Source organism: Lactobacillus kefiranofaciens (assembly GCF_900103655.1).
GTDB lineage: Bacteria > Bacillota > Bacilli > Lactobacillales > Lactobacillaceae > Lactobacillus > Lactobacillus kefiranofaciens.
The window spans coordinates 1-57,671 of the sequence record NZ_FMXC01000004.1 but is presented as its reverse complement, the minus strand read 5'-3'; the positions used below and the strand labels follow the sequence as shown (position 1 = coordinate 57,671).

The 57,671-nt window shown below is 37.9% G+C and carries 55 protein-coding genes and 1 pseudogene (1 of these 56 running past the window's edge); 45 read left to right on the top strand and 11 right to left on the bottom strand.

What is annotated here, in order from left to right; genetic code table 11:
• From map to BLP58_RS02995, 6 genes are all read left to right on the top strand, one after another.
• Positions 1 to 590 carry the 3' portion of a type I methionyl aminopeptidase gene (map, locus tag BLP58_RS03020; protein WP_013854505.1) on the top strand. It extends 238 nt beyond the left edge of the window, so 590 of the gene's 828 nt are visible here — the last part of the coding sequence; its start codon lies beyond the left edge, outside the window; its stop codon occupies positions 588 to 590.
• A gap of 8 nt (positions 591 to 598) precedes the next feature.
• Positions 599 to 1,516 carry a YihY/virulence factor BrkB family protein gene (locus BLP58_RS03015; protein ID WP_013854504.1) on the top strand — a complete coding sequence of 306 codons (918 nt, stop codon included), beginning with the start codon at positions 599 to 601 and terminating at the stop codon, positions 1,514 to 1,516.
• Between the two features lie 63 nt (positions 1,517 to 1,579).
• Complete coding sequence (gene galU, locus BLP58_RS03010) at positions 1,580 to 2,479, top strand: UTP--glucose-1-phosphate uridylyltransferase GalU (RefSeq protein WP_013854503.1); 900 nt, start codon at positions 1,580 to 1,582, stop codon at positions 2,477 to 2,479.
• Positions 2,480 to 2,590: 111 nt separating this feature from the next.
• Positions 2,591 to 3,754, top strand: coding sequence for a thiolase family protein (locus BLP58_RS03005; RefSeq protein ID WP_013854502.1), 1,164 nt, complete (start codon positions 2,591 to 2,593; stop codon positions 3,752 to 3,754).
• Positions 3,751 to 4,959, top strand: a complete 1,209-nt coding sequence (locus tag BLP58_RS03000) for a hydroxymethylglutaryl-CoA reductase, degradative (protein WP_013854501.1) — start codon at positions 3,751 to 3,753, stop codon at positions 4,957 to 4,959. The genes BLP58_RS03005 and BLP58_RS03000 overlap by 4 nt, the downstream gene beginning before the upstream one ends.
• Positions 4,959 to 6,125, top strand: coding sequence for a hydroxymethylglutaryl-CoA synthase (locus BLP58_RS02995; protein WP_013854500.1), 1,167 nt, complete (start codon positions 4,959 to 4,961; stop codon positions 6,123 to 6,125). Before BLP58_RS03000 ends, BLP58_RS02995 begins: the two co-directional genes overlap by 1 nt.
• Before the next feature lie 25 nt (positions 6,126 to 6,150).
• On the opposite strand, the gene BLP58_RS02990 is transcribed toward BLP58_RS02995, so the two are convergent.
• Complete coding sequence (locus tag BLP58_RS02990; RefSeq protein WP_025084093.1) at positions 6,151 to 6,435, bottom strand: hypothetical protein; 285 nt, start codon at positions 6,433 to 6,435, stop codon at positions 6,151 to 6,153.
• A 131-nt stretch (positions 6,436 to 6,566) separates the two neighbouring features.
• Here BLP58_RS02990 and BLP58_RS02985 point away from each other — a divergent pair, with 131 nt between their 5' ends.
• On the top strand, positions 6,567 to 7,409 hold the full coding sequence (locus BLP58_RS02985) for an alpha/beta hydrolase (RefSeq protein WP_013854498.1): 843 nt from the start codon (positions 6,567 to 6,569) through the stop codon (positions 7,407 to 7,409).
• Positions 7,410 to 7,862: 453 nt separating this feature from the next.
• On the opposite strand, the gene rlmD is transcribed toward BLP58_RS02985, so the two are convergent.
• Positions 7,863 to 9,245, bottom strand: coding sequence for a 23S rRNA (uracil(1939)-C(5))-methyltransferase RlmD (gene rlmD / locus BLP58_RS02980; protein WP_013854497.1), 1,383 nt, complete (start codon positions 9,243 to 9,245; stop codon positions 7,863 to 7,865).
• Positions 9,246 to 9,368: 123 nt separating this feature from the next.
• Between rlmD and recX the strand changes: the two genes are divergently transcribed.
• Both recX and BLP58_RS02970 read left to right on the top strand, forming a co-directional pair.
• On the top strand, positions 9,369 to 10,181 hold the full coding sequence (gene recX / locus BLP58_RS02975; protein ID WP_013854496.1) for a recombination regulator RecX: 813 nt from the start codon (positions 9,369 to 9,371) through the stop codon (positions 10,179 to 10,181).
• A gap of 14 nt (positions 10,182 to 10,195) precedes the next feature.
• Positions 10,196 to 10,672, top strand: a complete 477-nt coding sequence (locus BLP58_RS02970) for a hypothetical protein (RefSeq protein ID WP_013854495.1) — start codon at positions 10,196 to 10,198, stop codon at positions 10,670 to 10,672.
• 3 nt (positions 10,673 to 10,675) lie between these two features.
• Here BLP58_RS02970 and BLP58_RS02965 read toward each other — a convergent pair whose 3' ends face one another.
• Entirely contained in the window at positions 10,676 to 11,137 is a 462-nt protein-coding gene (locus BLP58_RS02965; protein WP_013854494.1) for a hypothetical protein, read from the bottom strand.
• Between the two features lie 105 nt (positions 11,138 to 11,242).
• Between BLP58_RS02965 and BLP58_RS02960 the strand changes: the two genes are divergently transcribed.
• Both BLP58_RS02960 and BLP58_RS02955 read left to right on the top strand, forming a co-directional pair.
• Positions 11,243 to 12,109, top strand: coding sequence for a hemolysin family protein (locus tag BLP58_RS02960; RefSeq protein WP_013854493.1), 867 nt, complete (start codon positions 11,243 to 11,245; stop codon positions 12,107 to 12,109).
• Complete coding sequence (locus BLP58_RS02955) at positions 12,109 to 13,680, top strand: peptide chain release factor 3 (RefSeq protein WP_025084094.1); 1,572 nt, start codon at positions 12,109 to 12,111, stop codon at positions 13,678 to 13,680. Before BLP58_RS02960 ends, BLP58_RS02955 begins: the two co-directional genes overlap by 1 nt.
• Positions 13,681 to 13,735: 55 nt before the next feature.
• On the opposite strand, the gene BLP58_RS02950 is transcribed toward BLP58_RS02955, so the two are convergent.
• Positions 13,736 to 14,017, bottom strand: a complete 282-nt coding sequence (locus BLP58_RS02950) for a DUF1827 family protein (RefSeq protein WP_013854491.1) — start codon at positions 14,015 to 14,017, stop codon at positions 13,736 to 13,738.
• 134 nt (positions 14,018 to 14,151) lie between these two features.
• Positions 14,152 to 16,335 carry an ATP-dependent Clp protease ATP-binding subunit gene (locus tag BLP58_RS02945; RefSeq protein WP_041817301.1) on the bottom strand — a complete coding sequence of 728 codons (2,184 nt, stop codon included), beginning with the start codon at positions 16,333 to 16,335 and terminating at the stop codon, positions 14,152 to 14,154.
• Between the two features lie 193 nt (positions 16,336 to 16,528).
• Between BLP58_RS02945 and ykzS the strand changes: the two genes are divergently transcribed.
• The 6 genes from ykzS (at position 16,529) to BLP58_RS02915 (ending at position 21,254) form a co-directional block, all read left to right on the top strand.
• Positions 16,529 to 16,711, top strand: a complete 183-nt coding sequence (ykzS, locus tag BLP58_RS02940) for a protein YkzS (RefSeq protein ID WP_013854489.1) — start codon at positions 16,529 to 16,531, stop codon at positions 16,709 to 16,711.
• Between the two features lie 112 nt (positions 16,712 to 16,823).
• Positions 16,824 to 17,090: a phosphocarrier protein HPr gene (locus BLP58_RS02935; RefSeq protein WP_003546482.1), complete on the top strand. Its 267-nt coding sequence runs from the start codon at positions 16,824 to 16,826 to the stop codon at positions 17,088 to 17,090.
• A complete protein-coding gene (gene ptsP, locus BLP58_RS02930; RefSeq protein ID WP_013854488.1) occupies positions 17,090 to 18,823 on the top strand; it encodes a phosphoenolpyruvate--protein phosphotransferase in 1,734 nt (577 codons plus the stop codon). The genes BLP58_RS02935 and ptsP overlap by 1 nt, the downstream gene beginning before the upstream one ends.
• Positions 18,824 to 19,041: 218 nt before the next feature.
• Positions 19,042 to 19,440: a transcriptional regulator SpxA gene (gene spxA / locus BLP58_RS02925; protein ID WP_013854487.1), complete on the top strand. Its 399-nt coding sequence runs from the start codon at positions 19,042 to 19,044 to the stop codon at positions 19,438 to 19,440.
• Positions 19,441 to 19,532: 92 nt separating this feature from the next.
• On the top strand, positions 19,533 to 20,288 hold the full coding sequence (locus BLP58_RS02920) for an adaptor protein MecA (protein ID WP_025084095.1): 756 nt from the start codon (positions 19,533 to 19,535) through the stop codon (positions 20,286 to 20,288).
• Positions 20,289 to 20,363: 75 nt separating this feature from the next.
• A complete protein-coding gene (locus tag BLP58_RS02915; protein ID WP_013854485.1) occupies positions 20,364 to 21,254 on the top strand; it encodes a competence protein CoiA family protein in 891 nt (296 codons plus the stop codon).
• Here the strand turns inward: BLP58_RS02915 and BLP58_RS02910 are convergent.
• Both BLP58_RS02910 and BLP58_RS02905 read right to left on the bottom strand, forming a co-directional pair.
• Positions 21,222 to 21,839, bottom strand: coding sequence for a DsbA family protein (locus BLP58_RS02910; RefSeq protein ID WP_013854484.1), 618 nt, complete (start codon positions 21,837 to 21,839; stop codon positions 21,222 to 21,224). The genes BLP58_RS02915 and BLP58_RS02910 overlap by 33 nt on opposite strands.
• Before the next feature lie 86 nt (positions 21,840 to 21,925).
• A complete protein-coding gene (locus BLP58_RS02905) occupies positions 21,926 to 22,534 on the bottom strand; it encodes a CYTH domain-containing protein (protein WP_013854483.1) in 609 nt (202 codons plus the stop codon).
• Positions 22,535 to 22,609: 75 nt separating this feature from the next.
• Here BLP58_RS02905 and yjbM point away from each other — a divergent pair, with 75 nt between their 5' ends.
• From yjbM to BLP58_RS02885, 4 genes and pseudogenes are all read left to right on the top strand, one after another.
• Entirely contained in the window at positions 22,610 to 23,245 is a 636-nt protein-coding gene (gene yjbM, locus BLP58_RS02900) for a GTP diphosphokinase (protein WP_013854482.1), read from the top strand.
• Positions 23,242 to 24,045, top strand: coding sequence for an NAD kinase (locus BLP58_RS02895; protein WP_013854481.1), 804 nt, complete (start codon positions 23,242 to 23,244; stop codon positions 24,043 to 24,045). Before yjbM ends, BLP58_RS02895 begins: the two co-directional genes overlap by 4 nt.
• A pseudogene (locus BLP58_RS02890) lies at positions 24,038 to 24,950 on the top strand (RluA family pseudouridine synthase). The gene BLP58_RS02895 and the pseudogene BLP58_RS02890 overlap by 8 nt, the downstream one beginning before the upstream one ends.
• A 116-nt stretch (positions 24,951 to 25,066) precedes the next feature.
• Positions 25,067 to 26,842 carry an oleate hydratase gene (locus tag BLP58_RS02885; RefSeq protein ID WP_013854480.1) on the top strand — a complete coding sequence of 592 codons (1,776 nt, stop codon included), beginning with the start codon at positions 25,067 to 25,069 and terminating at the stop codon, positions 26,840 to 26,842.
• Between the two features lie 37 nt (positions 26,843 to 26,879).
• Here the strand turns inward: BLP58_RS02885 and BLP58_RS02880 are convergent, their stop codons facing one another.
• The gene (locus BLP58_RS02880) at positions 26,880 to 27,572 is read right to left on the bottom strand and encodes a TVP38/TMEM64 family protein (protein ID WP_025084096.1); all 693 of its coding nucleotides are present in this window, start codon (positions 27,570 to 27,572) and stop codon (positions 26,880 to 26,882) included.
• A 108-nt stretch (positions 27,573 to 27,680) separates the two neighbouring features.
• The gene (locus BLP58_RS02875; protein WP_025084097.1) at positions 27,681 to 28,709 is read right to left on the bottom strand and encodes a lactonase family protein; all 1,029 of its coding nucleotides are present in this window, start codon (positions 28,707 to 28,709) and stop codon (positions 27,681 to 27,683) included.
• Between the two features lie 170 nt (positions 28,710 to 28,879).
• Here BLP58_RS02875 and BLP58_RS02870 point away from each other — a divergent pair, with 170 nt between their 5' ends.
• The 14 genes from BLP58_RS02870 to BLP58_RS02805 all read left to right on the top strand — a co-directional run bounded on the left by BLP58_RS02870 (position 28,880) and on the right by BLP58_RS02805 (position 46,025).
• On the top strand, positions 28,880 to 31,636 hold the full coding sequence (locus BLP58_RS02870; protein WP_025084098.1) for a cation-translocating P-type ATPase: 2,757 nt from the start codon (positions 28,880 to 28,882) through the stop codon (positions 31,634 to 31,636).
• Between the two features lie 71 nt (positions 31,637 to 31,707).
• Positions 31,708 to 32,088, top strand: coding sequence for a PTS glucitol/sorbitol transporter subunit IIA (locus BLP58_RS02865; protein ID WP_013854476.1), 381 nt, complete (start codon positions 31,708 to 31,710; stop codon positions 32,086 to 32,088).
• Positions 32,089 to 32,107: 19 nt separating this feature from the next.
• A complete protein-coding gene (locus BLP58_RS02860; RefSeq protein WP_013854475.1) occupies positions 32,108 to 33,310 on the top strand; it encodes an AI-2E family transporter in 1,203 nt (400 codons plus the stop codon).
• 51 nt (positions 33,311 to 33,361) lie between these two features.
• A complete protein-coding gene (locus BLP58_RS02855; protein ID WP_013854474.1) occupies positions 33,362 to 33,922 on the top strand; it encodes a tRNA (cytidine(34)-2'-O)-methyltransferase in 561 nt (186 codons plus the stop codon).
• On the top strand, positions 33,922 to 34,317 hold the full coding sequence (locus BLP58_RS02850) for a DUF1149 family protein (protein ID WP_013854473.1): 396 nt from the start codon (positions 33,922 to 33,924) through the stop codon (positions 34,315 to 34,317). Before BLP58_RS02855 ends, BLP58_RS02850 begins: the two co-directional genes overlap by 1 nt.
• A 13-nt stretch (positions 34,318 to 34,330) precedes the next feature.
• A complete protein-coding gene (locus BLP58_RS02845; protein WP_013854472.1) occupies positions 34,331 to 36,751 on the top strand; it encodes an FtsK/SpoIIIE family DNA translocase in 2,421 nt (806 codons plus the stop codon).
• Positions 36,738 to 37,952 (top strand): insulinase family protein, encoded by a 1,215-nt coding sequence (locus BLP58_RS02840; protein WP_013854471.1) that lies wholly within the window; start codon positions 36,738 to 36,740, stop codon positions 37,950 to 37,952. Before BLP58_RS02845 ends, BLP58_RS02840 begins: the two co-directional genes overlap by 14 nt.
• Entirely contained in the window at positions 37,949 to 39,199 is a 1,251-nt protein-coding gene (locus tag BLP58_RS02835; protein ID WP_013854470.1) for a M16 family metallopeptidase, read from the top strand. Before BLP58_RS02840 ends, BLP58_RS02835 begins: the two co-directional genes overlap by 4 nt.
• Before the next feature lie 5 nt (positions 39,200 to 39,204).
• Positions 39,205 to 39,933: an elongation factor P 5-aminopentanone reductase gene (ymfI, locus tag BLP58_RS02830; RefSeq protein ID WP_013854469.1), complete on the top strand. Its 729-nt coding sequence runs from the start codon at positions 39,205 to 39,207 to the stop codon at positions 39,931 to 39,933.
• A 67-nt stretch (positions 39,934 to 40,000) separates the two neighbouring features.
• Positions 40,001 to 41,128, top strand: a complete 1,128-nt coding sequence (locus tag BLP58_RS02825) for a helix-turn-helix domain-containing protein (RefSeq protein WP_013854468.1) — start codon at positions 40,001 to 40,003, stop codon at positions 41,126 to 41,128.
• Between the two features lie 22 nt (positions 41,129 to 41,150).
• On the top strand, positions 41,151 to 41,711 hold the full coding sequence (gene pgsA / locus BLP58_RS02820) for a CDP-diacylglycerol--glycerol-3-phosphate 3-phosphatidyltransferase (protein ID WP_013854467.1): 561 nt from the start codon (positions 41,151 to 41,153) through the stop codon (positions 41,709 to 41,711).
• A gap of 188 nt (positions 41,712 to 41,899) precedes the next feature.
• Positions 41,900 to 43,009, top strand: coding sequence for a recombinase RecA (gene recA / locus BLP58_RS02815; protein WP_013854466.1), 1,110 nt, complete (start codon positions 41,900 to 41,902; stop codon positions 43,007 to 43,009).
• Positions 43,010 to 43,127: 118 nt separating this feature from the next.
• Positions 43,128 to 44,762: a ribonuclease Y gene (gene rny, locus BLP58_RS02810; protein ID WP_013854465.1), complete on the top strand. Its 1,635-nt coding sequence runs from the start codon at positions 43,128 to 43,130 to the stop codon at positions 44,760 to 44,762.
• A gap of 102 nt (positions 44,763 to 44,864) precedes the next feature.
• Positions 44,865 to 46,025, top strand: a complete 1,161-nt coding sequence (locus BLP58_RS02805) for a glycosyltransferase family 4 protein (RefSeq protein ID WP_013854464.1) — start codon at positions 44,865 to 44,867, stop codon at positions 46,023 to 46,025.
• A 25-nt stretch (positions 46,026 to 46,050) separates the two neighbouring features.
• Here BLP58_RS02805 and BLP58_RS02800 read toward each other — a convergent pair whose 3' ends face one another.
• Complete coding sequence (locus tag BLP58_RS02800) at positions 46,051 to 46,713, bottom strand: YigZ family protein (RefSeq protein ID WP_013854463.1); 663 nt, start codon at positions 46,711 to 46,713, stop codon at positions 46,051 to 46,053.
• 215 nt (positions 46,714 to 46,928) lie between these two features.
• Between BLP58_RS02800 and BLP58_RS02795 the strand changes: the two genes are divergently transcribed.
• The 10 genes from BLP58_RS02795 to trxB all read left to right on the top strand — a co-directional run bounded on the left by BLP58_RS02795 (position 46,929) and on the right by trxB (position 57,235).
• Positions 46,929 to 48,044 (top strand): helicase-related protein, encoded by a 1,116-nt coding sequence (locus BLP58_RS02795; RefSeq protein ID WP_373852436.1) that lies wholly within the window; start codon positions 46,929 to 46,931, stop codon positions 48,042 to 48,044.
• Entirely contained in the window at positions 48,041 to 48,736 is a 696-nt protein-coding gene (locus tag BLP58_RS02790; RefSeq protein WP_025084100.1) for a ComF family protein, read from the top strand. The genes BLP58_RS02795 and BLP58_RS02790 overlap by 4 nt, the downstream gene beginning before the upstream one ends.
• An 81-nt stretch (positions 48,737 to 48,817) precedes the next feature.
• Positions 48,818 to 49,360 carry a ribosome hibernation-promoting factor, HPF/YfiA family gene (gene hpf / locus BLP58_RS02785; RefSeq protein WP_013854460.1) on the top strand — a complete coding sequence of 181 codons (543 nt, stop codon included), beginning with the start codon at positions 48,818 to 48,820 and terminating at the stop codon, positions 49,358 to 49,360.
• A gap of 139 nt (positions 49,361 to 49,499) precedes the next feature.
• Positions 49,500 to 51,899 (top strand): preprotein translocase subunit SecA, encoded by a 2,400-nt coding sequence (gene secA / locus BLP58_RS02780; protein WP_013854459.1) that lies wholly within the window; start codon positions 49,500 to 49,502, stop codon positions 51,897 to 51,899.
• Between the two features lie 55 nt (positions 51,900 to 51,954).
• Positions 51,955 to 53,071 (top strand): peptide chain release factor 2 gene (gene prfB, locus BLP58_RS02775; protein ID WP_143000307.1). Its coding sequence is split into 2 segments (ribosomal slippage): positions 51,955 to 52,026 and positions 52,028 to 53,071, totalling 1,116 coding nucleotides; the frame shifts between segments, so codons are not numbered across the junction.
• 8 nt (positions 53,072 to 53,079) lie between these two features.
• Positions 53,080 to 53,352, top strand: a complete 273-nt coding sequence (locus BLP58_RS02770; protein WP_013854457.1) for a hypothetical protein — start codon at positions 53,080 to 53,082, stop codon at positions 53,350 to 53,352.
• Positions 53,353 to 53,369: 17 nt separating this feature from the next.
• Positions 53,370 to 54,338 carry an HPr(Ser) kinase/phosphatase gene (hprK, locus tag BLP58_RS02765; protein ID WP_013854456.1) on the top strand — a complete coding sequence of 323 codons (969 nt, stop codon included), beginning with the start codon at positions 53,370 to 53,372 and terminating at the stop codon, positions 54,336 to 54,338.
• Positions 54,331 to 55,170: a prolipoprotein diacylglyceryl transferase gene (gene lgt / locus BLP58_RS02760; RefSeq protein WP_013854455.1), complete on the top strand. Its 840-nt coding sequence runs from the start codon at positions 54,331 to 54,333 to the stop codon at positions 55,168 to 55,170. The genes hprK and lgt overlap by 8 nt, the downstream gene beginning before the upstream one ends.
• A gap of 35 nt (positions 55,171 to 55,205) precedes the next feature.
• Positions 55,206 to 56,225: an NAD(P)H-dependent glycerol-3-phosphate dehydrogenase gene (locus tag BLP58_RS02755; RefSeq protein WP_013854454.1), complete on the top strand. Its 1,020-nt coding sequence runs from the start codon at positions 55,206 to 55,208 to the stop codon at positions 56,223 to 56,225.
• Between the two features lie 74 nt (positions 56,226 to 56,299).
• Entirely contained in the window at positions 56,300 to 57,235 is a 936-nt protein-coding gene (gene trxB, locus BLP58_RS02750; RefSeq protein ID WP_013854453.1) for a thioredoxin-disulfide reductase, read from the top strand.
• A gap of 128 nt (positions 57,236 to 57,363) precedes the next feature.
• On the opposite strand, the gene BLP58_RS02745 is transcribed toward trxB, so the two are convergent.
• Positions 57,364 to 57,671, bottom strand: a 308-nt coding sequence (locus BLP58_RS02745) for a transposase (RefSeq protein ID WP_143000306.1), incomplete at its 5' end; no start/stop codon positions are given.

Sequence of the window (57,671 nt, the reverse complement as noted above, 5' to 3'; positions counted from 1 at the left end):
CAAGAAAAGATCGTATCTTAAAGGAAGGCGACATTGTTAAGGTTGATGTTACCTGCAATTTAAATGGCTATGAATCCGACTCATGTACTACTTATCCAGTTGGCAAAATTTCAGATGCTGACAAAAAGTTAATCGAAGTCACCAAGAAGGCAATGTATCTTGGTATTGATCAAGCCGTTTTAGGCAACCGTATTGGTGACATTGGTGCTGCAATCCAACATTGGGTTGAAGACGAGAACCATTATGGCGATGTGCGTGAATTAATTGGTCACGGTATTCAACCTTCAATTCATGAAGACCCAGAAGTACCACATTGGGGTAAGGCTGGTCATGGTATCCGCTTACGTGAAGGCATGACCATTACTTGTGAACCAATGGTTGAAGCAGGTGGCGATTGGCATATTGATCAAAGAACTGTTGATGATCCTAACGATGATTGGGTTTACTATGCAACTCCAGATGGTTCAAATGCGGCCCAATTTGAACATACCTTTGCAATTACTAAGGGCGGTCCTAAGATTTTAACTTTGCAGCACCCTTACGATGGCCTAGAAAAGTACATCCCTCATTTTGATGAAATGGATGATTAGGTCCTTGAATGAAAAAGCAGAAGCTAGGTCATAAATTTAGTCAATTTATTTTAACTTTGCGCAGTACAATTTCGCAGGGTGAAATATCCAACGGCTCAATTGTAATTGCTTACTATATTTTATTCTCGATTTTTCCAATTATCATTATTATCGGAAATGTTTTACCTTTGTTTCGCATCGACACTTCGCCGATTGCGGAATACTTAAACCTAGTCTTTCCAGATAAGGTAGCTAGTTTTGTTCTGCCGATGATTAATTCGCTATTGAAAACGACCTCAACCGGATATATTTCCTTTGGTATTATCTTAGCGATTTGGTCATTTTCGAATTTAGTTAATGCAATTCGTTTAGGTGAGAATCGGCTCTATGGCGTGCATCAAGTGGAACTGAAATTGTCGATGCTTAATTTTATTTGGACAAGAGTGCTGACAGTGCTCTTTACCGCATTGATGATTATCTTTTTTACCGCTGTCAGCATTGTCCTAGTTTTTGGGCAACAATTATTAGAATTTCTTGGTCCTATTTTCCATTTGCCGTTAACGGAGATTAATAAGATTTTTAGTTATCGTTATCCGGTAGTTTTATTGGTAATAATCTTGGCAGTTGCCTATTTAAACTATGTTTTGCCAAATATCAAGCTCAAGAAGAGGGTCATCTGGCCTGGGGTCTTGGTTACGGTAGTAGGCTGGTTAGCTTTATCATTTTTATTTAGTTTTTATCTGCATAATTTTCCCATTAGCTGGGAGAATTACGGTATTGTGGGGACTTTTATCATTTTCATGTTATGGCTAAACTTATCAGCTTGGCTATTTTTACTCGGAGTTGGCGTTAACGCGGCAATTATTCACAATCGTGTGGGTGAGTTAGAATATTCAGCTGGTAGAATTGCAAGTTACATTCAGGATAAAAGACACCAGCGAAAGTAGTGAATTAAACTAAAATTTGCTATGATTATTTTATAAAGATTGAAAAAAAGAAAGTGTGCATATATGAAAGTAAGAAAAGCTGTTATTCCGGCAGCCGGATTAGGTACGCGTTTTTTACCTGCAACTAAGGCCTTACCTAAGGAAATGTTGCCAATCGTAGATAAGCCAACAATTCAATTCATCGTTGAAGAGGCTAAGAAGTCTGGGATTGAGGATATTTTAATCGTTATTGGTAAGAATAAGCGACCAATTGAGGATCACTTCGACTCTAATCCAGAACTTGAACAAGATTTGGCAGAAAAAGGTAAGGATGAGTTGCTTAAGTTAACGCAAGGGATTACCCATCTAGGCGTTAACTTGTATTACACCAGACAACCCCATCCAGCAGGCTTGGGGGATGCCATTTTCCGTGCTCGCAGCTTCGTTGGTGATGAACCATTCGTAGTTATGCTGGGTGATGACCTAATGGACGACAAGGTGCCATTAACTAAGCAATTAATTGACCGCTACAATAAGACCCATGCTTCTACTATTGCCGTAATGCAAGTGCCTCACGAAGAAGTCTCCAAGTATGGCATTATTGAGCCTGAAAATGCAATCATGCCTGGTTTAATCAATGTTAAGTCATTTGTAGAAAAGCCAGATGTAGATAAGGCACCAAGTGATTACGCGATTATTGGTAGATATTTATTAACACCAGAAATTTTTGACATTTTAGCAAATCAAAAGCCTGGACGTGGTGGCGAGATTCAATTGACTGATGCCATTGATACAATGAACAAGACCCAACGTGTCTTTGCTCATGTCTTTAAAGGTGAACGTCATGATGTCGGCAACAAGGAAGGCTACCTGGAAACTTCAATTGAATATGGCTTGAAGCACCCAGAGATCAAGGATCAACTGCGTGAATACATCAAGCATTTATCCAAGAAATTTGAAGCTGAAGATAAGAAAAAGAAGTAAAAAATTAATAAAGTTATCAAGGGACTACGCGTTTGTAGTCTTTTTATGTTTTCCTTAATATTTTTTTGGTATGATTTTAGTATTAAAAATTCATTGATGGAGAAGAAATAGATGAAAGATATTTATATTGTGGCAGCCAAGAGAACGCCATTTGGCAAATATCGTGGCTTTTTTAAGAATGTGACGGCAACAGACTTAGGAGTAATGGCGCTTAAAGGCACCTTAGCCGCAGGCAATATTGATCCGCAAGATGTAGAAGCATTATTTATGGGGAACGTGCTTAGTAGCGGTTTAGGCGAAAATGTTGCGCGGCAAGTAGCACTTTACTCAGGGATGAGGCAAGAATCCGCTGCAGTGACAATTAATGAAGTGTGTGGCTCTAGCATAAAGGCTGTTCGTTTAGCTCAAGGACAAATGGAGCTGGGCGACCTAGGCTTGGTAGCTGTTGGTGGCAGCGAAAGCATGACTCGGGCACCTTATTTAGTGAAAAAAGAGGATAAGGATCACCCAGACAAGCACTTAATTAGTTCAATAATCAATGATGGTTTAATGGATGCTTTTTCTAATGAGCATATGGGAATGACGGCTGAAAATGTAGCTGAGAGATACCATGTTTCTCGTCAGGAAATGGACAAATTCAGCTTGCGTTCACATCAAAAGGCAACTGCAGCTGTTAAATCGGGCTTTTTTAAAAATGAAATTTTGCCAATTGAACTTAATGGAAAAAAATTGGATCATGATGAGCTGATTCGCCCAGATACTACATTAGAAGCATTAGGTAAACTAAAGCCGGTGTTTAAGGAGAATGGCCTAGTGACTGCAGGTAATTCCTCGCCTCTAACGGATGGGGCTAGCATGTTAGTTCTAGCTACCAAGGAAAAAGTGACTGAATTAGGGTTAAAACCTATTGCCAAGTTAGGCAACTTTACTGAAGCTGGCTTTGATCCTGCATATATGGGTTATACGCCATATTTTGCCGTAAAAAAAATGCTGCAAAATACGGGTCGTTCGATTACCGATTATGATATTGTGGAATTAAATGAAGCCTTTGCCGCTCAAAGCGTAGCAGTAGCTCGTGATTTAGCTATTCCTGCTGAGCGCTTGAACATCATGGGTGGAGCGATTGCGCTAGGTCACCCATTAGGAGCAACTGGGACGCGTTTAATCGCTTCTGCAATTAGCGGGTTAAAGTATCGCAATGCTCAGCGCGCGCTGGTTACCTTATGTATTGGTGGCGGACAGGCAATTGCTTATGAAATCGAAAATGTAGAATGAAATTTTATCAATTAACGCCTAAGCAAAGACGAGAAATTTTGCAAAGTGAAGGAATTAAGTTAGAAAAAATTGACGATCAGGTGCTCGCGCGTTTAGATCAATTAAGTGAAAACGTGATTGGTCAATTGCGCCTGCCTTTAGGGGTGGTGCAGAACTTGCAGGTTAATGGACACAAGTATTGGGTACCGATGACTGTAGAAGAACCATCCGTGGTGGCAGCAGCTAATCATGGAACAAATATTTTCGCTCAAAATGGCGGTGTTCAGGCAGTAAGCAAGCGAGATGGAATTTATGGTCAAATAGTTTTGCGGGTGAATGACGATTTTGTCTTAGCTGAGTTGGAGAATGCCTTTCCCCATTTAATTGCTTTGGCTAATCAAAAATTTGCTAGTTTAGTTAAGCACGGTGGTGGCACCAGAGAAATTACTGCTAAGCAAATCAATAAGTTAGTTTATCTCAGAGTGCTGGTTGATCCCGCTGAAGCGATGGGGGCTAATAAAACCAATTCAATTCTAGAATTCTTAAGTACTAAGTTAGTAGAGCTGCCTGGAGTTGCTGAAAAGTTGTTTGCTATTTTATCTAATTATTCTAGTCAATTGACTACCGCTAAGGTTAAATTAGATCCCGCAACGTTGGGCGGAAAACGAGTGGCCGAGCGAATTGCTCTGTTAAGCAAGATTGGCTATGAAGATCCTTACCGGGCGGTAACAAATAATAAGGGCATTATGAATGGTGCTGATGCAGTTTTATTAGCTACAGGCAATGATTATCGTGCAATTGAAAGCGCGACGGCGGTTTTAGCTAGCCAGACTGGTCAATATCGTAGTTTATCCAAGTGGACGATGGAAGATGGCCTATTGGTAGGTGAATTGACTTTGCCAATGGCGATTGGCGTAGTTGGCGGGTCAATCAAGGCACGTGAAGATGTCCAGCAAAGTTTTGCAATTTTAGGGCAAGTTACTAGTAAGCAATTGGCCGAAATAATCACTGGAGTGGCACTGGCCAACAATTTGGCCGCCTTATTAGCGATTTCTACGGTCGGTATTCAGGCAGGACATATGAAATTGCAAGCCCGCAATTTTGTCACGGAGCTAGATGCTAATGCTGATGAAAAAAAGCAGGTTTTAGCCGAAATGATCGCGCGCAAGGATTATTCAGAAAGCTACGCTAGAAAGATTTTACAAGAAATAAGAAAGGACAAATAATGCAAGTAGGGATTGATAAGATTGGCTTTTTTACGCCTAATAAATATGTGGACATGGTAGACTTAGCTCACGCGAGAAACCAGGATCCCAATAAATTCTTAATTGGAATTGGTCAAAGTGAAATGAGCGTGGCTGATCAGACTCAGGATGCAGTTTCAATGGGGATCAACGCGACTTTACGGTACCTAGACCGAATTGATAAAGACAAGGTGGGGTTACTGGTTTTGGGTACTGAAAGCGGGATTGATCAGTCTAAGTCAGCCTCATTATTTGTTAAAACTGCTTTGAAGCTAAAACCAGAAGTACGAACTTTTGAAGTCAAGGAAGCCTGCTTTGGGTTAACTGTGGCTTTGATGGTAGCTCGTGATTTTGTCAGAGTTCATCCTGAACAAACTGCAATTGTGATCGGCAGTGATATTGCACGTTATGGCGTTAAAACGCGTGGAGAAGTGACGCAAGGTGCGGGTAGTATAAGTATGCTAGTTAAGGCCACTCCAAGCATTCTAGCCCTGAATAATGGCCATAGTGCTTATAGTGAGGACATCAATGATTTCTGGCGGCCCAATGATTCACGCGTGGCTTTGGTTGATGGCAAATATTCAACGCAGATTTATTTGGATTTCTTTAAAAAGACTTTTGCAGATTATAAGAAACAAAAGGATTTAGCAACTAAAGATTTCGCTGCAATTATTTATCACTTGCCTTTTACTAAGATGGGATTAAAAGCTAATAGAATTGCAGTGGCAGATCAGGATGAAACAAACACTAAAAAGCTGCAGTCTAGTTTTGAGTCCTCTAAATTATTGTCGAATAGGGTAGGCAATATTTACACCGCTTCTTTGTATTTAAGTTTATTAAGCCTACTTGAAAATGGCAATTTGTCTGCCGGTTCGTTAGTAGGATTATTCTCATATGGTTCAGGTGCGATGGCGGAGTTCTATAGTGGCAAGTTAGTGGCTGGCTATGAACAGGAACTCGATCGAGCAGCTGATGAGAAGATGCTTAATCGTCGCCAAAAACTTAGTATTCCAGAATATGAGCATATCTTTAATGAGGCGTTGACAGATCCTGCGGATGGTCAAGAATTAACTAGTGATGATGAAGTGGGGACTTGGTATTTTGCTGGTCTGCGCGATCATATTCGCCAATATAAGAAAATAATATAAAAAAGGCCAGGATTGTCCTGGCTTTTTACATTAGGATCACTGTGCCATTGTCTTCTTTGATTTGCAAACCAAAGATGTGAATTTCTCGTTCTTGAATTTTTATTAATAAGGGGATGCCACGACCATGCATGTGGCCGACGATTTTAATTAGTTTGGCCTTAGTCATTGCTCTTGGGCCCACGTGTAGCAAGCACCGACCATTTTCGATGGTTAATTTGCTTAGCGGATAGAGGCGTTCCTCATTTTTGAAATAAAGAGCAGTATTAATATTTAAATCGTCAATAAGTTGAAGTAAATCTGTTAAACGCATTTTGATATCTAAGTTGGTAAAAATTAAACTATAATCAATTATAGTTTAAAACTGATTAAATTAAGTTGGAAGTGCTCAAATTGAAGAAGAAACTATTTTTAGCGACGTGTTGTTTGGCAGGAGCGGGTATTTTGACAGCCGGTGATTATTTTTTTAAGTTTGCCATGACACCATATAATAAACAGCCAGATTCTAAAGAAATCTTAGGAACCGATGCTCTTTTTAGTCAAAAAAATTGGTTTAAGAAATTCCCTAAAGAGGACTGGTTGATTAAAACGCCAAATGGCCTCAAATTATTTGCTAGTTATCTTGACCACCATACCGCAAAGAGCGTCATCTTATTGCATGGTTTTATGGCTGATGGCGATAGCATGGCCGGTTTTGCCAAGTTATTCTATGATCTAGGTTATAAGGTCTTGTTGCCGGATGCACGCGCGCATGGCAAAAGTCAAGGTAATTACATTGGTTATGGTTGGGTTGAAAAAGCAGATATCTTGCAGTGGATTAACGAAATAATTGCACGTATAGGACAAAGTAGTAAAATCGTGGTCATGGGCCAGAGCATGGGCGGTGCTACAGCCATGATGGTCAGTGGAATGAAATTACCGGTGCAAGTTAAAGCCTTCATCGAAGATTGTGGCTATTCCAACGTGAAGGAAGAAGTACTTTATCAAGCGGCTAATTTGGTGAATTTAAAACCAGCAGCTGGAAAATGTTTAGTTAGTTTGGTTAGTGAAATTAATCGAATAAAAAATGGCTTTTTCCTAGGGCAGGCATCTTGTGTTCAGCAATTAAAAAAGAATACGCGCCCATTTTTGTTTATTCATGGTGGTAAAGATCACTTCGTGCCTACTAAAATGGTTTATCAAAATTATGCTGCCACGACTGCTCCTAAGAAACTTTGGATTGCCCCCTTTAGCTGGTCATGCAATGTCGCTGCCCATGTATTATACGGAATACCAGCGGCAGGTTGATGCATTTTTAGCAAAATATATTGATTAATTTCTTGCAAGCGGTTACATAAGCGGATATAATGGGAAATGTGGAATAGGTAGAAATTAAAGTTAGCAGATATAAATTACAATAAGTTTTTATCTCCAGAATTGTATTATTATTGGATACTTAAAAGATTCTCTATATGTAGAGGTGTCAGCCATAAATAATTTAACTACTAATTTATTTTCAATGGCTGTTCGCAAAACTCCAATTCATTAAAAAGTTACGTTTTATGTAAAGACCCGAACAAGTGAATGTTAATATTGGTTGCGATAATGCCATTGTTTTACACATACCAAACAATTAAAAATCGTGACTATCAATTGATGAGCTACCTCATCCACTTGAATTGCGGCTGCTAAGAGACAGGAAATCGTCCGGCGGTCGCTTTTTGTATGCAAAAAAGCCTAGTCATTTCGACTAGGACTTAATTATTTTCTTAGAACTAATTTTGCAATTGCTTCACAGCGTGGTGTCTGTGGCAGCATATCAACGTTTTGAATTAAGCGCACGTCATAGGCCTCACTTAGTAAAACTAGATCTTGGGCTAAGGTCGATGGGTTGCATGAAATGTAAACGAAAGTTTGTGGCTTAACACGCAAGATGGTCTTAATCAAGTTCTTAGCCAAGCCGGTTCTTGGTGGGTCTACAATTAAGGCATCAATTGGCACGCCGCTATTTTGCAATTCTGGCAAAACTTTTTCAGTACTACCTTGAATGTATTCTGCATTCTTAACATGATTTAATTCTACATTATGTTGAGCATCTCTAACTGCTTCAGGAATAGTTTCGATTCCGACTACTTGTTTAACTCTATCAGCAGCTAAAATTCCTAAGGTACCTACACCACTATAGGCATCAATTAATGTCTGATCTGGAGTTAAATCGAGGTATTTCAATGCCTCTGAATAGAGGTTGACAGTTTGAACCGGATTAAGCTGGAAAAATGCTCGAGGAGACAAGGCAAATTTTTTGCCTAAGATTTCCTCAGTAATTTGATTCTTACCTAACAGTTTTTCGGTTTTATTGCCCCAGACTTGTGGATTTTGCCATTCTGTTTCGTTTTGATAAACGCTAACGACATGATCGAGCTGCATGATTTCTTTAGCCAGGGGAATTAAGTTCTTAATTTTATGGTCAATGGTAATTAGAGTAACTTGAATTTCCTTAGTGGCTTCGGATTGACGTACGACTACTGTTTTGATGCCAGGTAGATGCTTGAAGTAATTGGCAACTGGTACGTGAAGCTTTTCAATCAAGGCCTTAATGGCACGCTCTGTTTTTTGCGTGTCTTCACTTTGAGTTGGCATCTTAGGTAGATCAATCAAGTGGTGAGAATTTGGTGCAAATAAACCAAGCTTGAGATTGCCACGAACATCTTCAATTTGGTACTGGGCCTTATTACGGTAATGCCATGGATCTGGAGCAGCAATGGTCTTCTTGACCTTGTACTTGCTATAATTTCTAGGGTGGTATTTGCGCAAGGACTCTAACATATTATTGCGTTTAAATTCTAGTTGCTTGTCATAAGACAGATGAGCTAGCTCCAGGCCACCAATCTCAGGGTTGACGCCCTCTGGAAACGGCACGCGGTCAGGACTTTTTTCTTTAATGCGAACTAACTCAGCTTGAATGTAGTGTGGGTAGTTCTTAATGATCTTAGCTACAACTACTTCGTCAGGAAGCGCACCGGGAATAAAGATGATCTTCTTCTTGTAATAACCGATGCCTTCGCCATTGATGCCTAAACGCTTAATGGTAATAATGACATCTTTTTCGTGATGTTGTTTGTTATGAAAAAATTTTCTGTTCATTACCTTATTCTTTCTACTAAAAACTAATTACATTACTTTTAATTGTACTACTTGAAAAAAGTTCTTAGCAAGCTTTACGAAAATTTGCTAGCATGTAGTTGAGATAATAGTGAGGTGAAAATAGTGCTAATAACCAAAGTAAGTGCACAAAGACGGCCAGGTCGCTATAATATTTTCTTGGACGGTAAATATGCTTTTTCCGCTAGTGAAAAGACAGTTGCCGAATTTGTCTTATTAAAAGGCAAAGAATTAAATGATCAGCAGGTTGAAGAGATCAGACAATTTGATGCGGATGCTAAGGCTAGTGACTTAGCGGCGCACTTTTTAAGTTATGAGCCGAGAACCGTTTTTGAAGTGCTGCAATATCTAAAAAAACATGAAATTTCTGATGAAGCGGCTAATAGCGCGGTTAGTCAGTTAAATGAATTAGGCTACTTAGATGATCAGCAGTATGTTAAATTATTTATTAAAAATGATTTACAAGTGGGCAGCGATGGTCCTAAGTCGCTTTTACGCAAGTTAACGCAGAAGGGCGTTGATCCGGAACTTAGTCAAAACACACTGGATGAAGTAGATGAGAACGACTGGCTAAATGTTGGTCAGCGAGTAATCAAGTCGATGATTCATCAAGCGGGTAAATTATCACAGCGGGAACTTGGGCGCAAGATGAAAACTAAGCTGCTCATGCATGGCTTTGATAGTGGAATTAGTAGTGTGATCATTTCCGCTTTAGATCTTGCAGAAGATGAAGATTTACAGATTGAAGCACTGAAAAAACAGGGCATTAAGGCTTATAAACGTTTCCGTCGTTTTGATGAGCGTGAGCGCAATTTTAAGATCAAAAAGTATTTATTTAGTCACGGCTTTTCATCAAGCGAGATTGATGCCTTTTTAAATGGTGAGATTATTGATCTAGCTGAATTAGCTGAATATTAATACGAGGAGAAAAAATGAAAAAAACTATTGATAAGAAGATTTTTGTAGGTCGTCCATTTCCAGATAGTATGATGAATGCGCAAGAGAGTTTTATGGAATCCAATCAGCAAATGGAAAATGACGAAGTTTTTCAAAAATTTTTAGCTGATAATAATTTAGAAAATAAGCGTGCTGCCATGGTTGTTTCAGGACCAGACAGCTTCATGTACTGGTACGGCGTAATTGCGGATGTTGATGAGGCGCCAGCTGGTTTAATGAAGTTTGAGTTGCCTAAGGCTGAGGTTGCTGAAGAAGATGAAGACAATCAAAGCATCGTCTTCTTTAATTTGCCATTGAACAGTACAGTTTCACGCTTTACTAAGAAAATAGTAGATAGCGGCATCCACGTTTATCAAAACTTAGGTGACAGTGATACGCCATATATTCTCTGGGATCTAAATTTAGATACAAAAAAACTGGCCCAAATATTGTACTTGAAAGCCAGTAAATAATAATTAATGTTGTCGCGGGTCAATTGATAAATTGTCATATTCGACGTAAGCCCCAAGGCAGGTCGAAACAAACATGATTAGTAAAACAAAGCCAATTGAACTGCCCACAATCTGATCTAACGTTAAAACTGCGCGTACTAGATAAGTTGAAGCAAAACACAGGATAAAATCTAAAATAATATTAGCAAATAATAAAAGATAGCGGCGCCGAATGCTGAAAAAGCGAAGCAGCTGCTTGAGAAAACTATCGTTGGTCTGCATGGCTAATAAGTCAACGGGGCGCTGGATTGTTGCCTTTACGGCAAACATTATAATCGAACCAACTAAAGCGCCAATGATGGTGCGGTAGATTTCGGCTGAATGCAGCACCAAAGCATTATAGCCAATGCCAATAATAGTTAAGCTACAAATATAGGGCACTAATAATAAAAATGTAAATACAAGCAAGATATGGCTTTTTTGCATGAGGATGACCTCCTAATAGTCTTTGGGGTTATTTTAACATACTGACTAGTGCACTATGCTATAATAACGTTATTTAAGATATTTTTTAAGAAAGAGAGTAGAAGAATGAGTAGTGATCCTGGAGCGGGAAATCTTTTTGCTCGTCTGAAAAATCGATTGTCAGGTGAGAAAAAAGAGAAAACTAAAGATCATTTAGAAAAAGAGATTATTGCTTTACATAATAACCATAAGATTAATGATACTGAATTCTCGATGCTAGAGGGAATTTTGGATTTTCAAGGCAAGATGGCGCGTGAGGTAATGGTGCCACGGACAGATGCCTTTATGGTCGATGCAGAGGTTAGTTTTCAGGATAATTTAGACGAAATTTTGCGTGAGCCTTATTCACGCATTCCTGTTTATCGCCGAGATAAGGACAAGATTATTGGTGTAATTCATATTAGAACAGTTCTGCGTAAGGCTAAGAAGAGGGGCTTTCAAAATTTGGATTACGATGACGTGATGTATGAACCGCTTTTTGCTCCAGAAACGGCAGAATTAGGTGATTTGCTGATGGAAATGCAGCAGACGCAGCGTCAGCTAGCTATTTTGACTGATGAATATGGCGGCGTAACAGGATTAGCTACGATTGAAGATGTAATTGAAGAAATCGTTGGTGATATCGATGATGAGGTCGATCATACAGAGGTTCTTTATAATCAAATTGCGCCTAATAAGTATATAATTTATGGCAAAATGCCTCTAGATGATTTTAATGAACAGTTTGGTACTAATCTAGAGATGGAAAATGTTGATACTGTTGCTGGCTATGTGATTAATACTCTTAAAATGATCCCAGCTAAGGGAGAAAAGCTGACTGTCGCTATTGGAGACGGGAAGACTTTGACTACCAGAAGGATGAAGGGCTCACGGCTACTGACAGTTTTATTAGCGGTTGATAAGACGAAAAAGGAAGAAGATACAACAGACTAATGGATAAAGAGTTAGCAGATAAAGTTAAAAAGAGAAGAACGTTTGCAATTATTTCTCACCCTGACGCAGGTAAGACGACTATTACGGAACAGATGCTGTTGTTCGGTGGGGTAATTCGTAAAGCAGGAACGGTTAAAGCACGTAAAACTGGTAATTTCGCCACCAGTGACTGGATGGAAATTGAAAAAAAGCGTGGTATCTCAGTTACTAGTTCTGTAATGCAGTTTGAATATAAGGGCAAACGAATCAATATCTTGGATACGCCAGGGCACCAGGATTTCTCTGAAGATACCTATCGTACTTTGATGGCAGTGGACGCAGCTGTCATGGTGATTGACTCGGCTAAGGGTATTGAACCCCAGACTAAGAAATTATTCAAGGTTGTTAAAAAGCGTGGTATTCCAATTTTCACCTTTATGAATAAGCTTGATCGTGATGGTCGTCCGCCACTAGATTTGATTGCGGAATTGGAAGATTTGCTTGGCATTGAAGGCGTGGCAATGGACTGGCCAATTGGCTCAGGTCAGACTTTAAAGGGGTTATATGATATTGCCAATAATCGAGTTGAGCTTTATCGGAAAGATGAAAAGGACCGCTTTTTGCCATTAAATGAGGATGGCACTTTGCCAGATAGCGAGCCTCTTAGTCAAGATCCACAATTTAAGGATACTCTTGATGAAATTGAATTAATTAAGGAAGCTGGCAATAAGTTTGACCGTGAGAAAATTGCCTTGGGTGATCAAACTCCTGTCTTCTTTGGTTCAGCTTTGACCAATTTTGGGGTGGAAACTTTCTTAAATAGTTTTGTTGATTTAGCCCCAGCTCCAGAGAGTCATACTGTTAATGGTGATGAAGAATTGAGTCCTGAGGATCCAGACTTTTCCGGCTTTGTCTTTAAGATCCAAGCGAATATGAATCCGCATCACCGTGATCGTATTGCCTTTGTGCGTGTTGGTAGTGGTGAATTTAAGAAGGGATTAGACGTTACGTTAGCTAGAACCGGCAAGCCGATTCGGTTGAACAATGCTACAGAATTCATGTCCAGCGAGCGTGTACAAGTGTCTGATGCCGTAGCCGGTGATATTGTTGGTTTGTATGATACCGGTAATTTTCAAATTGGTGATAGCATTTATGCTGGCAAGCGCAAGATTGTTTATCCACCGCTTCCAGAATTTACGCCTGAATTATTTATGCGGGTAACTGCCAAGAACGTCATGAAGCAAAAATCATTCCATAAGGGGATGAATCAGTTAGTGCAGGAAGGTGCTATTCAACTGTACCGTAATTATCAAACGGATGAATATATTTTGGGTGCCGTTGGTCAGTTGCAGTTTGAGGTTTTCCAATTTAGAATGAAGAATGAATATAATTCTGAAGTTGAAATGAATAGCATTGGGCATCGTGTCGCGCGTTGGATTGATCCAGAGCAGCTTGATCCGGCAATGTCTAACAGCCGTAACTTATTAGTAAAAGATCGTTATGGCAATCCATTATTCTTATTTGAAAATGAATTTGCAGAGCGCTTCTTCCGTGATAAGTATCCAGATGTAAAATTAACTGAGAAATTATAAGAATAAACAAAAAATCCTAGGATTTATCTCCTAGGATTTTTTTGATGGTTTAATTTTATTTGTCAACGTGAACTTCAATTACGTGGCGGCTCTTATCAACAGTTAAAGTATATGAAGAGTCATAATTTTTAAGCAAACGCTTAATTACAAATTCAATCTCGTCTTCGCGCACCCGACGATCATGATTTTCAAGTGCAATACCGATAGCACCCTTGCTTTCAGTATAAATGACTGAGGTATTGCCGAGAGAATATACCTTAACATAGCTAGCATCGGTAGTGTTGAGCTGACTGTGAACCAAGTTGGCGTAGTTGTTGGTTACATCAATTAAATGCATGAATTTCACCTGTTTCTCTTAGTTATTATTCTTAATTTTAGTATAACTCAATTTGAAAAGTATTTTTTATTTTTAAAGAAAAAGATTCTGAAATGATTAGTTTCGGAATCTTTCATACGCTTTGAAAAAATTTCTTAGTTATTTTCACTAATTACAATTTCGCCATCTTGAACGTCAGCTTTTAGGTTCTTGCTGTCGGTATGATCGAGTTTAAAATCAGCTACTTTATCTTCAATTTCTTCTTGAATAGTTCTGCGAAGTGGACGAGCACCTAATGCAGGGTTAAAGCCCTCTTCAACTAGCTTTTCCTTAGCTGCGTCAGTGACAGCAATGTGTAAGCCTTGGTCTTTGACCATGTCATTAGTGTTTTTAAGCATTAAATCAACAATCTTAAGTAAATCTGGCTTAGTTAATTCGTTGAACTCAATGACATCATCTAGACGATTTAAGAATTCTGGCTTAAAGAATTGAGACATATCTTTTCTAGCAGATTCTTTGTCTTCTTGTTCGTTTTCTGCCGCAAAACCGACACTAGCATTCTTGATGCCTTGCCCTGCATTAGAAGTCATGATAATAATCGTATCCTTGAAGGAAACTGTTCTGCCTTGAGAGTCAGTTAAACGACCATCATCTAGGATTTGCAAGAAGAGATTTAATACATCTGGGTGAGCTTTTTCAATTTCGTCAAGCAAAATTAAGCTGTATGGGTTATGACGAACTTGTTCAGTTAATTGACCAGCTTCTTCATAGCCAACATAACCAGGTGCGGAGCCGATTAACTTGGAAACTGAGTATTGTTCCATGTATTCAGACATATCAAATCGAATCATGGCATTCTCTGAGCCAAACATTTGCTTAGCCAATTGCTTAGCTAATTCCGTCTTACCGACACCAGTTGGACCAACAAAGAGGAAAGAGCCAATTGGTCGGCCAGACTTGTTGAAACCAATTCTGTTACGACGAATGGCACGGGCAACTTTTTCAACTGCCTTATCTTGTCCAATTACATGCGCCTTTAAATCAGTAGCCAAATTCTGCAACTGATTTTCCTCTTGTTTTTGGATATCGCCTACAGGGATGCCAGTTTTTTCTTCCACGATCTTATTCATGACCTTATTGGTAATAATCGGAGATTTATCAGGGTCAACTTTTTGATCCTTCATCTTTTCGTATTTTTCAATTTGATCACGGTAGTAGGCAGCTTTTTCATAATCTTCACTCTTTAATGCTTCTTCTTTAAGTTGCTCAGCAGCGTTAATTCTTTCTTGAACTTTATCCTTATCAATATAAGGGATGGTTAAGTTCATTCTAGAGCCAGCTTCATCAAGTAAGTCAATGGCTTTATCAGGCAAGAATCTGTCTTGAATGTAGCGCGAAGATAATTTTGCAGCTGATTCGATTGCTTCATCAGTGTAACGAACGTGGTGATAATCTTCGTAGCGCTTTTGAATACCTTTTAGAATCTTAATTGTTTCATCAATGGAAGGTTCTTTAACTTCAACAGGTTGGAATCTCCGTGCTAAAGCAGAATCTTTTTCAATATCACGGTATTCTTTAATCGTGGTTGCACCGACTAATTGCAATTCACCACGGGCCAAAGCGGGTTTAATGATATTGCCTGCGTCCATACCACCTTCTGCGTTCCCAGCACCGACAATTTCATGAATTTCATCAATGAAGAGGATGATATCATCGCGTTGTTGCAATTCCTTGATTAATTGCTCCATTCTCTGTTCAAATTGACCACGGATTCCCGTACCTTGAACAAGTGATACGACATTTAATGAAATAATTTTCTTATCTTGTAATTTTGCTGGGACAGAACCATCAACAATTTCTTGTGCTAATTCTTCAACTACGGCAGTTTTACCGACACCGGCTTCACCGATTAAGACAGGATTATTTTTAGTTCTTCTATTTAAGATTTCGATTACCCGAGCGATTTCTTTATCTCGACCAATTACTGGATCAATTTTGCCTTTCTTAGCAAGAGCGGTTAAATCGGTACCATATTGGTCAAGCAGGCTTTTACCACCTTGACCGCCATTGCCGGCACCACCACCCATTTGCATTCTAGGGCCTTCGCCCCGCATATTATTATTTGCGGCATTGTTATTATTTCCGTTTAATGCGTTGAATAAGTCATCAAAGTCGCCAAAAAATTCATTATTATCGTTATTCATATTTCCTAGATTTCCTTGTTGATTTCTTAATTCTTGATAACAGTGTTGACATAAACTAATTTCACGGCTTTGGCCATTCACCTTGGTAAAAAGATGAATAGAGGCAGGCCGCTTATGACAATTTTGGCAAAGCAAATACATTACCGCCTTTCTTTTAAACTGTAACAAAATTATATTATTAGCACTCTTTATAGTCAAGTGCTAAGCATCTAATACTTACTTTTTACAAGAAAAATGATACGAAAATATTAATATTTTAGAAAAATCAATATAAATAGTAGAATAAAGAGTAAAAAAATTATAAAATCTTAAAAGTGTGGTGATATTTTTGGATTATCAAAAAATTCTAGATCAATTGGTTTCCGGTGAGCTGAAAGAATATGAAGTTGAAGCTAAAGATGCCTACGATCTTCAGAAAACTATTCGTAATTATGGTAAAAGACAATACATTACTGGTAGGGCTGAAAGAGGCGGTGCGATTGTATATACCGCTACCAATACTGGTAAGTAAATAATGTAAACTGTTACATTTTTGTTGCCTAATCCGTAAAAACATGATAATCTAGTACTCGAATGGGTATTTATTACCAGCTTAATTTTTCAATTTAAAGGAGATATTCACAATGGAAAAACGCGATTTTCACATTATTGCAGAAACAGGTATTCATGCACGTCCAGCTACTCTTTTAGTACAAGCTGCTTCAAAGTTCGGTTCAGACATTAACTTGGAATACAATGGCAAGTCAGTTAACTTGAAGTCAATCATGGGTGTTATGTCACTTGGTGTTGGTCAAAATGCTGATGTTACTATCACTGCTGAAGGTGACGACGAAAAAGACGCATTAGACGCAATCGCTGACACTATGAAAAAAGAAGGTTTAGCTGAATAATGACCAAGACTTTAAAAGGAATTGCTGCCAGTGACGGTATCGCTATTGCTCCAGCATATCTTCTTGTAGAACCTGATCTTTCATTCACTAAGTCATCAATTGATGACGTTGATTCAGAAGTAGCTCGTTATAATGATGCTATTAAGGAATCAACTTCAGAAGTTGAAAAAATTCGTGATACTGCTAAGGAAAGTTTGGGCGAAGAAGAAGCCCAAGTTTTTGAGGCTCACTTAATGATTTTGAATGACCCAGAATTCACTGGTGCCATCGAAAATGAAATTAAAAACTCCAAGATTAATGCAGAAGCTGCTCTTGATGAAACTGCTCAAAAATTCATCGAAATTTTTGAAGGGATGACAGATAATCCATACATGCAAGAACGTGCTGCCGATGTACGTGACGTTTCAAAGCGTATCATGGCTCACCTTCTTGGTAAGGGATTGCCAAACCCAGCTTCAATTGATCATGAAGTTATTGTTGTAGCTCACGACTTAACTCCAAGTGATACTGCTCAACTTAATAAAAAGTATGTTAAGGGCTTTGTCACTGATGTTGGTGGTTGTACTGCTCACTCAGCAATTATGGCTCGTTCACTTGAATTACCAGCTGTAGTTGGTACTGATTCAATCACCAAGGACGTTAAGAATGGCGACATGCTGATCGATGATGGTCTTGATGGTGCTGCTATTATTGCTCCAAGCGATGATCAAGTTACAGACTACAAGAAGAAGGGTGACGACTTCCTTAAGCAAAAGGCTGAATGGAAGAAGTTGAAGGATGAACCTTCATTAACTGCTGATGGTAAGCAATTTACTATTGCAGCTAATATTGGTACTCCTAACGATATGCCAGGTGTTCATGAAAACGGTGCTGAAGCTGTTGGTTTGTACAGGACTGAGTTCTTGTACATGGATTCATCAGACTTCCCAACCGAAGATGACCAATTCGAAGCCTACAAGAAGGTTATCGAAGGTATGAACGGTAAGCAAGTTATCATCAGAACCATGGATATTGGTGGTGATAAGCACCTTGATTACTGGGACTTGCCAGAAGAAATGAACCCATTCTTAGGTGTACGTGCTATTCGTCTTTCACTTAAGAACGAAAAGATTTTCCGTACCCAATTAAGGGCTTTGCTTCGTGCATCTGCATACGGTAAGCTTGGTATCATGTTCCCAATGATCGGTACTTTAGCTGAACTTCGTCAAGCTAAGGCTATCTTAAATGACGAAAAGCAAAAGTTGATTGATAAGGGCGTTAAGATCGGTGATAACTTACAAGTTGGTATGATGATCGAAGTTCCAGCAGCTGCTGTATTAGCAGATCAATTTGCTAAGGAAGTTGACTTCTTCTCAATTGGTACTAACGACTTGATCCAATATACTATGGCTGCCGACCGTGGTAACGATAATGTATCATACTTGTATCAACCATATAACCCATCAGTACTTCGTTTGATCAAGCATACTATTGATGCTGCTCATGAAAATGGTATTTGGTGTGGTATGTGTGGTGAAGCTGCCGGTGATAACACCATGTTCCCAATTTTACTTTCAATGGGACTTGATGAATACTCAATGAGTGCAACTTCAATCTTGCGTATTAGAAGCTTAATGAAGAAGTTCGATACCAAGGATCTTAAAGAATTAGCTAATGAAGCATGTTTCGTTTCAGAAACTGCTGAAGAAAATGAAAAGTTAGTTAATGACTTGATGAAGAAGATTAACAAGTAATTCAAAATTGAATTGAGAAAAGAGACTGTAAGGTCTCTTTTTTGTTTTTTAAGTAAAAAATAGAATTTCTTCACAAATTATTCATGTTTTATCCTTAGAATATAGTCAAAAGTTAACATAGAAGATAAAATGAGCACTTACAAAAAAGAAGTTAGTATGTTATAATAATTTTAAGTTAAAGAACGTATACAAATAATTGTTCTGAGGAGCGTGATTTTATGGTAGATTTATATGTATCTCCTAGTTGTACCTCATGTCGCAAGGCAAGAGCTTGGCTTGAAAAGCATGATATTCCTTATAAAGAAAGAAATATTTTCTCTGAGCCTTTAACTAAAAAAGAATTGTTAAACATCTTGCGTATGACCGAAAATGGTACTGAAGAAATCATTTCTACCCGCTCAAGAGCTTTTCAACAGTTAAAAATCAATTTAGATGATTTATCAATTGATCAGTTGCTTGATTTAGTAGAAAAGAATCCTAGTTTATTAAGAAGACCGATTATTATGGACGATCGTCGGCTCCAGGTTGGTTATAATGAAGATGAGATTCGCCGTTTCTTACCAAGAAAAGTACGGCGGCTAGAACTGGCTGAAGCACAAAAGATCGCAGATTTATAGAGATAAAGGTGTTAGTGTTAAAGCTAACACTTTTGGTTTAAACAAGAAGTACGCTACAATAGATTTATATTAATCATGGAGGTGAAATTCCTGTGCAAGTGGATCATATTAATGAAAATACGATCAGGGTTAGAATTAATAAAGATGAGTTAGCCCATCGCGGTTTAAAGGTTTTAGATTTGTTGGGTGACAAAGAAAAGATCCAGAAATTCTTTTACTCAATCTTATCTGAAGTTGATACGGATCATACTTTTGGCCAGGGTGTACCAGTTACTTTTCAAGTAATGCCTAATAATGTTGGCCTTGATCTAATGATTACTAAGGTTCATCCGGATGAAGCAAATACTTTACGAAAGATGATGAACAGCGGGTTTGACGATGAAGATACCACTAATCAAAAGCAGACGCAATCTGATGCAAGAAGGAGTTTGTTCGATCTTGATCCAGATGATGATTTAAATACCGAACTTGATCCTGCAGTGCAAAAGCAGCAGGAAGCTAATACTAATCAAGATAGCAGCGTTAATAATGAATATTGGAAATTTCAGAAAAAGCATGCTTACAGTTTTAATGAATTAGGCAATGTAATCGAGTTAGCTGATAGTTTGCGAGTTAGCGATTTGGCTTCAAGCTTATACTATTTGCGTGGGCAATATTACTTGGACTTAGCTTTTCTTGATGAAAATTATGCTGAACTCAAACCGGCAGATGCCTGGGCAATTGCTAATGAGTATGGTATTAAGATTAATGATGAAGAAATGAATACTGTTAAGGAAACTGGCAAATGCTTGTTGCGACAAGATGCTTTAGGTAATATTCGTCACTATTTTTTAGTATCAAATAAATAATTAAGATTTTTTAAAGAAAAAGAGTCGGTGTGAAAAAACGGCTCTTTTTTGCGTAATAAAACATGGGTGATAAAAATGTATGCAGCCATGTTAAATAAGAAAATTGTACTTGCGGTTAGTGAAGCATATTTGGTAAATAAAGGACAAAAAAAGTTAAACTGGGATAATTATCGTTGTCCTCATTGCAATAAAAAGGTAATTTTAATTGTTTCAGAGCAGAAAGCTGCTTTCTTTAAGCATATATCTAGTTATGGCAGTGCCTTAGGAGAAAAAGAAGAACATCATCTGTCTAAGATGCTCCTCAAATCAGCGCTGACAGCTGCTGGGTTCAATGCTCAGGTAGAGATACCATTAGCAGATGGACAATTGCGGGCGGATGTGTTGGCATCTAAAAAATTAGCTTTTGAGGTACAATGTGCACCATTAAGTACTGCCGAATTTAATCATCGTCATAACCTATATAAAACAATTGGCGTAATGGATATTTGGATTGTAGGTCAACGACATTATTTAAAAAGAAACTTAAAGCATACTCAATTAATCTTTTTTAGAAAAAATAAAAAATGGGGTAACTATTATTTGGAAGTAAATCCTAAGAGAAATTATTTCTGTTTAAAATATAATGTTTTACAGGAGCCACTTACTAAGAAGTTAGTCTATCAAACCAAGTATTTTGCATTAGACGAGGTTGATCTAAGAACGTTCTGGAATTTTAGGCCGTTGAAGAGAAAGTATGTCTTACAAAAAGCTAGTCAAAGAGAATACTTAATTAAACAAATAAGGCAGAAGAGTAAATTAGGCTTGCGAATCGGCCAAATGTTGTATGAGAGAAAAATGACTGTTACGGATTTACCGGATAGTTTGTTTCAAGTTTGGCGAGATCCTGGTGAAGAAGATTCAGTAACTAAATTTTTGCGAAAAAAACGCCTTGATTTAGATCAGGCGCAAATGATTTTGTTGTGGTAAAAAATTGGAGAACCAATTAGATGAGTTAGGTAAAAATAGATGAATCAAGTCAGTTTGGTTAACTGGCCCTTCAAGTAAGACGCCGTTTTGATCATTATTTTCGTCAAAAATAATAGTTGTAGGCGTAGCTTGAATTCTCCATTGATTAGCCAGTTTTTGGTCTTCTTTAATTGAAGTATGTAGATAATCGCTCTGCTTAATCGTTTCAATGGGTGAATTCTTAATATCTAGTTCAGTTGCAATCTCTTGTAACAATTCAGGCTTATAAGCAGAAGCGTCTTGACTTAACCGTTTTTGCAATTCATATAAATATCTGCGTGCCTTTTTATTACCATAAGTTAGCTTGATTGCATGATAGTTCTCTAGTGCTTCATAAGTAGCTTTAGAAAAAGTACTGATATCAGGCAATTTTTGGGCATCTTGACGACGACGGATGGCATCGTCATTAACTAGACAAACATTAGCGATTGGGATGTAATGATAACAAACATCTACCCCTAATTCATCAACGGTTTTACGGATTTGTCTTTCTGTGTCATAGCAATAGATTCCTATTGGATTGATGAATAGAAAAATTTCAAACATACTCTCGACCTCTTTGATATTTTACTAATTGTTACTTTAGCAAGAAACAAAAACAGTGACAAAAAATATGCTTTATTTTCTATATGTTATTTTCTGTGAGCGTTTGCACGAGCGATCTTGCTTTGATTAGTATTAGTACTGGTTTGACTAAAATCATAATCATATTCTAGCACTTGCTGAACTTGACCAATTAATTTAGGGTTAGTATTTTCGATTTCGAGTTCAAAGTCTTGGTAGCCATCTGGATATGATGTCGCGTCTAAAGTTAACTCGGCATTTTTAGGTCCATTCATGAGGATGCGACGTGTTTTACTCCAGGTAAAAAGAGCTAGATCTTTTTGCTCTTGTTTAAAATGCTCATTCAGATAATGACCGATATTGCCTTGAAAAGTAAAATGCTTTTGTGCAACTAATTTTTTAGCTTCGGCATGAGTTAGGTTGTCATTGATTTCAATTACTTCATGAAAATTTTTTTGCACGGGATTAGGATCTGGAACTTTCATTGTTTGTTCGGCATGGTCAGCGTAAATTCTAATTCTTAGACTAATTTGGTGCTTTTTTAACAGACTATTAGGAGTGTCAAAATAATAATTCTCTTGGACAAAATCTTGTTTTACTGGGAATGAATGGGTGATTTTTTCATAAATATTTTTAGTTAATAGTGTTTTGGCTTCAATTTCGCGATTTTTACTCATAATTTTTCCTCCAAACTATCTACATTAATTATATGGTAAAATGAGTTTGTTTGCTTAAGAAAGGAATGTTTTCTCATGAAAGAAATAGATTGGGATAATTTCTTGTGGCCTTATAACGAAGCTGTTCGTGAATTAAAGGTTAAATTTCGTTCTCTTAGACAAGGCTTTTTAACTAAGGGAGAACATTCACCGATTGAGTTTGTAATTGGTAGGGTTAAAACAGTAGATTCTATTAAAGAAAAGATGCAGCGTCGGGTGATTAATCCAGACGTAATTGAAACGGATATGCAGGACATCGCTGGTATTCGAATCGTAACGCAATTTGTCGATGATATCTATAAGGTGGTAGATTTAATTCACGCTCGTGATGACATGGAAGTAGTTGAAGAGCGTGATTATATCAAAAATGCCAAACCATCCGGATATCGTTCATATCACATGGTGATTAATTATACTGTTTATCTGCCTGAGGGCCCTAAAAAATTAATTGCAGAGATTCAAATTAGAACCTTAGCAATGAATTTCTGGGCTACTGTAGAACATACCTTAAATTATAAATATCAAGGTGTCTATCCAGATGATATTTCTGAACGTTTGAAGTCTACAGCTGAAGCTGCTTATCGCTTGGATGAAGAAATGTCGTCGATTAAAGATGAGGTTCAAGAAGCTCAGAAGATTTTTACCAAGAATAAGGGCAAGGAAAAGTTATGAAAGTAACGATCGCGCATAATAACTACGACCAGACGCTAAAAACAGTGGCTCGTTTAAAGGAGTTATTAGATAAAAAAGGTGTTGTGTATGATGCTAAATATCCTGATGTGGTAATTACCGTAGGTGGGGATGGCACATTAATTAATGCCTTTCACCGTTATGAAAATCAGGTAGACTCAGTGCGCTTCATTGGGGTTCATACGGGACACCTGGGTTTTTATACGGATTGGCGTAATTATGACATTGATAAGATGGTAGATGCACTTTTTATGACTAAAGGAGAGCCAGCCAAATACCCCTTGCTTGAAATTAAGATGCTGACAGAGTCGGGTGAGACGCAATATCATCTAGCCGTTAATGAATCGGCAGTGAAGCGGGTTTCGCATACTCTAGAAGCTGATGTGTACATTAACGATGAATTATTTGAAAATTTTCGTGGGGATGGCCTATGTGTATCTACACCTACGGGATCTACGGCTTATAGCAAGTCCTTAGGTGGGGCAGTGATTCATCCCCGTTTAAAGGCTTTACAGATGACAGAAATTGCCTCGATTAACAATCGTGTATTTAGGACATTATCTGCGCCAATTGTGATTGCACCAGATCAATGGATTACAATTATTCCTAATGCAGATCATTTCGTGATGACGGTAGATGGAGCAAGAATAGATGTCCGTAATGCCAAGAAAATTGAATATCGTATTTCTAGGCATTCGATTCAATTTGATCGTTTTGGACACCATCATTTTTGGTCACGTGTAGAAGATGCATTTATTGGAGAAAATAAAGAAAATGACTAGTTTATTCAAACTAATTGTGCATGAAAGAGACCCAAAAAAATTGGGCTCTTTTTTGTTAAAAAACGGTTTTTCACATCAGGCCTTGATTAAGGCTCGTTATCACCATGGCATGATCTTGGTGAATCACAAGAGACGGTATCTTAGTTTTCAGCTAAAAGCTGGGGATGAAGTAATTTTCGTTACTGGAGAAGAAAAGAAAAATGATTTCTTAAAGCCGTCTACCAATCCGATCAAAATTGTTTTAGAAACTAAAAATTATTTGATTGTTAATAAGACTGCTGGTGTTTTGTCTATTCCCTCTAGGTATGAAGATAATGATGCGGTGGTTAACCGGGTTATGGGCTATTTCGCACGAAAAAATGTCAATTTGAAGCCACAATGTCAATTTGAAGCCACATGTTATTACGCGGCTTGACCGAGATACTTCTGGCTTAGTTTTAGTAGGTAAAAATGCGGTTGCCCATGCTCGTTTTAGCAAGCTCGGCAAAGAAAAATTTATCAAAAAATATCATGCCATTGTCCATGGTAATTTTACTGAAACTGAATTGACTGGTTTGATTAATCAACCAATTGGTAAAAAGGGTAGTGGGGTGAAGCGGGCAGTAGTTGCCGATGGTAAAAAAGCACAAACACAGTATCAAGTTCTTAAGCAAGTTCCGGGTGCTAGTCTAATCCAGCTCCGCTTACTTACTGGGAGAACGCACCAGATACGCGTGCACATGGCTTATTTAGGTCATCCCTTGTATGGTGATCCATTATACGGGATTAAAGATGGCTTTAAACGGCAAGTTTTAAACTGCTTTTATCTAAATTTTCCAGATTCTTTTAATCATGATCAGCTACAAACTGTCGAGGTCAGTGATCCTCTTGATATGCAAGAATTATGGCGTAAATTAGCTAATTAATAAAGAATTCTAAAATTATTAGCGAAATCTACTAAGGACTTGCATAAGGAAACCGTTTTCTTTAGAATTGAAAGTGTAAGATAAAATTATACCTATACAGAAAAGAGGACACTTTTATGTATTATTCCAATGGTAATTATGAAGCCCTTGCAGATGCTCAGAAGCCTGCAGGTGTAGATCATAAGTCCGCTTATATTATTGGTAGCGGATTGGCAGGACTTTCTGCTGCTGTATTCTTAGTTCGTGATGCTCAAATGAAGGGCAAAAATATTCATGTTTTAGAAGAATTACCAGTCGCAGGTGGTTCACTTGATGGTGCCAACCGTCCTAACGCAGGCTTTGTAGTGCGTGGCGGTCGTGAAATGGAAAACCACTTTGAATGTTTGTGGGATATGTATCGCTCAATTCCAAGTTTGGAAATTCCAGGTGCATCCTATCTGGATGAATATTATTGGCTCGATAAAAAAGATCCTAACTCATCAAATTGCCGGTTAATATATAAGCGCGGTGATCGTCTGCCAAGCGATGGTCAATATGGTTTAGGCAAATGCACTAAAGAAATTGTGAAATTGATCATGACTCCGGAAAAAGAACTTGAGGGTGAAACTATTGAGGAATTCTTCAGTGATGACTTCTTCAAGACTAACTTCTGGTCTTATTGGTCAACTATGTTTGCTTTTGAAAAGTGGCATTCAGTAGCTGAAATGCGGCGCTACTGCATGCGTTTCATTCACCATATTGATGGCCTGCCAGATTTTACTGCTTTGAAGTTTAACAAGTATAACCAATATGAATCAATGGTTAAGCCATTATTGGCTTACTTGAAGGATCACGGCGTTCAATTTGAATATGATTGTCATGTTAAGAATGTAGAAGTAGATCATGATGGTAGTCAAAAGATTGCCAAGAAAATTATCATGACTCAAAAGGGCAAGGAAGCTGAAATTCCTTTAACGCCAAATGATATTGTCTTTATTACTAATGGTTCAATCACTGAAAGTTCAACTTATGGTGATCAAAATACGCCAGCTCCAATTACTCATGCCAAGGGCAGCTCCTGGAAATTATGGGAAAACTTGGCTAAGCAGGATCCGGCCTTTGGTCATCCAGATGTCTTCTGTGAAAACTTGCCAGAGCGGAGCTGGTTTGTATCTGCAACTGCTACTTTAGAAAATAGAAAATTAGCCCCATACTTTGAACGGTTGACTAAGCGTAGTCTCTATGATGGCAAAGTTAATACTGGTGGGATTATCACAATTGTTGACTCTAATTGGGAACTTAGCTTTACTATTCATCGTCAGCCACACTTCAAGAGCCAAAATCCAGATCAAATTGTAGTTTGGATTTATGCTTTGTATTCAGATACTGAAGGTAACTACATTAAGAAGAGAATCGTCGATTGTACTGGTAAGGAAATTGCGGAAGAATTGCTATATCACTTAGGTGTGCCAGACAGTCAAATTAGTGAAATGGCTAGTAAAGAGAATATGAATACTGTTCCGGTTTACATGCCATATATTACTAGTTACTTCATGCCGCGTCGTGATGGCGATCGCCCTGCAGTTGTACCAGAAGGATCAATTAACATTGCCTTTATTGGGAACTTCGCTGAATCGCCAACTAGAGATACGGTCTTTACTACTGAATATTCAGTTAGAACTGCGATGGAAGCAGTTTACACATTGCTTAATGTTGACCGTGGCGTTCCAGAAGTCTTTGATTCAATCTATGATATTCGTCAGCTTCTGCGTGCGATGTACTACATGTCAGATAAAAAGAAGATCGAAGATCAAGATATGCCATTGCCTGAAAAATGGGCAGTTAAAACTGGTATGAAGAAGATTAAGAAGACTTGGGTAGAAGAATTGCTTAAAGAAGCCAATTTAATTTAGATAAAAAAGACAAAATGAAAAAGGCTTGAGCTAAAACTCAAGCTTTTTTTGCATGTTCTTTTAAAACTTTCATTACTAAGAGAATAGCGCCGGCTATTAATGCCAGTACAATAAAAACAATTACCGCTTTAATGATCCTGCTGCTATCAAGGTGGAGGATCGAGTCGCCACCGTATGCATAAATATAAGCAACGGGAGCTACGCCAATCACGATTGGAAGCAGCTGTTTTTTACGATTATTTTTATTAATCATGCCATTGACGTAACTGACGGTTGCGCTCGGAATAAACGGAATCATATAGCCGATTGTTAAAGCAATCATTGGATATTTTTGTGAGGTCAGTAATTTATAAATCTTGCTATGGGTCATATGTTTAATATCATAAAGCTTGCGCAAGAGCTCCATCAGAACGATTTGCCCTAAAATATCACTGATCCAGTTAACAATAAAGCCGAAAGCTGGGCCATATAAAATTCCATTTAAGACGCAGAAAATTCCGTTTGATAAACCAGGAATTGCCACGCAGATAGCATTTAAAATGAATAAAAAGGCTAGATCTTCAATTCCATGACTACGGACCATTTTAATTAGCAACTCTTCATTATGGTGGTCAAAATGAACTAATAGTTTTAATTCGGGGAGATAGCTTAAGTACAATTTATAAAGTAATAGTAATCCAAGCAGTCCTCCTAGAATAAATAAGATAATGCGAATGATTTTTGGTTTCACTTTGTCACCTTCTTAATTTCAAAGTATCTATTACTTATTTTACTTTAAAAAATGATAAGAAAAAAGTCATGACAGCTATTGCCATGACTTAATTAATGAAGAGTGAAGCTATTTAGTAAATAAAACGCGAGTACCTTCTGGAACTGCAATTTCTTTTTGGATTGGAGTTAGGGTTCCTGTTCCAGCGTTTCTTAGGTAAAGCGTAGCATTATCAGTGTTTTGGTTAGCAGCTACGACATATTTTTGGTTAGCATCCCAATTGAAATCTCGAGGGAAATCACCAAAGGTTGAAACCCGTTGAACTAAGCTCAAAGTATGGTCATCGTTAACTTTAAAGACAGTGATTGAATTATGACCGCGATTGGAATTATAAACATATTTGCCGTCTTTACTGATATAGAGAGCTGCGGCACCGTTATGAGCAGTGAAGTCTTCAGGAATAGTCTTAACTGTGGCGATATTTTCAAAATTCCAGTTATCTTCATTAAACTTAACTACATTAATTTTGCTGGATAATTCGCCGACAACGTAGAAGTAATTACCATCTTTTGAGAAGACAATGTGACGACTGCCAAAGCCAGCCTCGTTTTTGTATTGAGCCAAATGTTTTAATTTTCCTTTTTCAAGATGATAAAAATCAACTGTATCGTTGCCTAAATCGCAGCTGACCAAGTTGCCAGCTGGAGTTTGATCGAAGAAATGAGGATGAGGGCCATCTGTTTGTTCTGGACGAGGACCAAGAATCTCAGCCTTATGTGTAGTAGTTGTGATCAAGTCTAACTTGCCATCATTGTTGTAGCTGAAAACTGATAAAACAGCGGTGTGATAGTTTGCCGTGTAAAGCAGTTTTTGTTCACGATTGATTCCTACATAAGCAGGTGAAGCACCAGGAGTCAAGTAATGGTCAACTTCACTTGCACCTTGTGTGCTTAATTTAAAGGCACTAATCCCGCCTTCGTCTCCCGCGTTATTAATCGCGAAAACTAAATCTCCATCTTTTTGGAAGTATGTAGGCCCGCCCACACTGATAATATTCTCAGCTTTGCTTAGTCGAGCATCATTATTTTCACCGGTAAAAGGTAATTCATAAATACCTTTAGAAGTTTTTTTGGTATAACCACCGATTAATACTTTCATTTATTTAATTGCCTTTCTTTTTTAGAAAATATCTTAGCCATTACTGAAATTAAGTATACCATGTGAAGCACCAAAGCGGATTATGACTTGTTTCTTCAGAAAAGTGTTACGGTTATTCCATAAGGAAAAATGAATAAAGTTCGTAGTAAAAACTAAGAAGGCGTACATAGTTGGATGAAAAAAAGGTTCGTGAACTTTATGCTAAAGCTAGTTTAATGGATGTTTTTAACAATTTGCATTCTTCTAAAAATGGGTTGTCTGATGAGGAAGCTGCTAAACGTTTAAAGAAATATGGCTTAAATACCATTAAAAAAGCAGCAACTGAATCAGAATGGCGTACATTTTTTAAAAACTTCACCAGCATGATGGCGATTTTGCTTTGGATTTCTGGTCTAATTGCGATTGTATCAGGAACTATTGAACTAGGAATTGCTATTTGGCTAGTAAATATTATTAATGGCTTGTTTAGCTTCTGGCAGGAAAAAGCCGCTAAGCGTGCAACTGACGCGTTGAATAAAATGTTACCAACTTATGTTGAGGTAATTCGTAGTGGTAAGAAAAAGCAGGTTGATAGTAAAAATTTGGTGCCCGGAGATGTTTTTGTCCTTCAGGCAGGTAATTCGATTCCAGCTGATGCACGAATTCTTTCTGCTAGTTCTATGCAGGTAGATCAGAGTGCATTAAATGGAGAGTCTGTTCCCGAGTCTAAGACCACTAAGTATGATCCTGGTGAAGGCGAATATGCAGAGAGTAACTTGGTTTATTCCGGCACGACTGTTGGTGCTGGCAATGCCAGGGCGATTGCATTTGCGACAGGAATGAACACGGAATTCGGTCGAATTGCCAGTTTAACGCAAAAGCAAGAGAAGACTTCTAGTCCTTTGACAGCTGAGCTTAATCGCTTAACCAAGCAAATTTCGATTATTGCGATTACAATTGGAGTTATTTTCTTTATTGCGGCAATTTTCTTTGTTAAATATCCTTTAGCAAAGGCCTTTATTTTTGCATTAGGGATGATCGTTGCTTTTATTCCAGAAGGGCTGTTGCCTACCGTTACCTTAAGTTTGGCCCAAGGAGTCAAACGAATGGCTAAAAAACATGCTTTGGTTAAAGAGCTTAATTCAGTTGAAACTTTGGGTGAGACTACGGTGATTTGTTCCGATAAAACGGGCACATTAACGCAGAATCAAATGACGATCCATTATCTTTGGACTCCAGCTGGTGAATATCAAGTTACTGGTAATGGTTATGTCAATAACGGTAAAGTTGAATTTAACAAGCAACAATTGTGGTATGAAGAAAATCCAGATTTGCATAAATTGGTGCAAATTGCAGCCTTGGATAACGACACAACTGTAGAGCCAAATAAGAATGGTGGCAAACCTAAGATTTTAGGCACGCCGACTGAAGCTTCTTTGATTGTAATGGCGCAAAAAGCAGGATTTGATAAGCAAAAAGTGTTGGTTAAATATCCCAGTTTGCGAGAATTGCCATTTGATTCTGAACGTAAGAGGATGTCCACTATTCATCGCTGGAATGACACTCAGGATATTATTTTTACTAAGGGTGCTTATAGCGACACAATTAAACAGTGTGATCGCATCCAAGTTAATGGCCAAGTGAGAAAAATGACACAGGCCGATTTAATTCGTACTAAAAAAGCTAATGCAGATTATGCTTCTCGCGGCTTGAGGAGCATGGCTTTAGCTTACAGAATTATTGATCAAGATACCGATATCAATAAAATTGATATTGCTCACGCTGAGCAACACTTAATCTTTGTGGGTTTGGCTACAATGAGCGATCCGCCACGGCCAGAGATTTATGATGCTGTTAAACGTTGTCATCAAGCAAAAATCAGAATCATTATGGTTACCGGAGATTCTAAATTAACTGCTAAGTCGGTAGCGGTAAAAATTGGGATTACCTCAGACAAGGCACGAGTTATTTCAGGTACGGAGCTTAATCAAATGAGCGATGAAGAGCTTCGTCAAGTTTTGCAAGGCGAAGTTATTTTTGCCCGGGTTGCTCCTGAACAAAAATACCGTATTGTAAAGAATTGTCAGGCAAATGGAGAAATCGTGGCTTCAACTGGTGATGGCGTAAATGATGCCCCAGCTTTAAAGCAGGCCGATATTGGTATTGCCATGGGGATGACTGGTACTGATGTTGCTAAAGATGCAGCCAATATGATTTTAACGGACGATAACTTTGCTTCTATTGTGGCTGCTATTGAAGAAGGGCGTGCGGTTTATAGCAATATTCGCAAGTTCTTAACTTATATTTTGACTTCGAATGTTCCTGAAGCTATTCCATCAGTATTGTTCCTGTTTTCAGCTGGGCTTATTCCTTTGCCAATGACCATTATGCAGATTTTGACTGTTGACTTAGGTACTGATATGTTGCCGGCTTTAGGCTTAGGTGCTGAGGCAGCAGATCCAGATACAATGAAGGAGCCACCGCGGAAGAGATCAGAGCACTTATTAAACAAACATGTAATGATTAAAGCAATTTGCTGGTATGGTCTAATTTCAAGTCTGATTTCTACTGCTGCCTACTTCTTTGTCAATTATCAAAATGGGTGGCCTCAAACTGTTTTAGCCGCTAGTGGTCCCGTTTATATGAGAGCTACTACCATGGTTTTAGGCGCAATTGTCTTTACGCAGATTGCGAATGTCTTGAATTGCCGTACTAATAAAACCTCAGTCTTTAAGAAAGGCTTATTCAGCAATAAAAATATTTGGTATGGCATTATTTTTGAAATTTGCTTATTCTTTATCTTGACGATTACACCAGGGATCCAGCAGGTCTTCAATACTACAACTTTAGCTGCTTCAGATTGGCTGTTTTTGTTCTTATTGCCAATCCCATTAGTGCTTTTGGAAGAAGCTAGAAAATGGCTGATGTATCACAAGAAAAATAATTAGAGAATTTGAGCTGTTTAAAGTTTTTAAGCGGCTTTCCTTATGCTAAAATTATTTTTAAGGAGATATAAATTATGAAATGGATTTCAACTATTAAAGCAATTGGTAAAAAAGCCGTTGATAATAAAGACGGTATGGTAATTTTATTTGGTGAAGGTGCCAACAAGGATTTAGAAGATGTTTCTGTGATCCAAAAGTTTGGTAATGAAACGCCAGTTAGTGGTTTTGTCTTTAAAAAAGGCGATACTGTTACTGTTGACGGTCAAACCTATGTGGCAAGCTATGTTGGTCCAATGGTAGAAAGCAACATGAAGGCATTAGGTCACGCAACTTTGTTCTTTAACTGTAAGGTTCCTAAGACGCCTTTAGCAAATGCTGTCTATTTTGAACCAGATGCAGCAGGGATATTGCCAAACTTTAAAGTCGATGACGACATTGTTTATGAACATATTTAAAGACTAGGACCATAAAAAGATGAAACATAAACGAAAACGTAAAGCAGAAACGATCTTTCAAAGATGGTTTCTAGATAATCGTTTTAGCATCGTTTTGCTGAACATCTTGTTGTTCTTCTTGATCATTTGGGTCTTTAATAAGGTTTCATTCGTATTGAATCCAGCCTGGGTTTTCTTCAGTGCAATTTTGCCACCACTTTTATTGGCGGTTATTCAATACTATGTGATGAATCCAGTAGTAGATTGGTGTGAAAAGAAGTTCAAGATTCCAAGAGTAGCGACTATCTTGGTTTTGTTCTTGCTGATCTTGGTAGCTTTAATTTGGATTATCAATATTTTGGTGCCTATAGTGCAGAATCAGATTAATGCGTTGATCAAAAATTGGCCACATATCTGGAATGATGCGGTCAATGTTACACAGAATGCATTACAGGATCCGCGATTGCACGAAGTCAAGGGCAGCTTGCAGCACATGATTGATAATACTCAGAAGACTTTGTTCAAATCTGGACAGAGTACGTTTGCGGCTACGATCGGTAATATCTCATCAGCTGTCAGCGTGATTACGATGATAGTAATGACGCTTTTGACGGCACCATTTATTTTGTTCTTCATGCTCAAGGATGGTCATCAATTAAGACCATATATTACCAAGTTTGTACCTGAAGACTGGCAAGCAAGTTTTAGTCAGCTTCTTTATGATATCAACCGTGCATTGGCCTCATATATTCGTGGGCAGATTACGGTTGCCTTCTGGGTTGGCGTGATGTTTGTTATCGGTTATACCGTGATTGGTTTGCCATATGGGCTTGCCTTGGCAATCTTGGCTGCCTTTATGAATTTAATCCCATATTTTGGTACGCCACTAGCTTTGATTCCAGTCCTGGTAATTGCGATTATGACGTCAGTGCCAATGCTGATTAAAGTATTGGTTGTCTTTGTAATTGAGCAGGGAATCGAGAGTCGACTTCTCAGTCCATTGGTCATGGGCAATAAGATGGAGATGCATCCCGTGACGACTATCTTGCTTTTAATTGGTGCTAGTGCTGTTTGGGGACTTTGGGGCGTAATTTTCGGAATTCCGATTTATGCAGTCTTGAAGATTATCGTATCTCGCGTGTACAATTATTATCGAAGAGAATCTGACGTTTTTAAAGAAACAGAGGCTGCTTCTTCGACCACGGGGGATGCAGATCAAGTAAAAACAAATAATACTAAATAGTTTTAAAGCGTGGCTTAAAAGCTACGCTTTTTTGATTAAGGAGTTTTTTGAATGACAAATCACGTTGTTTTATATGAACCTTTAATGCCAGCAAACACTGGCAATATTGCACGTACTTGTGCGGGAACTAATACAGTTTTAGATTTAATTGAGCCATTGGGTTTTCAAATTGATAATAAAAAAATGAAACGGGCAGGCCTTGACTATTGGGATAAGGTTGACGTACGGATGCATGATGATTTAAATGCTTTTTTAAAAACATTGGGACCAAATGATGAGATGTATTTGATTTCTAAGTTTTCATCTAAGAATTATGCAGAAGTTGACTATACTGACCCTAAGAAAAACTATTATTTTGTTTTTGGTAAAGAAACAACAGGATTACCAGAGACATTTATGCGTGAGTATTATGACCGCAATCTGCGTATCCCAATGTCAGATAATATTCGCTGCTATAATTTATCTAATTCGGTAGCGATGGTATTGCTTGAAGCATTGCGTCAACAAGGCTTTCCAAACATGGAAACGGCGCACCATTATGAAAATGATAAGTTAAAGGATGATTATAACCGTCCAGAAAGATATGAACGTAATTTAGGAGAGAAAAAATAATGGATATTAAAAAGCAAACTTCAGTTATTGTACAAGCATTTCACTATGATTTAACTGATGGTAATGCCACACCTAAGAGTGACGTTAAGCCAGGTCTTAGAAAAATTGATGTTAGTGAAGATCAGGAACATTCAGAAGAAAATGGCAGCTTTTATGATGTGGCTGTTTTTTATGATGTTATTCCTGCACCAGGTGAATTTGAAGTAAGTGGTGAAATTCACCAAATTGTGCAATTAGTAGGCTATCATGGTGATGGCTCAGATATTAGCAATGCAGATTGGCAATTGTTAAGTCGGCCTTTAGTTGAATATATTGAAACTTTGACCTATGAAGTAACCCAGGTTACTTTGGATCAGCCGATCAACTTAAACTTTAAGGCCAATTTTGACCACTAATTAGGGTGAGTACATGCCTGTAAAAAAGAAAAAGAGAAAAACTAAAAGAAAATATCATAAAAAGAAAGTAAATAAAGAGCAAAATCTAAATTGGAGCGTTTTTGGTCTAGTCTTGCTGTTAATTGCTGTTTTGGCTTTAGTTAGATTTGGAATTTTAGGTAAGCAGATTGCCAATTTAATTCGACTCTTTTTTGGTGATTCTTATTTATTTACTGCTGGACTATTTGGTTTATTTGGTTTGGTAAATACAATTTATAATCAACCAATTCATTTGACCATTAAAAGGACTATTGGACTTTGTCTGGCTTTTTTAGGCGTATTGCTTATCCAGAGCAGTTTATATTTTGAACATGAATTAGTTAATAGTGGCTTTCTGAATTCTTTTTGGCATGCAATTAGTGCCGAGTTTGGACGGGCCGGTGTAACTGAGGATGTAGGCGGTGGATTAATTGGTTCATTAGGCTATCAAATTTTCTATCCATTACTAGGTCAATTGGGAGTGAGAATTTTCGCGATTCTTTTAATTCCAATTGGTATTCTGATGTTCTTTGACGTGAAATTTAGAACAATTATGGAAAAATTTCAGTCGGTCAGTCAATTATTTATTCAACGCAATAAAGAAGCTGGAGTTAAATTAAAGAATAAGTACAGCGATGTTTTGGAAAAGAAAAAGCAAAAGACTCTTGCGACTGAAAAACAGCAGCAAGATGATAAGACTATTTTTCCTGATGTAGCTGATTTTGATCCAGATGATTCTACTCCTGGTGAAATAACTCCGTCTAGTGAGGATGTTGAAGTTGAAAAAACGGATCCTGAGCCAGAACCACAGATTCAAATCGCGCCGCAGTCTAATGAAACTTCTTCAGAAAAAGACTTACCTAAATCTCATTCTTTTGCTGAGGAAGATCGTAAGTTAAAACAAGACTTAGCTAATGTGGATCATGGAGAACTTAAGACAGATGCGGCAGTTAATAAAGCATATAAAATGCCCCCAATCAGTTTGCTTGATCCTATAAAAGCAACTGATCAAAGTGCTGATCGGAATTTAATTAAGAAGAATACACAGGTTTTACAATCCACGTTTAAGAGTTTTGGGGTTAAGGTAATTATTAAAAAGGCAATTCTAGGCCCCACTATTATTCGTTATGAGGTTCAACCCGCTGTAGGAGTTAAGGTTAGCCGTATCGTTAATCTAGCTGATGATCTGGCTCTAGCTTTGGCGGCTAAAGATATCAGAATTGAAGCGCCAATTCCTGGTAAGCCTTTTATTGGAATTGAAGTACCTAATCGAGCTACGTCTGTAGTCTCTTTTAAGGATGTAATGGAGCATCAAGATGCTAAGGCCAAAAATAATCTAATGGATGTTCCTTTAGGCAAGGATGTTACAGGAATGACGATTTCTGCTAATTTAGCTAAAATGCCGCACTTGTTAATTGCTGGATCAACTGGTTCGGGTAAGTCAGTGGCTATTAATACAATTCTGGCTAGTATCTTGATGAAAGCTCGACCAGAAGAAGTCAAACTAGTGCTGATCGATCCTAAGATGGTGGAATTATCAGTTTATAACGGCGTACCACACTTATTGATTCCGGTAGTTACTGATGCAAAATTGGCAGCCAATGCTTTGCGCAAGGTCGTTAAAGAAATGGAACGACGCTATAAATTGTTTGCGGCTGGCGGCGTACGTAACATGAAGGAATACAATCAGAAAGCAGCGGAGAATAATCAGGATAAGTCAAGGCCAGCAATGCCGCTTTTACCATATATTCTCGTGGTAGTTGATGAACTTAGTGATTTGATGATGGTAGGCGGTCATGATGTAGAAGGTGCGATTGTTCGCTTAGGGCAGATGGCCCGTGCTGCTGGGATTCATATGATCTTAGCAACTCAGCGTCCTAGTGTGGATGTTATTACTGGCTTGATTAAGGTTAATGTTCCTTCTAGAATTTCATTTGCCGTTTCTAGTGGAGTCGATTCAAGGACTATTTTGGATCAGACTGGCGCTGAAAAACTATTGGGACGGGGCGACATGCTCTATATGCCTATTGGCGCTTCTAAGCCTGAACGTATTCAGGGTGCTTATATTGCTAGTGATGAAGTTGAACGCGTTATTGACTGGGTTAAAAAGCAACAAAAAGCTGATTATGATGCATCAATGATTCCTAAGAAGGGTGAAGCGGCTTCTAGTGATAACCAAGAAGACGATGAGCCGGAAGATGAGCTTTATACGCAAGCCGTTGAATTAGTTCGTCACCAGCAAACAGCTAGTGTTTCGATGCTGCAGCGTCGTTTTAGAATCGGTTATAATCGTGCCGCTAGGATGGTTGATGAAATGGAAGCTAAAGGAATAGTAGGCCCATCTGAAGGCTCTAAGCCGCGTCAGGTATTGGTTCCAGCAAAGAATGAAGGTAATACAGCTCATGCTAACAACTAATATTGCAATTCGAAAAAATAAAAAATTTACTACGGGTACAATTGGCTATTTCGTGCGTTTCCCACTTACTAGTCATAATTTGGCCTTTGCCAGTTTATTAGCAAGGATGCAGATGAATCTTTCTCTCTCTTATCCGTCAATTGCCAGTCAACAGCGTGCTTTATCTCAATTGTATGATTTGCAATTTGAAGTGATGCCGCAGCTTTTTGGTAAAGAAATCATTTTGACTTATTATGCAAATTTTGTAGAGCCAATTGAGATCTTGGATCCAGATTATACCTATGAAAAAATAATTGGTACTTTAGGTCGGATTATTCGCTTTCCTAATAATCAACCTGCTGCTTTAAATTTGGCTCAAAGGCAGTTAAAGGACGATTACCGCGAGTTAATGGGGCAACCATTCAACTATGCTTTAGATCGCTTTTTTAAATTTTGGTATCAAGATCAACCAGACTATGCCGAGAATTTTATGGGTCCAATTGCTGAAATTAAAAGTGCTGATCACAAGCAAATGGAAGACTTTATTAGCAGTTTGCGACAGCAACCAGTGGCTATTTTAGGGATGGGCCGTGATAATACTTTACTAACTAAATTAGCGCAAAAAGAGTTTCGTGGTGCAGGCGTGATTGGTCAATTTCAGGTAGATGATATGACTATTCCTGCTAAGCGGAGCTTGATTGATCAAGTGGATCAACAAGGCAATATTCAAGCTCAAGTAATGTTGGGTTTTGAATTTAAAGACCGAACTACTTATCAAGATCAAATTGCTGGTACTTTACTTGAGCAGTATTTAGCAGGGGATGAGTCTTCTAAATTATTTAGTCAAATTCGGGCAGAATTAGGTGCAGCTTATGATGTTAGTGCCAGCAGCTTTGCCAATAATTCTTTATTTTTGATTAATACAGGAATTGATCCCCAAAAAGTAGGATTAGTTAAGCAAATTATTTTAAACGAGATGGGCAAAATAGCTAATGGCGACGTTGATGAAGTAATTTTTAAAAAAGCGAAAAAAGCAGTGCAGCGTAATCACTGGATTGGTTCGGATAGTCAAAATTGGCAATTAGGGCAAGCCTTGCGCGCAGAATTATTGCCAGAATATGTCAACTTTGATCGCGAAGATGCTATTAAAAAGTCAACGCCACATCAAATGGTTAATTTTGCCCGCAATCTATTTTTTAATGAAAGCTATATTTTGAAATGATTACACCAAAAATTATTAAACGAAAATATAAATCTGGCTTTACGGCTGAAGTTATTTTAAAGCCCCATTTTTATCAACGCTTTTTCGGAATCATGATTGATTTTGGTAGTAGTGATGAGCAAGAAGTAGCGGGATCTGCTCATTTTTTAGAACATAAACTATTTGCTAAAAAAGAAGGGGACATTTCACAGCAATTTGAGGAAATTGGTGCATATGTTAATGCCTTTACCTCCTTTAATGAAACCATGTTTTATTGCACTGGGATTGAGCATATCCCTAAGATGATCGAGCTATTATTTAGACTAGTTGGTCAGCCGTATTTTACTAAGCAAAATATCGCTAAGGAAGCCCCAATTATCGAACAAGAGCTTGCGACTTATAAGGATAACCCAATTTGGAGCGTTAATAATGCGATTATGACCAGCATGTTTGGTCATTCTAATTTAGGGACTGAAGTTGTAGGGGATGAAAAGTCGATTAAAGCGGTCACTGTGGAAAACTTGACTCAGGCTTATGAAAACAATTATCTGCCTGGTAAAATGCAGTTTGTAGCTTGCGGTGATTTTTCCACTAATCAGGTGCAAACCATTTTGCGTCAGGTAGGTAAATTAGAAAAAATGTATCTTACCAATAAATCAACTAAAAGTGCTCAAATTATTGCTCCAGTAGGTAAATTACAAAATCAAATTTTACCCGCAAGAGGGAATTCTAATGCATTTGGTCTAGGCATTCGCTTTAAAAACTTTAAGAAAGTATTATCAAGTTCTGATTTAACTCAAATTTTGCTAGAAATAATGTTAGAATCAAAACTAAGTGTAATGGGACTGTGGTTTGAAGAGATGAGGAATAAACAATTATTAACCGATTCGCTTCAGATATCGGTTAATTACACTAGACAAGGTGATTTTGCTACAATCTTTGGTGTGAGTGCTCAGGCTGAAGTTATTATTAGTGAAATAAAAAAGATATTGACTCAACCTATTAAGAATAATTCTGAGCAATATCGTTTTATTAGAGATAATTTTGATTTACAAAAGAAAGAATGGCTCGCTAGAACCGTACGAACGCGGAATGATATTTCATCTTTAGCTATTGAAATGGTAGAAGAAAGCCTAGATCATGAAAATTTGCAGCAGAATTTAATGAAGCTGCAGTCGATGAGTTTTGAAGAATTTTATCAGAGTTGTCAAAAAATCATGAAAGATAGTGAAATTTGCTTTGCCTATTTGAATTCTAATAAGGAGTGATCTTAGTGAAGCGAGCGATTGTTTTTGGTGCCACTGGTGGTATTGGACAAGCTATTTGCCGAGAATTGGCGTTAAGTGGCTGGTCGCTGTATTTGCATTACAATACGAAAAAAGAACAAGCTGAACAATTAGCCCAAGAACTTTTTGCTAAGTATCCTGAATTAGATTTTATGCCTATTCAGTTGAATTTTGCGACCAGCGATCAAGAACTAACTAGTTTTGTAAATAGTTTATTGCCAGTTAATGCTGCGATTTTTGCTCAAGGGATAACTAACTATGGTTTTTTAGGTGATGAAAAATTAACTAATATTAGTCAAGTGATTAATATTAATTTAGCTACGCCAATTAAATTAACTAAATTATTAGAGCCGCAATTAATGAAGCAGAGTTTTAGTCGAATTGTTTATTTAGGCTCCGTTTATGGTGGTGCTGGCAGTGCATTAGAATCCGTATATAGCGGGACTAAAAGTGGATTGAGTCGTTTTGCTCAAGCATATGCGCGCGAAGTCGCGTCAAATAACCTAACCGTGAATGTAATTGCACCTGGTGCTGTGAAAACACAAATGAATAGCATTTTTTCTCAAGCTACAATTGAAGAGGTGCAGGAAGAAATTCCGGCAGGTCGCTGGGCTCAAGGCGAAGATATTTCTTATTGGGTTAAAACTATATTGAATCCGCGTAGTAGCTATCTTACTGGGCAGACAATTTATGTTACAGGTGGCTGGCTTTTATAACTAAGACGTTGTAAGCAAAATTTTATGGTATACTCAATTTGTTAAACTTAATTTTGAAGAGGTAAATATGGCAGATATCGGAGATAAATTAAAAAGTGCTAGAGAAGCAAAAGGACTTTCGATTGGAGATATTGAAAAAGCTACTAAGATTCAAAGTAGATATCTGACAGCAATTGAAAAAAATGAATTCGATAAGCTTCCTGGTGATTTTTATGTTAGAGCATTTATTCGTCAATATGCTCAAGTTGTTGGATTAGATGGCAAGGAATTACTCAGCGATTACCACGAAGATGTGCCTGAGGCTGATCCAGATGAATATGTAGAAAATTCAATTGATAATAAGAGCGAAGAAGTTCGTCAAACCACAGATAATAAAAAGAATCTATGGAAGAACTACTTACCTCGTATTGCGATTGCACTTGGTTTAATTATCGTAATTCTAGTTGTATATGCTTTATATGCACATATTGCATCAGGTGGGCAGCATAATCAAGCTGATAACAATAGCGTAACTGTTTCATCACAGAAATCATCTTCATCTTCGTCAAAGAAACCAAAGAAGAAAATTGCGGTTAACCCAGTGAAAGTGAAGAAGATTAGCGACAATGAATATCGTGTAACTGGTTTAAAGAAGAACCGTAAGTTGGTTGTTCGTGCAGGTTCTACTCAAAACATTTCAGCTAGTGTGATAGCTAATAACGTTAGTGTTTGGAGTTCAACTTTGCTAGCTAAGAAAAAGCATACTGTTAATTTGTCAGCTAATGTAGAACGTGTAGTAGTTACCTTAGGTAACGATAACGGGACTTCAATTACCATTGCCGGTAAGAAAATTCCATACGCACCGAATAATGCATATCGGACCATTACTTTGTTAATTGGTAAAGCTAAGAAATCAACTACTCATAGTGATCATTCAAATGATTCAACTGGCACGACGACTAATAATGGCAACACTGGTAATAACGATAATAAAACTGGTTCAACTACTCAAAGTCGCACGCAGAGTAGCACTACTAGAAATAAAACTACTACCCAAAGCAGTCAGAAACAATCATCAACCACTACTCAGAGCAGTCAAACTCATCAAAGTAGTCAAACTCAACAATCATCTAGTGCCCAACAATCATCAACCACTACCCAAAATAACAATAATGGCGGCGGTAATGACAGTGGTAATAATGATAATGGCAATTAGGATTTAGGAGAAATAAAGAAGAATGAATTTACCCAATAAACTTACTGTTTTTAGAATCTTTTTGATTCCAGTATTTATGTTAATTATTATTTTTGGTGGGACTGCTCATACTACCGTAGGTAACTCAACTGTTATTTGGAGCTGGGTAATTGCAGCAATTGTATTTGCCGTTGCTTCTGCTACTGACTGGTTTGATGGTCATATTGCACGTTCACGCAATATGGTTACCAACTTTGGCAAGTTTGCTGATCCGTTGGCAGATAAAATGCTGACGATGACTGCTTTTATCTTTTTAGTAGAATTGAAGCTTGCTCCAGCTTGGATTGTAGCGATTATTGTTTGTCGCGAATTAGCTGTTACTGGTTTACGTTTAATTTTGGCCGAAAATAAAGGTCAAGTGTTGGCAGCTAAAATGCCAGGTAAGATCAAGACGACTTGTCAGATGCTTTCAATTATCTTTTTATTAATTGGCAATTTCTGGTACATTGGTACGATCTTGCTCTACTTAGCATTGATCTTTACTATTTATTCAGGGTATGACTACTTCCATCAATCATGGGGTATATTCAAGGGCTCAATGTAAGATAAACTGAAAAATAAATTAAAAGAAGCAGAAAAATGCTTCTTTTTTTATTTTTTGAGAAAAAAGTTTTCTTTTTTTGCGTAATAAATAGTGAAGGATAAATTCTTTGAACGCTCGTTTGCATTTTGCTTGCAAATTGAATACTGGTCAAAGTATAATTATAAAGTATTAAATTTAGGAGGAAATTAATGGCCAAAGATGAAAAAAAGGCTGCCCTTGATGCAGCGCTTAAAAAAATCGAAAAGAATTTCGGTAAAGGTGCTGTTATGCGGATGGGCGAAAAGGCTGATACGCAAATATCTACTGTACCTACCGGTTCATTAGCTTTAGATGCCGCCATTGGTGTAGGTGGCTATCCTCGGGGTCGTATTATTGAAGTCTATGGCCCTGAATCATCTGGTAAGACGACTGTGGCGCTACATGCTGTTGCTGAAGTACAAAAGCGCGGTGGTACTGCTGCATATATCGATGCTGAAAATGCAATGGACCCCGCTTATGCTGAGGCATTGGGCGTCGATATTGATTCTTTGATTTTGTCGCAGCCTAACACAGGTGAAGAGGGATTGCAGATCGCAGATACCTTAATTTCTAGTGGTGCAGTTGATATTGTGGTGGTTGACTCAGTTGCTGCATTAGTACCACGTGCAGAAATTGAAGGTGAAATGGGGGATGCCCATGTTGGTCTGCAAGCTCGTTTAATGAGTCAAGCTCTGCGGAAATTGTCGGGTACCATTTCTAAAACTAAGACAATTGCCATCTTTATCAATCAAATTCGTGAGAAAGTTGGCGTGATGTTTGGTAATCCTGAAACTACTCCTGGTGGTCGTGCGCTGAAGTTTTATTCAACTATTCGTCTGGAAGTTAGAAGAGCTGAACAGATTAAACAATCAGGTGATGTTTTAGGTAACCGAGTTAAGATCAAGGTAGTTAAGAATAAGGTTGCCCCACCTTTCAAGGTAGCTGAAGTTGATATTATGTACGGTAAGGGTATTTCTCAGAGTGGAGAATTGCTGGATATGGCTGCCGACAAGGATATTATTAATAAGGCTGGTTCATGGTACTCATATAAGACTGAGCGAATTGGTCAAGGCCGTGAAAATGCTAAAAAGTATCTTGAAGATCATCCAGATATTTATCAAGATATTCAAGAGCAAGTTCGTAAGGCTTATGGTATTGATGAAAAATCAATTGCTGACCGCGAAAATCCAGAAAAAATAAAGGAAAAGCGAGAAGAAGCAGAAGAAAAAATTGATCAGAAAAATGCTGAAAAAGCCGATCAAAAAGATAAAGCTAAATAGAATTTACCTTTTACCTTGGAATAATTTTCCAAGGTTTTTTCATCTTAATTGACATCAACACAGAGGTTCTTTATCATAAAAGTAGTGTGAATAATTTCAAAAAAAGGCGATAGTAATCATGAATAATTTGTTAATTGTGATTCCCGTCGCAACTGCCATTGTTTCAATCTTGGTAGGTACAGCAATTGGTTATGCTGTTCGCAAGCATTCATGGGAGCAAAAAGCTCAGAATGCTCAAAATGATGCTGATCATATTTTGGCTGATGCTAAAGCTCAGGTAACTGCAGCTCAGGCAGAAGTTAATGCACAAAAGCAAGCGGCGGAAGCTGTTAAGCAAAGTGCAGAGAACGCTAAGAAAGAAAAAATTCTTGAGGCTCAAGAACAAATCCGCGATTATAAGCAAAAGACCGAAGACGAACTAAATTCTAAGAAAGATGTCTTAGCTCGCCAAGAAAATCGTTTGCAACAACGTGAAGATACCTTGGAACATAAGAATTCTTTATTAGATGAGCGAGAAGCTGGACTTACGCAAAAAGAGGATCAATTAAAGCAGCAGAATGCTAGTTTAAAAGAAAAACTAACTAAGGCTGATGAATTGGTTGAGGCTAGACGGCAAAAGCTTTATGATGTGGCGAAATTAGATAAAGAAGAAGCTAAAAAAATTGTGCTTAGTCAATTATCTGATGAACTAGTCAAAGAACGTGCCGAAATGATCAGAAATAGCAATGAAGAAGTTAAGGCTAAGGCTGATCATTATGCTAATCAAATCATTGTTGATGCTATTCAAAGTAGTGCTGCAGATACGGTTGCCGAGACGACTGTTTCTGTAGTAGATTTACCAAATGAAGAGATGAAGGGACGGATTATCGGCCGCGAAGGACGCAACATTCGTTCATTTGAAGCTTTAACTGGCATTGATCTAATCATTGATGATACGCCAAAGGTAGTTACCTTGAGTGGATTTGATCCAATTAGACGTGAGATTGCTAAGAGGGCAATGGAGCGTTTAATCAAAGATGGTCGAATTCATCCGACTAGAATTGAAGAGATGGTTGATAAGGCCAGAAAAGAAGTTAACGACGATATTTATGAAGCTGGTGAAAGTGCCTTAATGGAACTCGGAATTCACCGTATGAATCCGGAGCTAGTTAAGACACTAGGCCGACTTAAGTATCGTACTTCATATGGTCAAAATGTTTTATCTCATTCAATTGAAGTTGGTAAGCTAGCCGGCACTATGGCTGCTGAACTAGGTCTAGATGAAAAATTAGCGGTTCGCGCGGGATTATTACACGATATTGGTAAAGCAATCGATCATGATATTGAAGGTTCCCATGTAGAAATTGGGGTTGAATTAACTCGTAAGTATCATGAAAATGAGATTGTAGTTAATGCGATTGCCGCTCACCACGGAGATGTACTTAAGTTATCGTTTATTGCTGAACTTGTAGTTGCAGCAGATACGATTTCCTCGGCTCGTCCTGGTGCAAGAAGCGAAAGTTTAGAAAACTATATCAGACGTTTAACCGAACTTGAGAAGATAGCTAAGAGTTATCATGGCGTCAAGCAAGCATATGCAATTCAAGCTGGACGTGAAGTACGCGTGATGGTTGAACCTGATGAGGTTTCAGATGATCGTACAGTAATTTTAGCTCGGGATATTCGCAACCAAGTTGAAAAAGAACTTGATTATCCGGGAAATATTAAAATTACCCTTATCCGTGAGAAGCGGGTTGTGGCAATTGCTAAATAAGAAAAGAAAGTTTGGGATGAAAATCTCAAACTTTTTTGTTATTTGTACAAAATCTCCTCTACTTGTATAATTAAACCAAGTAAATAAGGAAAGTAGCCAAATATGTTTAAAATTATTGTTGAATTATTTTTATTAGTTATCATTTCGGCCGCTATTACACCCTTTATCAGGCGTCTTGCTTTTGTATTAGGGGCCGTAGATAATCCTAACGCGCGCCGCGTTAATAAAAAGCCGATGCCAACGATTGGGGGACTTGGTATCTTCGTTACCTTTAACATTGGGGCCTTCGTGCTTCTACGAGAACAATTCCCTACGCATGAAATTTTTTCAATTTTGCTGGCTTCAAGCGTAATCGTGTTGACGGGATTAATTGATGATATTCTAGAATTAAAACCAAGACAAAAAATGTTTGGGATTTTTATTGCTTCGTTAATTATTTATTTTTTAGCAGGAATACGCATGAATGTTTTAAAATTGCCCTTTGTAGCGCATGAAGTTAATTTGGGGTGGTGGAGTTTTCCGATTACGATTTTTTGGATTTTAGCTTTAACTAATGCTGTTAATTTAATAGATGGTTTAGATGGTTTAGCTGATGGTGTATCGTTAATTTCTTTGACAACCATGGGGATTGTAGGATATTTCTTCCTGCATACGCATCAGTTATATGTGCCAATTGCTTGTTTTATGCTGGCTGCCTGTCTATTGGGTTTTTTACCGTATAATTTCCATCCAGCTAAGATTTTTTTAGGAGATACTGGTGCTCTTTATATCGGCTTTATGGTTGCGGTATTATCCTTGAAAGGCTTAAAAAATGTGACCTTTATTTCATTACTGGTACCAATTATCATTTTAGGCGTGCCAATTACTGATACGGTATATGCAATGATCCGGCGTAAACTAAATAAAAAGCCAATTTCAGAAGCTGATAAGCATCATTTGCACCACCAGTTAATGCGTATGGGATTGACGCATAGACAAACTGTATTAACAATATATGCTTTGTCATTAGTATTTTCTTTTATTTCGCTATTGTTCTTGCTTTCACCAGCATGGGGCACTTGGTTATTAATATTAGGACTATTAGTTGCACTAGAATATTTCGTGGAATCAATTGGCTTATTAGGTGAAAAATATCATCCTTTAATGCATGTAATTCAAAAAATTATTAATCAGAAAAGCAAAACTGATCCTACAGTAGAAGTTTGGCATTTAGGTGACGAGAAACCTGACCAACTAAAAAGCAAAAATAAAGCGAAAAAATAAAGAGCCTGGTTAACCAAGCTCTTTTTCATTGCTCATGATAATTATTGTCTTCTACTGGAATTTCGTTATAACGTTTTTCGCCATTAGTAAAATTGACTTGACCTGCTAAGAGATTAGTTAGGTCATTTTTTGTTTGTTCTTGTTCATTGCTATCTAAAAAAATATGGATTTTAACATCAACGCCATATTCGGTGTTAGCTATAAAAATATTATTTGTTTTAAGATAATGATCTACCTCATCGAAGCGATTATAGGGAACCCTGAAAATTAATTCTTGCTGCAATACACGCTTGATTACGCCAATGTTTTCTACGGCGTTGGTGACGCTGTTGGAGTAAGCACGAATTAAACCGCCAGCACCTAATTTAATCCCACCAAAGTATCTCGTGACTACTACGGTAACATTTTTTAGTTTCATTAATTGGAGTGCTTTCAATTCGGGTACGCCCGCTGTACCTGAAGGTTCGCCATTATCGCTTTCTTTAACCTGATTATCATTTAGTCCGATGGTGTAAGCAAAAGTGTTATGAGTCGCATCACGATATTGCTTAGAGATTTTTTGAATAAACGCATTTGCCTCGTCAACTGTAGTGGTGCGAGCCATGCTAGTAATGAATCTGCTTTTTTTGATAATTAATTCACTGCTACCATTTTGCTTAATTGTTAAAAAAATTTCTTTTTCTGACAAAAAAATCGCCTCTTTTTGCGTAATAAATAATAGAGGTGAAAATTATGGAAGATTTAACTCTATTATCTGGTCGTCAATGGATTGTTAGTCAAGAGGATTCTAGCATACTTGAGGGATGCAACCAAGTTCCAGTGTTTTAAAAGGGAATTTGCAATCGTTGTGGCGATCGCTTGAAATATAAATTACCAAGTGGCAAGTATTATTGTCGCGGCTGTATCGGCTTAGGTAGAGCTAGCGAAGGCAATTGGCTAATACGGCTGCCAGCAACTGATCGTTTTGAAAAAAGAAAAAATGATGGTTTAACCTGGCAAGGTAAATTAACGCCGTTGCAGCAGGAGATCTCAGATCAACTGGTACTAAATTTTAGAGAGAAGAAGAGTAGTCTGGTGCATGCGGTAACTGGCGCGGGGAAGACCGAAATGCTTTTTCAGCTAATTGCTACTTGTTTAAGTCAAGGGAAGAGAGCGTGTATTGCTACACCGCGAATTGATGTGGTTAATGAACTTTATCCGCGCTTTCAAGCAGCCTTTGCTCAAATTGAGATTGGTAAATATCATGGTAGAGAATATAAGGAGCCTGGACTGGAGCAATTGACTATTTGTACAACGCACCAATTGATGAAATTTTATCAAGCATTTGATCTATTGGTAATTGATGAGGTAGATTCTTTCCCATATGTAGGCAACGCTGAATTGCATTTTGCGGCTAAAAATGCTGTCAAAAATACTGGCATGCGAGCATATTTAACAGCTACGCCAACGAATGATTTGTTGCAAGAAGTAAAAAAAGGTACAATTCAGCTTTTAAAGTTAAATCGCCGTTTTCATGGCGGACTTTTGCCAGTGCCGAAGGAAAAACTATTTATTAAGCCATTTTTGAATAAAAGACAACAAATTCATCCAGCATTATTAACGGAAATTAAAAAAGTGATTTTGAGTAAGCATCCACTTTTGATTTTTGTACCGCGGATTGAGGAGATTCCGACTTACTTAAAAACTTTGCAAGATAAATTAAAAATGAAAGAGCTGAAAATGGCTGGCGTTCACGCTCAAGATCCTCAAAGATTAGAGAAAGTGCAAGCCTTTAGAGAAAGAAAACTGGATGTGCTATTAACTACGACGATTTTAGAGCGCGGCGTAACTTTTAAAAATGTCTGGGTAATTATTATTGCAGCGGATGATGCTATTTATACTACTGCTAGCTTAGTTCAGATTGCTGGACGAGTAGGTCGAGCACAGGAGGATCCCACTGGCTTAGTTTTGTACTGTTATCATCGCTATACTAAGAATATTCGCACAAGTATTAAACAAATCAGGGAAATGAATAAATGAGAACATGTTTATTATGTGAACAAGAATTTGTGCCGCCAATTTATTTCGCCCCAATTTTTTCGTTTAAACAATCAAGGTCAACTAGAATTTGCTCACATTGCTTGCAAAAATTTCAGAAATTAACGGGCAACTATTGTAGTTTTTGTCATAAAGAAATGGATCAGGGACTTGTATGCCTTGATTGTAAAAAATGGCAACAAATGTATCCCAATAATGTCCTTCATAATCATGCCTTATATCACTACAATTTAGCTTTTCATGATTTGATGGTGGCTTATAAACGGCGTGGTGATTATGTCCTGCGTGAGGTATTGCAGGAATTATGCTATGAATATTTAATTAAAACAGATTACGATTATTATGTTCCTGTTCCGACCTCACCTGAGCATCAAGACAGACGTCAGTTTGATACGATTTTCGCGGTTTATGGCGATATTTTGCCTTTAACGCCACTTTTAAAAAAGAAAACTGGTAGTCATGCACAAGGGGAGAAAAACAAGCAAGAGCGACTTAAAACGCCACAAAGTTTTTTCATTGATTCTGCAGTTGAATTGGATGAAAGTATCAAAACAGGAAAAATATTAATTTTGGATGATATTTATACTACAGGCAGAACGTTATATCACGCGCGGGACTGTTTGCGGCGGGATTTTCCAAAGGCAAAAATTGAAAGCTTTTCAATTTGTCGGTAGATTTATTATGAAACGCTTTCATCTTTTGGTATAATAAATTTGTAAAGAAAAAACCGCTTTGCGGTGAAAGGAGAATCTTATATGTTAAAGTACAATGTTCGTGGAGAAAATATTGAAGTAACTGACGCTTTAAGAAGCTATGTTGAGAAACGGTTAAACAAGTTGGAGAAATACTTTGAATTGACTCAAGATGTGATTGCACACGTTAACTTAAGAGTTTACCGTGATCATTCTGCTAAGGTGGAAGTTACTATTCCTTTACCATACTTAGTTTTGAGAGCTGAAGAAACCACGGATGACATGTATCGTAGCATTGACTTCGTTTCAGAAAAACTTGAACGTCAAATCAGAAAATACAAGACCCGTGTAAATAAAAAGAGTCGTGAAAAGGGTTTGCAAGACTTCTTCGTTGAACAACCTCAAGAAGAAAAGAAACCTAGTGAATTCGACATTGTTCGTAACAAGCGCGTTAGCTTGAAACCAATGGATCCAGAAGAAGCAATTTTGCAAATGGATATGTTGGAACACGACTTCTTTGTATTTGAAGATGCGGAAACTAACGGTACTAGCGTTGTTTACCGCAGAAACGATGGTCGCTATGGTTTAATTGAAACTAACGAATAAACGAGTTAACATACTCATTAAATATACAAGCCTCGCGTTTTTGGCGCGGGTTTTTTGTATGGAATATTTTCCTTTTACAAGCAATCATGTTAAAATTAATCTGTATTTTTAGACTTAACGACATATAAGGATCGATTTAATGGCAAATATTTTAAAGAAACTATATAACACTGATAAAAGAGAACTTAAAAAATTTGAAAAATATGCACAAAAAGTAGAATCCTACGCTGATGAAATGAGCAAGCTGTCCGATGAACAGCTTCAAGCTAAGACTCCAGAGTTTCGTAAGCGGATTAAAAATGGTGAAAGCTTAAATGATCTTTTGCCGGAAGCATTTGCAGTTTCTCGTGAAGGGGCTAAGCGTGTTCTGGGGCTGTATCCATTCCACGTTCAGATTTTAGGTGGTATTTCACTGCACTTTGGTAATATTTCTGAAATGATGACAGGTGAAGGTAAAACCTTGACCGCTACGATGCCAGTTTACTTAAATGCTTTGACTGGTAAGGGTGTTCACGTTGTTACGGTTAACGAATATCTTTCCAGCCGTGATGAAGAAGAAATGGGCCAATTGTATAAGTGGCTTGGCTTGACAGTAGGCTTGAACTTGAACTCCATGTCACCAGATGAAAAACGTGAAGCTTATAACTGTGACGTTACTTATTCAACCAACTCAGAACTTGGTTTTGATTATTTGCGTGACAACATGGTTGTTTACAAGGAGCAAATGGTGCAACGTCCACTTAACTATGCCATCATCGACGAAGTTGACTCGATTTTGATTGATGAGTCCAGAACGCCATTGATTATTTCTGGTGAAGCTGAACAAGCTAACAGTGATTATATCCGTGCCGATCGCTTTGTTAAGACCTTATCAGAAGACAAGAGCGATGACGATGCCGATGATGATGAAGATCACGGCGATTACAAGATTGACTGGCCTACTAAGACTATTTCACTTACTAGAACTGGGATTGAAAAAGCCTGTGAACACTTCGGTATAAAGAATTTGTACGATGTTGAAAACCAAAAGTTGGTGCACCATATCGATCAAGCTCTTCGTGCTAACTACATCATGCTTAAAGATATTGACTATGTGGTTCAAGATGGTGAAGTATTGATCGTTGACTCATTTACGGGTCGTGTAATGGAGGGCCGTCGTTATTCAGATGGCTTGCACCAAGCCATTGAAGCTAAGGAAGGCGTCAAGATTCAAGAAGAATCTAAGACACAGGCTACGATTACCTACCAGAACTTCTTCAGAATGTACAAGAAGTTGTCTGGGATGACTGGTACTGCTAAGACTGAAGAAGAAGAATTCCGTGAAATCTACAACATGCAGGTAATCACGATTCCTACTAACCGTCCAATTGCCAGAAAAGACATGCCTGATATTTTATATCCAACTTTGGATTCAAAATTCCATGCTGTAGTTGAAGAAATTAAGAAGCGTCATGCTAAAGGTCAGCCTGTCTTAGTTGGTACTGTAGCGATTGAAAGTTCAGAAAGACTTAGTCATTTGCTTGATGAGGCTAATATTCCTCATGCAGTTTTAAACGCTAAAAACCACGCCAAGGAAGCGCAGATCATTATGAACGCCGGTCAACGTGGTGCGGTAACGATTGCGACTAACATGGCCGGTCGTGGTACTGACATCAAGTTAGGGCCTGGAGTTAAGGAACTTGGCGGTTTAGCAGTTATTGGTACTGAGCGTCACGAATCACGTCGTATTGATAACCAGCTTCGTGGTCGGTCTGGTCGTCAGGGTGATCCTGGTTACACTAGATTTTACTTATCACTTGAAGATGACTTGATGAAGCGATTTGGTGGCGATCGAGTTAAGGACTTCTTAGATCGTTTATCTGATAATGATGATGATAAGGTGATTGAAAGTCGCTTGATTACTCGCCAAGTTGAATCCGCTCAAAAACGTGTTGAAGGTAACAACTACGATACTCGTAAGCAGACTTTGCAGTACGATGACGTTATGCGTATTCAGCGTGAAATTATCTACGGTGAAAGAATGCAAGTCATTGACGCTGATAAATCACTGAAGAATGTTTTGGTACCAATGATTTATCGCACCATTGATAGTCAAGTAGACATGTTTACTCAAGGTGATAGAAGCGAATGGCGTCTTGATTCATTGCGTGACTTTATTGCTTCGAGTTTGACTTCAGAACAAGTAGCAGATTCGATTGATTTTAAGACAATCAGTGTTCAAGATTTGAAGAAGAAGCTATATGATATCGTAGAGAAGAACTTTGCCGATAAAGAAAAAGCATTGGGTGATCCAAGTCAAATGCTGGAATTTGAAAAAGTTGTTATTTTACGTGTCGTCGATGATCGTTGGACTGATCATATTGATGCCATGGACCAATTGCGGCAATCAATTGGTCTTCGTGGTTATGGTCAGCTTAACCCATTAGTTGAATATCAAGATTCTGGTTACAGAATGTTTGAAGAGATGATTTCAAATATTGAATTCGATGTAACTCGTTTGTTCATGAAGGCTGAAATTAGACAAAATCTTAGTCGTTAATAAAGAAAGAAGGGGAGTTAACAGCTTCCCTTTTTTGTCATAAAGGTGAGAAAAGATGGAAATTAGTGAAATTCAAAGTGCGTTAGACGAATTAAAGAAGCGTTTAAATCACTTTAGGGGGTCTCTTTGACTTAGATGCGATTGATGAAAGCATTGAGATTAATGAAGCCAAGATGGCCCAACCTGATTTTTGGGATGATCAGGACAAAGCCCAAAAATTAATTAGTGATAACAATATATTAAAAGAAAAGCGTGATTCATTTTTAAAGCTGAAAAAGGGCTACGAAGATGAAACAACCGCGCTTGAATTATTGCGAGAGGAACCTGATCCTGAACTGCAAAAAGAAGTAGAGGCAGATTTAGACTCTTTGCAAGAAGAATTTTATAATTATGAGTTAGATTTACTTTTATCAGGCAAATATGATAGTCATAATGCCTTATTAGAAATCCATCCTGGTGCTGGTGGTACTGAAGCAATGGATTGGGGACAGATGCTCTTAAGAATGTATCAGCGCTATTGTGATACAGCAGGTTTTAAATTTGAAATTAACGATTATGAACCTGGTGAAGAAGCCGGCCTTAAAAGCGTAAGTGCAAGAATTGTAGGTAAAAATGCTTACGGAATGCTTAAGTCAGAGAATGGCGTGCATCGGTTAGTGCGAATTTCGCCATTTGATGCTGCTAAAAGACGGCATACCTCATTTGCTTCAGTGGAAGTAATTCCAGAAGTAGATGACAGTATTCAAATTGATATTAATCCTAAAGATCTGCGAATTGATGTTTATCGTTCTAGTGGTGCTGGTGGTCAGCACATTAACAAGACTTCTAGTGCGGTTAGAATTACTCACTTGCCAACAGGAATTGTTACTACTTCGCAGGCGCAGCGTTCACAACTGCAAAATCGTGAGACGGCGATGAATGAGTTGAGAGCTAAGCTTTTCCATTTAGAAGAAGAGAAAAAGCGTAAGCAAAAACAAGCGTTAAAGGGTGATCAAAAAGAAATCGGCTGGGGCTCGCAGATTAGGTCATATGTTTTCCATCCTTATAACTTGGTCAAAGATTTGCGTACTGGTTATGAGACCGCTGACGCAAATGGTGTAATGGATGGAAAATTGCAACCGTTTATTTATGCATATTTGCAATGGTTACTTAGTCAAGAGAATCCGGAATAGGTGAAAAAATGAGTTTTTGGGGAATTGTATTGCTAGTATTTATAGCATTAATTATCTTAAGTTTATTATTCGTCTTTTTTAAGGCATTCATCTTTTTATTACCTGTTGGTCTAATTGCTATTGCTTTAATTTGGCTGATCGGTTGGTTTACCGGGAGAAAGAATAAAGCTAGCATGCCAAGCAGCGGTAGTTATTATGACTGGTTTAAGAAAGAAAATTCAACACATAATCCTACTAGAAAAAAAGCTCGTAATGTCACTACAAAAGATGTCGATAAATAGTTAGGGGGAAGATTCCTATGGTTACTGAAGTTAAATTAGCAAAATTAATTCAAGATAATAAAAGCATTCTTGAAATATATCAAGGTGCAGAATATGTGCAAGACACTGAAATTTATGTTTCGGATATTTATCGTCCAGGACTAGAATTAACAGGATATTTTGATTTTTATCCTGCTCAACGTATTCAATTGCTAGGTCGAACAGAGATTTCTTATGCGGCGCGACTAGACCATGATATTAGAACGCATGTCTTTAATAAGATGGCTACTGAGGCTACACCGTGTTTTCTAGTTTCGAGATCCTTGCCTGTACCTGAGGAGTTATCGACTGCTGCAGAGGAAGCGCAAATTCCAATTCTGCGGACGCGAGAGTCAACTACTTATATATCTAGTATCCTAACTGAGTATTTACGTGCGCGGTTAGCTAAGAGAACGAGTGTTCATGGCGTTTTAGTTGAAATTAAAGGTATGGGTGTCCTTTTAATAGGAGCATCTGGCGTAGGTAAATCTGAAACAGCCTTAGGTTTAGTACAACGTGGACATAGATTAATCGCAGATGATCGGGTCGATGCCTTCCAAAAAGATCATAATACGGTCGTAGGTGAGGCACCGAAAATTTTAAAGCATTTGATGGAGATTAGAGGAATCGGCATCATTGATGTGATGAACTTATTTGGTGCAGGTGCTGTTAAAAATAGAACCGAAATTCAATTGGTAATTAATTTAGTCAACTGGGACCCTAAAGCTAATTATGATCGCCTAGGTTTCCAAGAAAATACGCGTGAAATCTGCAACGTAGCGATTCCACAGGTTAATATTCCGGTTAAAGTTGGGCGTAACCTAGAAATTATTATCGAAGTTGCTGCAATGAACTTTAGAGCTAAGAAGATGGGCTTTGATGCGACACAAACTTTTGATAATAATTTAACTAGTTTAATCTCAGAGCACTCAAAGGAAGACAAGGATAAGGTTCACCACGATGATTAATTTGATCATTAATCCAGTAGCTTTTCAAATTGGCAGTCTGAGCGTTAAATGGTACGGTATAATAATGGCTGTAGCTATCGTTTTAGCTGCTTGGATGGCGATTAATGAAGGCAAAAAAAGACAAATCATTAGTGATGATTTTGTCGATCTGCTTTTGTGGGCTGTACCGCTTGGCTATGTAGGAGCGCGTATTTACTACGTTATCTTTGAATGGGGTTATTATTCTCGCCATCCTGAACAGATTATTGCGATCTGGCAAGGTGGGATCGCAATTTATGGTGGTTTAATTGCAGGTTTAATTGTCTTGCTGGTATTTTGTTATAAAAGGATGCTCCCGCCATTTTTGATGCTGGATATTATTGCTCCGGGGGTAATGGCTGCCCAAATCCTAGGTCGCTGGGGGAATTTTGTTAATCAGGAAGCCCACGGTGCCCCGATTAGTTTACAGTTTCTACAGAGTTTGCATTTACCTGAATTCGTTATTCAGCAAATGAAAATTGGTGGTACGTATTATCAACCAACATATTTGTATGAATCTTTCTTTAATTTAATTGGGTTAATCCTAATTTTATCTTTGCGTCACCGCAAGCATTTGTTTAAGCAAGGCGAGGTTTTTATGACTTATTTGCTTTGGTACAGCGTAGTTAGATTTTTTGTAGAAGGTATGAGGACAGATAGTCTATACATTTTTGGTATAATACGTGTATCACAAGCATTAAGTTTAGTCCTTTTTATTGCTACAATAATTTTATGGATTTATCGGCGTAAAGTTGTTAAACCAAAATGGTATTTAGATGGTAGCGGGTTAAAATATCCGTATACTAGAGATTAATAAAGAAAAATTAGTTAGAAAGTTTGAGAGAAAAAATGACAAAGATTGCAGTTTTAGGTAATGGTTCATGGGGTTCTGTGTTAGGTTCAATGCTCGCTGATAACGGCAATGAAGTAACCCTTTACGGAAATATTGATAGCGTCAATGAAGAAATCAATAAGACTCATACTAATAGTCACTATATGAAAGACTGGAAATTAAACGAGACAGCTAAGGCTACTGGAGACTTGGCAGAAGCGCTTGATGGCGCAGAATTGGTTTTGTTCGTTTTGCCAACCAAGGCTGTTAGAATTGTAGCTAAGAATGTGCGCAAAGTTTTGGATAAAACCGGTGCTAAGCCACTCTTAGTCACTGCTACCAAAGGAATTGAACCAGGTACTAAGAAACTTATTTTTGAAATTTTAACCGAAGAAATTTATCCAAATGATAGTGATAAAATTGTTGCTATTTCTGGACCAAGTCATGCCGAAAATGTAGCGCAAAAAGATTTAACTGCTATTGCGTGTGCTTCAACTGATGAAAATAATGCTAAGAAAGTACAAAAGCTGTTCTCTAATGATTACGTTCGTTTCTATACTAACGATGATTTAATTGGTGTTGAAGTTGGCGGTGCTGTTAAGAACGTAATTGCGATTGCTGCAGGTATTTTGGTAGGTCAAGGTTACGGTGATGATGCTAAGGCTGCTTTGATGACTAGAGGTTTAGCAGAAATTACTCGTTTAGGCGTTAACTACTTTGGTGCTAAGCCAATGACCTTTAGCGGCTTGTCAGGTATTGGTGACTTGATCGTAACTTGTACTTCAGTCAACTCACGTAATTGGCGTGCTGGTAAACAAATTGGTGAGGGCAAGAGCTTGGATTATGTCTTGAAGAATATGGGTCAAGTAGTTGAAGGTGCTACTACCGTTAAGGCTGTTCATGAACTTAGCGAAGAAAAGGGCATTGATATGCCAATTAGCGATGCCATTTACCGCGTTCTTTATGAAAATGCAGATGTTGCTACTGAAATTAAAAAGATGATGGGTAGAGAACCTAAGCCAGAAATCCGTCTTTAATTAGGCAATAAACTTGGCAATTAGTTGAAGATATTGTATTATACTTATGAAAAGTAAGTAAAGGAGTCGAGATTATGGCCGATAAATACGATGTGATTGTAGTTGGAGCAGGTCCTGGTGGCATGACAGCTGCCTTGTATGCCGCTCGTGCCAATTTAAATGTATTAGTGCTAGATCGTGGACCATATGGCGGACAGATGAACAACACTGATGCCATTGACAACTATCCTGGTTTTACTGAGATTAAGGGTCCAGAACTTAGTCAGAAGATGTACGATACTCTGATGAAGTTTGAACCTGATTATAAGTATGGCAATGTTCAAACAGTTGCGCTTGATGGCAATGAGAAGGTAATTAAGACAGACGATGATCATGAATATCGTGCGCCGATTCTAATTATCGCAACTGGTTCCGATCATCGTCATTTGGGTGTCCCCGGTGAAGAGGAATATTCTGGTAAGGGTGTTTCTTATTGTGCCGTTTGTGATGCCGCATTCTTTAAAGACGAAGATGTCACTGTTATAGGTGGCGGCGATTCCGCGATTGAAGAAGGAATCTACCTAGCTCAATTAGCTAAAAGCGTGACTGTGGTTCACCGTCGTGATGAACTGCGTGCCCAACCAACTTTGCAGAAGAGAGCATTTGCTAACAAGAAGATGAAGTTTGTTTGGAATGCACAAACTGAAGAAATTGTCGGTGATGGCAATCGGGTAACAAGCATAAAGTACCGTGATAAAGAAACCGGGGAAGAAAAAGAACTTCCTACAGCTGGTGTTTTTATTTACGTTGGCGTTCTTCCACAAACTGCTCCATTTAAAGAACTGGGTATTTTGGATGACCAAGGCTGGATTGTGACTGATGATCACATGAAGACTAAGGTGCCTGGCATCTTTGCATTAGGTGACGTTCGTGAAAAAGACTTACGGCAAATAGCTAACGCAGTCGGTGAAGGCAGTGTGGCAGGTCAAGCTGCTTACAACTATTATCAAGATTTGAAAGATAGAAATTAGATGCTAAAAGGCATGTCGAGAAGGCATGCCTTTTATTTTTTTGCAAAAAAATAAAGAACATATTCAGTTGCTATATATATATTATGGCTCTTTGTCAAATCCTGTTGATAGAGAGTAAATGAATAGAATCAGGCAGTCATTAAAAGGCTGTTTGGTTCTTTTTCTTTATATTGATTTTCCTCTAAACGAATTCTGGTTAATAGATTGATAAAATTGGAATAGCCGAAAGCTGTTCGTTCGATTTGCTTGATTTTGCGGTTGAAGCCTTCAAGACAGCCATTAGAATAAGGCAGCGCCGCACCGTTAAGCACCGCTTTTAGATTGTATTTAAAAGTTAGCAGCGTCTTATGCATTAGGGTTCCAATTGAATCTTTGCTGGTAATCAATGATTTAAGCTCTTGAGTGTTGTTTGTTTCAATTGCTTGAATAAAACTCT

Excerpts from the sequence above, each read along its gene's own strand:
- BLP58_RS02990 (WP_025084093.1), bottom strand. The coding sequence starts at position 6,435 with ATGCGTTTAACAGATTTACTTCAACTTATTGACGATTTAAATATTAAT.
- ptsP (WP_013854488.1), top strand. The coding sequence starts at position 17,090 with ATGACCAAGACTTTAAAAGGAATTGCTGCCAGTGACGGTATCGCTATT.
- BLP58_RS02825 (WP_013854468.1), top strand. The coding sequence starts at position 40,001 with ATGGCAGATATCGGAGATAAATTAAAAAGTGCTAGAGAAGCAAAAGGA.
- BLP58_RS02955 (WP_025084094.1), top strand. The coding sequence starts at position 12,109 with ATGGATAAAGAGTTAGCAGATAAAGTTAAAAAGAGAAGAACGTTTGCA.
- BLP58_RS02850 (WP_013854473.1), top strand. The coding sequence starts at position 33,922 with ATGGATATTAAAAAGCAAACTTCAGTTATTGTACAAGCATTTCACTAT.
- secA (WP_013854459.1), top strand. The coding sequence starts at position 49,500 with ATGGCAAATATTTTAAAGAAACTATATAACACTGATAAAAGAGAACTT.
- BLP58_RS02950 (WP_013854491.1), bottom strand. The coding sequence starts at position 14,017 with ATGCATTTAATTGATGTAACCAACAACTACGCCAACTTGGTTCACAGT.
- BLP58_RS02965 (WP_013854494.1), bottom strand. The coding sequence starts at position 11,137 with ATGCAAAAAAGCCATATCTTGCTTGTATTTACATTTTTATTATTAGTG.
- BLP58_RS02995 (WP_013854500.1), top strand. The coding sequence starts at position 4,959 with ATGCAAGTAGGGATTGATAAGATTGGCTTTTTTACGCCTAATAAATAT.
- rny (WP_013854465.1), top strand. The coding sequence starts at position 43,128 with ATGAATAATTTGTTAATTGTGATTCCCGTCGCAACTGCCATTGTTTCA.
- BLP58_RS02895 (WP_013854481.1), top strand. The coding sequence starts at position 23,242 with ATGAAAGTAACGATCGCGCATAATAACTACGACCAGACGCTAAAAACA.
- hprK (WP_013854456.1), top strand. The coding sequence starts at position 53,370 with ATGGTTACTGAAGTTAAATTAGCAAAATTAATTCAAGATAATAAAAGC.
- BLP58_RS02860 (WP_013854475.1), top strand. The coding sequence starts at position 32,108 with ATGAAACATAAACGAAAACGTAAAGCAGAAACGATCTTTCAAAGATGG.
- BLP58_RS02910 (WP_013854484.1), bottom strand. The coding sequence starts at position 21,839 with ATGTTTGAAATTTTTCTATTCATCAATCCAATAGGAATCTATTGCTAT.
- BLP58_RS03005 (WP_013854502.1), top strand. The coding sequence starts at position 2,591 with ATGAAAGATATTTATATTGTGGCAGCCAAGAGAACGCCATTTGGCAAA.
- recA (WP_013854466.1), top strand. The coding sequence starts at position 41,900 with ATGGCCAAAGATGAAAAAAAGGCTGCCCTTGATGCAGCGCTTAAAAAA.
- BLP58_RS02790 (WP_025084100.1), top strand. The coding sequence starts at position 48,041 with ATGAGAACATGTTTATTATGTGAACAAGAATTTGTGCCGCCAATTTAT.
- BLP58_RS02855 (WP_013854474.1), top strand. The coding sequence starts at position 33,362 with ATGACAAATCACGTTGTTTTATATGAACCTTTAATGCCAGCAAACACT.
- BLP58_RS02905 (WP_013854483.1), bottom strand. The coding sequence starts at position 22,534 with ATGAGTAAAAATCGCGAAATTGAAGCCAAAACACTATTAACTAAAAAT.
- trxB (WP_013854453.1), top strand. The coding sequence starts at position 56,300 with ATGGCCGATAAATACGATGTGATTGTAGTTGGAGCAGGTCCTGGTGGC.
- BLP58_RS02805 (WP_013854464.1), top strand. The coding sequence starts at position 44,865 with ATGTTTAAAATTATTGTTGAATTATTTTTATTAGTTATCATTTCGGCC.
- BLP58_RS02875 (WP_025084097.1), bottom strand. The coding sequence starts at position 28,709 with ATGAAAGTATTAATCGGTGGTTATACCAAAAAAACTTCTAAAGGTATT.
- BLP58_RS02835 (WP_013854470.1), top strand. The coding sequence starts at position 37,949 with ATGATTACACCAAAAATTATTAAACGAAAATATAAATCTGGCTTTACG.
- BLP58_RS02840 (WP_013854471.1), top strand. The coding sequence starts at position 36,738 with ATGCTAACAACTAATATTGCAATTCGAAAAAATAAAAAATTTACTACG.
- galU (WP_013854503.1), top strand. The coding sequence starts at position 1,580 with ATGAAAGTAAGAAAAGCTGTTATTCCGGCAGCCGGATTAGGTACGCGT.
- spxA (WP_013854487.1), top strand. The coding sequence starts at position 19,042 with ATGGTAGATTTATATGTATCTCCTAGTTGTACCTCATGTCGCAAGGCA.
- BLP58_RS02915 (WP_013854485.1), top strand. The coding sequence starts at position 20,364 with ATGTATGCAGCCATGTTAAATAAGAAAATTGTACTTGCGGTTAGTGAA.
- lgt (WP_013854455.1), top strand. The coding sequence starts at position 54,331 with ATGATTAATTTGATCATTAATCCAGTAGCTTTTCAAATTGGCAGTCTG.
- rlmD (WP_013854497.1), bottom strand. The coding sequence starts at position 9,245 with ATGAACAGAAAATTTTTTCATAACAAACAACATCACGAAAAAGATGTC.
- BLP58_RS02970 (WP_013854495.1), top strand. The coding sequence starts at position 10,196 with ATGAAAAAAACTATTGATAAGAAGATTTTTGTAGGTCGTCCATTTCCA.
- BLP58_RS02770 (WP_013854457.1), top strand. The coding sequence starts at position 53,080 with ATGAGTTTTTGGGGAATTGTATTGCTAGTATTTATAGCATTAATTATC.
- BLP58_RS02865 (WP_013854476.1), top strand. The coding sequence starts at position 31,708 with ATGAAATGGATTTCAACTATTAAAGCAATTGGTAAAAAAGCCGTTGAT.
- BLP58_RS02755 (WP_013854454.1), top strand. The coding sequence starts at position 55,206 with ATGACAAAGATTGCAGTTTTAGGTAATGGTTCATGGGGTTCTGTGTTA.
- BLP58_RS02885 (WP_013854480.1), top strand. The coding sequence starts at position 25,067 with ATGTATTATTCCAATGGTAATTATGAAGCCCTTGCAGATGCTCAGAAG.
- pgsA (WP_013854467.1), top strand. The coding sequence starts at position 41,151 with ATGAATTTACCCAATAAACTTACTGTTTTTAGAATCTTTTTGATTCCA.
- hpf (WP_013854460.1), top strand. The coding sequence starts at position 48,818 with ATGTTAAAGTACAATGTTCGTGGAGAAAATATTGAAGTAACTGACGCT.
- BLP58_RS02960 (WP_013854493.1), top strand. The coding sequence starts at position 11,243 with ATGAGTAGTGATCCTGGAGCGGGAAATCTTTTTGCTCGTCTGAAAAAT.
- BLP58_RS02845 (WP_013854472.1), top strand. The coding sequence starts at position 34,331 with ATGCCTGTAAAAAAGAAAAAGAGAAAAACTAAAAGAAAATATCATAAA.
- BLP58_RS02935 (WP_003546482.1), top strand. The coding sequence starts at position 16,824 with ATGGAAAAACGCGATTTTCACATTATTGCAGAAACAGGTATTCATGCA.
- BLP58_RS03000 (WP_013854501.1), top strand. The coding sequence starts at position 3,751 with ATGAAATTTTATCAATTAACGCCTAAGCAAAGACGAGAAATTTTGCAA.
- BLP58_RS03015 (WP_013854504.1), top strand. The coding sequence starts at position 599 with ATGAAAAAGCAGAAGCTAGGTCATAAATTTAGTCAATTTATTTTAACT.
- yjbM (WP_013854482.1), top strand. The coding sequence starts at position 22,610 with ATGAAAGAAATAGATTGGGATAATTTCTTGTGGCCTTATAACGAAGCT.